General features: G+C 72.6%; 55 protein-coding genes (1 of these 55 cut by a window edge). 33 read left to right on the top strand and 22 right to left on the bottom strand.

The annotated features are described in order from the left end of the window. The first annotated feature begins 863 nt into the window (after positions 1-863). Positions 864-2,630 (top strand): ribonuclease Y, encoded by a 1,767-nt coding sequence (rny, locus tag ACFYM6_RS17075; protein WP_387276451.1) that lies wholly within the window; start codon positions 864-866, stop codon positions 2,628-2,630. A gap of 61 nt (positions 2,631-2,691) precedes the next feature. On the opposite strand, the gene ACFYM6_RS17080 is transcribed toward rny, so the two are convergent. Genes ACFYM6_RS17080 through ACFYM6_RS17095 form a run of 4 tightly spaced genes read right to left on the bottom strand, consistent with a single transcriptional unit; the run spans position 2,692 to position 6,100 of the window. Further along, on the bottom strand, positions 2,692-3,663 hold the full coding sequence (locus tag ACFYM6_RS17080; protein WP_387276453.1) for an amino acid ABC transporter permease: 972 nt from the start codon (positions 3,661-3,663) through the stop codon (positions 2,692-2,694). After that, complete coding sequence (locus ACFYM6_RS17085; protein ID WP_387276455.1) at positions 3,660-4,367, bottom strand: amino acid ABC transporter permease; 708 nt, start codon at positions 4,365-4,367, stop codon at positions 3,660-3,662. Before ACFYM6_RS17085 ends, ACFYM6_RS17080 begins: the two co-directional genes overlap by 4 nt. A 41-nt stretch (positions 4,368-4,408) precedes the next feature. Continuing rightward, positions 4,409-5,287: a glutamate ABC transporter substrate-binding protein gene (locus ACFYM6_RS17090; protein ID WP_387276457.1), complete on the bottom strand. Its 879-nt coding sequence runs from the start codon at positions 5,285-5,287 to the stop codon at positions 4,409-4,411. Positions 5,288-5,344: 57 nt separating this feature from the next. Next, positions 5,345-6,100 (bottom strand): amino acid ABC transporter ATP-binding protein, encoded by a 756-nt coding sequence (locus ACFYM6_RS17095; RefSeq protein ID WP_387276459.1) that lies wholly within the window; start codon positions 6,098-6,100, stop codon positions 5,345-5,347. 195 nt (positions 6,101-6,295) lie between these two features. On the opposite strand from ACFYM6_RS17095, the gene selD reads away from it, so the two are divergent. The 3 genes from selD to miaB all read left to right on the top strand — a co-directional run bounded on the left by selD (position 6,296) and on the right by miaB (position 9,554). Further along, positions 6,296-7,285: a selenide, water dikinase SelD gene (selD, locus tag ACFYM6_RS17100; RefSeq protein ID WP_387276461.1), complete on the top strand. Its 990-nt coding sequence runs from the start codon at positions 6,296-6,298 to the stop codon at positions 7,283-7,285. Between the two features lie 202 nt (positions 7,286-7,487). Further along, on the top strand, positions 7,488-7,967 hold the full coding sequence (locus tag ACFYM6_RS17105; RefSeq protein WP_387276463.1) for a hypothetical protein: 480 nt from the start codon (positions 7,488-7,490) through the stop codon (positions 7,965-7,967). An 87-nt stretch (positions 7,968-8,054) separates the two neighbouring features. After that, positions 8,055-9,554, top strand: coding sequence for a tRNA (N6-isopentenyl adenosine(37)-C2)-methylthiotransferase MiaB (gene miaB, locus ACFYM6_RS17110; RefSeq protein ID WP_387276465.1), 1,500 nt, complete (start codon positions 8,055-8,057; stop codon positions 9,552-9,554). Between the two features lie 58 nt (positions 9,555-9,612). Here the strand turns inward: miaB and ACFYM6_RS17115 are convergent, their stop codons facing one another. Next, positions 9,613-11,211, bottom strand: a complete 1,599-nt coding sequence (locus ACFYM6_RS17115) for a cellulase family glycosylhydrolase (RefSeq protein ID WP_387276467.1) — start codon at positions 11,209-11,211, stop codon at positions 9,613-9,615. A 478-nt stretch (positions 11,212-11,689) separates the two neighbouring features. After that, a complete protein-coding gene (locus ACFYM6_RS17120; protein WP_387276469.1) occupies positions 11,690-12,898 on the bottom strand; it encodes a DUF349 domain-containing protein in 1,209 nt (402 codons plus the stop codon). A 200-nt stretch (positions 12,899-13,098) separates the two neighbouring features. Between ACFYM6_RS17120 and ACFYM6_RS17125 the strand changes: the two genes are divergently transcribed. From ACFYM6_RS17125 to dapF, 3 genes are read left to right on the top strand one after another with little or no spacing between them, the layout of a single operon-like run. Continuing rightward, positions 13,099-13,824: a hypothetical protein gene (locus tag ACFYM6_RS17125; RefSeq protein ID WP_387276471.1), complete on the top strand. Its 726-nt coding sequence runs from the start codon at positions 13,099-13,101 to the stop codon at positions 13,822-13,824. Further along, positions 13,803-14,732, top strand: a complete 930-nt coding sequence (gene miaA / locus ACFYM6_RS17130) for a tRNA (adenosine(37)-N6)-dimethylallyltransferase MiaA (RefSeq protein ID WP_387276873.1) — start codon at positions 13,803-13,805, stop codon at positions 14,730-14,732. Before ACFYM6_RS17125 ends, miaA begins: the two co-directional genes overlap by 22 nt. 7 nt (positions 14,733-14,739) lie before the next feature. Further along, a complete protein-coding gene (dapF, locus tag ACFYM6_RS17135; RefSeq protein ID WP_387276473.1) occupies positions 14,740-15,585 on the top strand; it encodes a diaminopimelate epimerase in 846 nt (281 codons plus the stop codon). Positions 15,586-15,825: 240 nt separating this feature from the next. On the opposite strand, the gene ACFYM6_RS17140 is transcribed toward dapF, so the two are convergent. Beyond that, complete coding sequence (locus tag ACFYM6_RS17140; RefSeq protein WP_387276475.1) at positions 15,826-17,298, bottom strand: NAD-dependent malic enzyme; 1,473 nt, start codon at positions 17,296-17,298, stop codon at positions 15,826-15,828. Positions 17,299-17,492: 194 nt separating this feature from the next. Between ACFYM6_RS17140 and hflX the strand changes: the two genes are divergently transcribed. Further along, on the top strand, positions 17,493-18,956 hold the full coding sequence (gene hflX / locus ACFYM6_RS17145; protein WP_387276477.1) for a GTPase HflX: 1,464 nt from the start codon (positions 17,493-17,495) through the stop codon (positions 18,954-18,956). 50 nt (positions 18,957-19,006) lie between these two features. Beyond that, positions 19,007-20,665: a hypothetical protein gene (locus ACFYM6_RS17150; RefSeq protein ID WP_387276479.1), complete on the top strand. Its 1,659-nt coding sequence runs from the start codon at positions 19,007-19,009 to the stop codon at positions 20,663-20,665. Positions 20,666-20,709: 44 nt separating this feature from the next. On the opposite strand, the gene lexA is transcribed toward ACFYM6_RS17150, so the two are convergent. Beyond that, the gene (lexA, locus tag ACFYM6_RS17155; protein WP_387276481.1) at positions 20,710-21,495 is read right to left on the bottom strand and encodes a transcriptional repressor LexA; all 786 of its coding nucleotides are present in this window, start codon (positions 21,493-21,495) and stop codon (positions 20,710-20,712) included. Between the two features lie 563 nt (positions 21,496-22,058). Here lexA and nrdR point away from each other — a divergent pair. Both nrdR and ACFYM6_RS17165 read left to right on the top strand, forming a co-directional pair. Beyond that, the gene (nrdR, locus tag ACFYM6_RS17160; RefSeq protein WP_387276483.1) at positions 22,059-22,553 is read left to right on the top strand and encodes a transcriptional regulator NrdR; all 495 of its coding nucleotides are present in this window, start codon (positions 22,059-22,061) and stop codon (positions 22,551-22,553) included. A 49-nt stretch (positions 22,554-22,602) separates the two neighbouring features. After that, positions 22,603-25,476: a vitamin B12-dependent ribonucleotide reductase gene (locus tag ACFYM6_RS17165; protein ID WP_387276874.1), complete on the top strand. Its 2,874-nt coding sequence runs from the start codon at positions 22,603-22,605 to the stop codon at positions 25,474-25,476. A 301-nt stretch (positions 25,477-25,777) separates the two neighbouring features. Here the strand turns inward: ACFYM6_RS17165 and ACFYM6_RS17170 are convergent, their stop codons facing one another. From ACFYM6_RS17170 to ACFYM6_RS17180, 3 genes are all read right to left on the bottom strand, one after another. Further along, positions 25,778-25,987, bottom strand: coding sequence for a helix-turn-helix transcriptional regulator (locus tag ACFYM6_RS17170; protein WP_387276485.1), 210 nt, complete (start codon positions 25,985-25,987; stop codon positions 25,778-25,780). 67 nt (positions 25,988-26,054) lie between these two features. Next, the gene (locus tag ACFYM6_RS17175) at positions 26,055-26,240 is read right to left on the bottom strand and encodes a DUF397 domain-containing protein (RefSeq protein WP_387276487.1); all 186 of its coding nucleotides are present in this window, start codon (positions 26,238-26,240) and stop codon (positions 26,055-26,057) included. Positions 26,241-26,258: 18 nt separating this feature from the next. After that, entirely contained in the window at positions 26,259-27,110 is an 852-nt protein-coding gene (locus ACFYM6_RS17180; RefSeq protein ID WP_387276489.1) for a helix-turn-helix domain-containing protein, read from the bottom strand. A gap of 307 nt (positions 27,111-27,417) precedes the next feature. On the opposite strand from ACFYM6_RS17180, the gene ACFYM6_RS17185 reads away from it, so the two are divergent. From ACFYM6_RS17185 to ACFYM6_RS17205, 5 genes are all read left to right on the top strand, one after another. After that, positions 27,418-27,597 (top strand): hypothetical protein, encoded by a 180-nt coding sequence (locus ACFYM6_RS17185; protein ID WP_387276491.1) that lies wholly within the window; start codon positions 27,418-27,420, stop codon positions 27,595-27,597. A 450-nt stretch (positions 27,598-28,047) separates the two neighbouring features. Then, entirely contained in the window at positions 28,048-28,455 is a 408-nt protein-coding gene (locus ACFYM6_RS17190) for a hypothetical protein (RefSeq protein WP_387276493.1), read from the top strand. Beyond that, a complete protein-coding gene (locus ACFYM6_RS17195; RefSeq protein WP_387276495.1) occupies positions 28,440-28,874 on the top strand; it encodes a type II toxin-antitoxin system VapC family toxin in 435 nt (144 codons plus the stop codon). The genes ACFYM6_RS17190 and ACFYM6_RS17195 overlap by 16 nt, the downstream gene beginning before the upstream one ends. 69 nt (positions 28,875-28,943) lie before the next feature. Next, on the top strand, positions 28,944-29,672 hold the full coding sequence (locus ACFYM6_RS17200) for a nucleotidyltransferase domain-containing protein (protein ID WP_387276497.1): 729 nt from the start codon (positions 28,944-28,946) through the stop codon (positions 29,670-29,672). Continuing rightward, entirely contained in the window at positions 29,669-30,604 is a 936-nt protein-coding gene (locus ACFYM6_RS17205) for a DUF2332 domain-containing protein (RefSeq protein ID WP_387276499.1), read from the top strand. The genes ACFYM6_RS17200 and ACFYM6_RS17205 overlap by 4 nt, the downstream gene beginning before the upstream one ends. Here the strand turns inward: ACFYM6_RS17205 and ACFYM6_RS17210 are convergent. After that, positions 30,588-31,043: a DUF6010 family protein gene (locus ACFYM6_RS17210; RefSeq protein ID WP_387276501.1), complete on the bottom strand. Its 456-nt coding sequence runs from the start codon at positions 31,041-31,043 to the stop codon at positions 30,588-30,590. The genes ACFYM6_RS17205 and ACFYM6_RS17210 overlap by 17 nt on opposite strands. A gap of 83 nt (positions 31,044-31,126) precedes the next feature. Here ACFYM6_RS17210 and ACFYM6_RS17215 point away from each other — a divergent pair, with 83 nt between their 5' ends. Then, positions 31,127-32,119: a GlxA family transcriptional regulator gene (locus tag ACFYM6_RS17215; protein WP_387276503.1), complete on the top strand. Its 993-nt coding sequence runs from the start codon at positions 31,127-31,129 to the stop codon at positions 32,117-32,119. On the opposite strand, the gene ACFYM6_RS17220 is transcribed toward ACFYM6_RS17215, so the two are convergent. Together ACFYM6_RS17220 and ACFYM6_RS17225 are read right to left on the bottom strand one after the other, a co-directional pair. Beyond that, positions 32,032-33,264, bottom strand: coding sequence for an RNA polymerase sigma factor (locus tag ACFYM6_RS17220; protein ID WP_387276876.1), 1,233 nt, complete (start codon positions 33,262-33,264; stop codon positions 32,032-32,034). The two genes, ACFYM6_RS17215 and ACFYM6_RS17220, sit on opposite strands and share 88 nt — an antisense overlap. Before the next feature lie 65 nt (positions 33,265-33,329). Further along, a complete protein-coding gene (locus tag ACFYM6_RS17225) occupies positions 33,330-33,671 on the bottom strand; it encodes a YciI family protein (protein ID WP_073835345.1) in 342 nt (113 codons plus the stop codon). A gap of 530 nt (positions 33,672-34,201) precedes the next feature. Here ACFYM6_RS17225 and ACFYM6_RS17230 point away from each other — a divergent pair. The 6 genes from ACFYM6_RS17230 to ACFYM6_RS17255 all read left to right on the top strand — a co-directional run bounded on the left by ACFYM6_RS17230 (position 34,202) and on the right by ACFYM6_RS17255 (position 38,602). Next, positions 34,202-34,354 carry a hypothetical protein gene (locus tag ACFYM6_RS17230; RefSeq protein ID WP_387276505.1) on the top strand — a complete coding sequence of 51 codons (153 nt, stop codon included), beginning with the start codon at positions 34,202-34,204 and terminating at the stop codon, positions 34,352-34,354. Between the two features lie 185 nt (positions 34,355-34,539). Beyond that, on the top strand, positions 34,540-35,997 hold the full coding sequence (locus ACFYM6_RS17235) for an alpha/beta fold hydrolase (protein ID WP_387276507.1): 1,458 nt from the start codon (positions 34,540-34,542) through the stop codon (positions 35,995-35,997). 11 nt (positions 35,998-36,008) lie between these two features. After that, on the top strand, positions 36,009-36,698 hold the full coding sequence (locus ACFYM6_RS17240) for a class I SAM-dependent DNA methyltransferase (protein WP_387276509.1): 690 nt from the start codon (positions 36,009-36,011) through the stop codon (positions 36,696-36,698). After that, the gene (locus ACFYM6_RS17245; protein WP_387276511.1) at positions 36,695-37,672 is read left to right on the top strand and encodes an asparaginase; all 978 of its coding nucleotides are present in this window, start codon (positions 36,695-36,697) and stop codon (positions 37,670-37,672) included. The genes ACFYM6_RS17240 and ACFYM6_RS17245 overlap by 4 nt, the downstream gene beginning before the upstream one ends. Before the next feature lie 55 nt (positions 37,673-37,727). Next, a complete protein-coding gene (locus tag ACFYM6_RS17250) occupies positions 37,728-37,970 on the top strand; it encodes a DUF5522 domain-containing protein (RefSeq protein WP_387276513.1) in 243 nt (80 codons plus the stop codon). Positions 37,971-38,053: 83 nt separating this feature from the next. Further along, positions 38,054-38,602, top strand: coding sequence for a hypothetical protein (locus ACFYM6_RS17255; RefSeq protein WP_387276515.1), 549 nt, complete (start codon positions 38,054-38,056; stop codon positions 38,600-38,602). A 33-nt stretch (positions 38,603-38,635) separates the two neighbouring features. Here the strand turns inward: ACFYM6_RS17255 and ACFYM6_RS17260 are convergent, their stop codons facing one another. Further along, on the bottom strand, positions 38,636-39,322 hold the full coding sequence (locus ACFYM6_RS17260; RefSeq protein WP_387276517.1) for a metal-dependent transcriptional regulator: 687 nt from the start codon (positions 39,320-39,322) through the stop codon (positions 38,636-38,638). A gap of 98 nt (positions 39,323-39,420) precedes the next feature. On the opposite strand from ACFYM6_RS17260, the gene ACFYM6_RS17265 reads away from it, so the two are divergent. From ACFYM6_RS17265 to ACFYM6_RS17275, 3 genes are read left to right on the top strand one after another with little or no spacing between them, the layout of a single operon-like run. Further along, positions 39,421-40,278 carry a sulfurtransferase gene (locus tag ACFYM6_RS17265; RefSeq protein ID WP_387276519.1) on the top strand — a complete coding sequence of 286 codons (858 nt, stop codon included), beginning with the start codon at positions 39,421-39,423 and terminating at the stop codon, positions 40,276-40,278. Positions 40,279-40,325: 47 nt separating this feature from the next. After that, positions 40,326-41,507, top strand: coding sequence for an acetoin utilization protein AcuC (locus ACFYM6_RS17270; protein WP_387276521.1), 1,182 nt, complete (start codon positions 40,326-40,328; stop codon positions 41,505-41,507). A gap of 24 nt (positions 41,508-41,531) precedes the next feature. Beyond that, positions 41,532-44,087, top strand: coding sequence for a GNAT family N-acetyltransferase (locus ACFYM6_RS17275; protein ID WP_387276523.1), 2,556 nt, complete (start codon positions 41,532-41,534; stop codon positions 44,085-44,087). 90 nt (positions 44,088-44,177) lie between these two features. Here the strand turns inward: ACFYM6_RS17275 and sigB are convergent, their stop codons facing one another. After that, the gene (gene sigB, locus ACFYM6_RS17280; protein WP_387276525.1) at positions 44,178-45,194 is read right to left on the bottom strand and encodes an RNA polymerase sigma factor SigB; all 1,017 of its coding nucleotides are present in this window, start codon (positions 45,192-45,194) and stop codon (positions 44,178-44,180) included. A gap of 221 nt (positions 45,195-45,415) precedes the next feature. On the opposite strand from sigB, the gene ACFYM6_RS17285 reads away from it, so the two are divergent. Beyond that, a complete protein-coding gene (locus ACFYM6_RS17285) occupies positions 45,416-46,204 on the top strand; it encodes a sporulation protein (RefSeq protein WP_387276527.1) in 789 nt (262 codons plus the stop codon). A 92-nt stretch (positions 46,205-46,296) separates the two neighbouring features. Here the strand turns inward: ACFYM6_RS17285 and dtd are convergent, their stop codons facing one another. Together dtd and ACFYM6_RS17295 are read right to left on the bottom strand one after the other, a co-directional pair. After that, complete coding sequence (dtd, locus tag ACFYM6_RS17290) at positions 46,297-46,719, bottom strand: D-aminoacyl-tRNA deacylase (protein WP_387276529.1); 423 nt, start codon at positions 46,717-46,719, stop codon at positions 46,297-46,299. Beyond that, positions 46,719-48,203, bottom strand: a complete 1,485-nt coding sequence (locus ACFYM6_RS17295; protein WP_387276531.1) for a methyltransferase — start codon at positions 48,201-48,203, stop codon at positions 46,719-46,721. The genes dtd and ACFYM6_RS17295 overlap by 1 nt, the downstream gene beginning before the upstream one ends. Before the next feature lie 178 nt (positions 48,204-48,381). Between ACFYM6_RS17295 and ACFYM6_RS17300 the strand changes: the two genes are divergently transcribed. Together ACFYM6_RS17300 and ACFYM6_RS17305 are read left to right on the top strand one after the other, a co-directional pair. Continuing rightward, on the top strand, positions 48,382-49,602 hold the full coding sequence (locus ACFYM6_RS17300) for a S8 family peptidase (RefSeq protein ID WP_387276533.1): 1,221 nt from the start codon (positions 48,382-48,384) through the stop codon (positions 49,600-49,602). A gap of 109 nt (positions 49,603-49,711) precedes the next feature. Beyond that, positions 49,712-50,287, top strand: a complete 576-nt coding sequence (locus tag ACFYM6_RS17305; RefSeq protein ID WP_387276535.1) for an HhH-GPD-type base excision DNA repair protein — start codon at positions 49,712-49,714, stop codon at positions 50,285-50,287. 104 nt (positions 50,288-50,391) lie between these two features. Here ACFYM6_RS17305 and ACFYM6_RS17310 read toward each other — a convergent pair whose 3' ends face one another. Then, positions 50,392-50,703: a hypothetical protein gene (locus tag ACFYM6_RS17310; protein ID WP_387276537.1), complete on the bottom strand. Its 312-nt coding sequence runs from the start codon at positions 50,701-50,703 to the stop codon at positions 50,392-50,394. Further along, positions 50,693-51,004: a hypothetical protein gene (locus tag ACFYM6_RS17315; protein ID WP_357433368.1), complete on the bottom strand. Its 312-nt coding sequence runs from the start codon at positions 51,002-51,004 to the stop codon at positions 50,693-50,695. The genes ACFYM6_RS17310 and ACFYM6_RS17315 overlap by 11 nt, the downstream gene beginning before the upstream one ends. A gap of 105 nt (positions 51,005-51,109) precedes the next feature. Here ACFYM6_RS17315 and ACFYM6_RS17320 point away from each other — a divergent pair, with 105 nt between their 5' ends. After that, entirely contained in the window at positions 51,110-51,460 is a 351-nt protein-coding gene (locus tag ACFYM6_RS17320; protein ID WP_387276539.1) for a DUF3099 domain-containing protein, read from the top strand. A 35-nt stretch (positions 51,461-51,495) separates the two neighbouring features. Here ACFYM6_RS17320 and ACFYM6_RS17325 read toward each other — a convergent pair whose 3' ends face one another. Together ACFYM6_RS17325 and ACFYM6_RS17330 are read right to left on the bottom strand one after the other, a co-directional pair. Then, positions 51,496-52,395 carry a carbohydrate kinase family protein gene (locus ACFYM6_RS17325; RefSeq protein WP_387276541.1) on the bottom strand — a complete coding sequence of 300 codons (900 nt, stop codon included), beginning with the start codon at positions 52,393-52,395 and terminating at the stop codon, positions 51,496-51,498. A 13-nt stretch (positions 52,396-52,408) separates the two neighbouring features. Continuing rightward, positions 52,409-53,344: a pseudouridine-5'-phosphate glycosidase gene (locus ACFYM6_RS17330; protein ID WP_387276542.1), complete on the bottom strand. Its 936-nt coding sequence runs from the start codon at positions 53,342-53,344 to the stop codon at positions 52,409-52,411. Between the two features lie 87 nt (positions 53,345-53,431). Here ACFYM6_RS17330 and ACFYM6_RS17335 point away from each other — a divergent pair, with 87 nt between their 5' ends. From ACFYM6_RS17335 to ACFYM6_RS17345, 3 genes are all read left to right on the top strand, one after another. Next, entirely contained in the window at positions 53,432-53,650 is a 219-nt protein-coding gene (locus ACFYM6_RS17335) for a DUF3039 domain-containing protein (RefSeq protein ID WP_387276544.1), read from the top strand. A 40-nt stretch (positions 53,651-53,690) separates the two neighbouring features. Further along, a complete protein-coding gene (locus tag ACFYM6_RS17340; RefSeq protein ID WP_387276546.1) occupies positions 53,691-54,341 on the top strand; it encodes a trimeric intracellular cation channel family protein in 651 nt (216 codons plus the stop codon). Between the two features lie 180 nt (positions 54,342-54,521). After that, positions 54,522-55,651, top strand: the 5' portion of a protein-coding gene (locus ACFYM6_RS17345; protein WP_387276548.1) for a DEAD/DEAH box helicase. It continues 595 nt past the right edge of the window; the window shows 1,130 of its 1,725 coding nt (coding positions 1-1,130); its start codon is at positions 54,522-54,524; its stop codon lies beyond the right edge, outside the window.

Raw genomic sequence — 55,651 nt, forward strand, 5'->3', positions numbered from 1 at the left:
AGATCAAACGCTGCCTCAAGCGCTACATCGCCCGAGAGCTCTACCGACGCCTCGAAAACCCACCCCAGCCACTTGACGCGGCATAGGAGCGTCCGATCAGCGGAGGCGGTGCGGGCCGGCGCCCGCGGGCCGCGGGTCGCCAAGGTCGGCACGACTTCCCTGAGAGTGTGGCCTTCCGCCGCCGCAAGACCACTCTTTCGGAGAAGTTGTGGCCTGCCCTCGCGACGACGCCGAGTGGCGTGCGGTGCTGAGCGGAGGGTGGGTGGGACCTGCCTCGTGAGGGCCCTGAGCAGGTCGGGAGGGTGATCGGGGAGCTCGCGCGGCGTGGGGTTTGTCCGGCCGTGTCCGGCATCTGATCAGCGCTGGGTGATGCCGCAACTTCTCTCCGTCCGGGTGGTTTGATCATGAGTTCTTGACCGAACGGCCCCCGGAGACCTAGCCTCGCCATACAGGCTCACATTGCCCGACCAGCGCAGGCTAAGCGCACAACATAGAACGCGTAACAGAACCGCATCACTTTGGGCCAGCTTCACCGGCCTTGACGGCAGCACCGGACCGCCGGTCCGGTGCTACCGACAACTGCAACCGGACGCCGGCGATGCTCTCCACGGGCACCGTCGACGGAAAGCTACCCACGGCCAGCCGCTCCGGTCGGGCGTCCAGAGCCGCAGGCGTGTGCCGTCGGCGCGCGGGCTGCGGCGCCGACGTTCAGGGGAGGCGGCCATGGTGGGGCGGGACAGGTTCACCGGTGATCCTCCGTGGGCCCTCGGCGGGCCGTCCGCAGGCATCCGGGCCCGCGCTGACCGCAGCAGCCTGACCGTCGGCGCAGCCGTGGCCGGCCGGGCCGGACGGGGCGGAGCGGCATGAGCGCGTTCGAGGCCGTCATCCTCGTGCTGGTGCTGCTGCTCGCCGCCGTGGTGGTCGGTGCCGTCCTGCTCGGCGCGCGTACCCTGCGCCGGCTCAGTGTCACGCCCACCCCGGAGGACCCGGCCTTCATCGCCGAGAAGGATCGCCAGGAGCAGTCGCTGGCGGCCCTGCGCAGCGCCGCCGACGATGCGAACAGCACCGCCGACGTGGCGAAGTCGGCCGCTGCGGCGGCCCGGGCCGAGGCGGCCGCCGCGAAGGCCGAGGCGAAGGCGGCCCGGGCCGAGGCCCGGCGGGTCCTGGACGACGCCCGCGCCGAGGCCGACACGGTGCTGGAGCGGGCGCACAAGCAGGCCGAGGCGGACGCCGAGCGGCTCCGCAGCGCCGCCCGGCGCAGCGGCGAGCGGGAGGTGGCGGTGCTCGCCGCGACCACCCGCGAGCAGGCGGCCGAGGTCGAGCGCCGGGCCACCCGGATGGATGAGCGGGAGCGGCTGCACACCGAGGAGGTGGAGCGGCTCGCCGAGCGGGAACGGCAGCTCACGGCCGCCAGCGCCGCCCTGGCCGCCCGGGAGGCCGCGCTGGCCGAGCGGGAGCAGGCCCTCACCGAGGTGGAGGAGCAGCGCCGCCGCGAACTGGAGCGGGTCGCCGGGCTGACCGCCGAGGCGGCCCGGGTCGAGCTGGTCGAGTCGATCGAGAGCCAGGCCAAGCGGGAGGCCGCCCTGTTGGTCCGGGACATCGAGTCGGACGCCCGCAGCACCGCCGAGCAGCGGGCCCGGCACATCGTCGTGGACGCCATCCAGCGGGTCGCCAGCGAGCAGACCGCGGAGAGCGTGGTGAGTGTCCTGCACCTGCCGGGCGACGAGATGAAGGGGCGGATCATCGGCCGGGAGGGGCGCAACATCCGCGCCTTCGAGTCGGTCACCGGGGTCAACCTGATCATCGACGACACCCCCGAGGCGGTGCTGCTCTCCTGCTTCGACCCGGTACGCCGGGAGGTCGGCCGGCTCACCCTCGAGAAGCTGGTGCTGGACGGCCGGATCCACCCGCACCGGATCGAGGAGGTCTACGACCAGGCCCGGCACGAGGTGGAGGAGCTCTGCCACCGGGCCGCCGAGGACGCCCTGGTCGAGGTCGGCATCACCGAGATCCACCCGGAGCTGGTCAGCCTGCTGGGCCGGCTGCGCTACCGGACGTCGTACGGGCAGAACGTGCTCAAGCACCTGGTGGAGACCGCGCACATCGCCGGGATCATGGCCGCCGAGCTGCGGCTGGACGTGCCGACGATCAAGCGCTGCGCGTTCCTGCACGACATCGGCAAGGCGCTCACCCACGAGGTGGAGGGGAGCCACGCCATCATCGGCGCGGACCTGGCCCGCAAGTACGGCGAGAGCGAGGACGTGGTGCACGCCATCGAGGCGCACCACAACGAGGTGCCGCCGCAGACCATCGAGGCGGTCCTCACCCAGGCCTCCGACGCCTGCTCCGGTGGCCGGCCGGGGGCGCGGCGGGAGAGCCTGGAGGCGTACGTCAAGCGGCTGGAGCGGATCGAGGAGATCGCGGCCGGCAAGCTCGGCGTGGAGAAGGTCTTCGCCATGCAGGCGGGCCGGGAGATCCGGGTGATGGTCAAGCCGGAGGACGTCGACGACATCGGCGCGGCGGTGCTGGCCCGGGACGTGGCCAAGCAGATCGAGGAGGAGCTGACCTATCCGGGCCAGATCCGGGTGACGGTGGTCCGCGAGTCCCGGGTCACCGAGATCGCCCGCTGATCCCCAGCTACACAGAAGGGCCGGCCCGGTAACCCGGGCCGGCCCTTCTCGCGGTCGTCGGTCAGAGACCGTGGCCGGTGCTTTCGGACTGCGACATGATCGCCGCGGGCGGCAGGTTCTGTGCCGGCGTGCCGGCCGTCTTGCGGCCGCGGGAGAGGCGGTGCTGGACGTACTGGGCCAGCTTCGACAGCGAGTAGTTCACCGCGATGAAGAGCACGGCGATCACGACGTAGACCTGGATCGGGTTGCCCAGCACGCCGATGATCTGCTTGCCGATGTTGAGCGTCTCCTCGTAGCTGATGATGAAGCCGAGCGAGGTGTCCTTGAGCACCACGACGAGCTGGCTGATCAGCGCCGGGAGCATGATCCGGAACGCCTGCGGCAGCAGGATCATCCGGGTGGTCTGCAACGGGGAGAGGCCGATCGCGGCGGCGGCCTCCGCCTGGCCGCCGGGCAGCCCCTCCATGCCGGAGCGGATGATCTCGGCGATCACCACCGAGTTGTAGATGGTCAGACCGATGACCAGGTACCAGAGGTTGTCCCACGAGATGCCGAACTCGGGGAAGCCGCGCGCCACGAAGAAGATCGTGATGACGACGGGCAGCCCCCGGAACACCTCGACGCAGACCCGGGTCACCGCCGACAGCAGCACGCTCAGCCCGCGCAGCAGGTACGCCACCGGTGTGGCCAGCCCGGTGAAGCGCCGTCGGGTCAGGCTCTTGAGCTGGATCCGCAGCACGGCGATCAGGGTCCCCACGACCAGCGAGGACACGATGGCCAGGGCGGCGGCGATCAGGGTGTTCTTCAGGCCGAGCCCGATCCGGTCCCAGACCTGGGAGAAGTTCTCGTTGGCGGGGTCGACCAGCGGGCCCCACAGCTCCATCGAGAGTTGGCCCTTGTCGGACAGCGGCCGGTAGATCAGGAAGTACGCCCCGACGAGCACCACGACGGTGGCGACCAGGCTGCCGATCAGGGTGATCCGTCGCTGCCGGGGGCCGGGGACGTCGTACAGGACGCTGTTCTGCTGACTCATCGGGCCACCGCCTGTCGCTTCTCGATCCGGTCGAGCAGGGCACCCAGCGGCACCGTCATGATCAGGTAGCCGATGGAGATGCCGATGGCGACCGGGATGAAGGCATAGCCCTCGGCCGAGGTGAGCTGGTCGGCGGTCTGGGACAGGTCACCGACGACGCCGAAGAAGCCCACCAGCGCGGAGTTCTTGATCATCGCGATGATCACCGAACCGAGCGGCACCACCGACGCCTTCCAGGACTGCGGCAGCACCACGTAGCGCAGGTTCTGGCCGAAGGTGAGACCGAGCGAGCGGGCAGCCTCGGCCTGACCGGGCGGCACCGCGTTCACCCCGGACCGCAGCGCCTCGCAGACGAACGCCGCGGTGTAGAGCACCAGGGCGATCAGCGCGAAGCGGAAGTACGGCAGGTCGGTGCTGAGCCGCCTGAAGACCGCGTCCAGGCCGGGGATCCGCAGGAAGTCCGCGTTGGAGCCCAGCGCCGGCAGGCCGAAGGCGGCGAAGAACATCACCACGGTCAGCGGCATGTTCCGGAAGATGTTCACGTAGGCGGTGCCGACGGCGCGGAGCGGCGGCACCGGGGAGATCCGGAGCACCGCCACGACGGCGCCCAGGACCAGGGCGCCGATCGCGGCGAGTACGCAGATCTGGAGGGTGAGCCAGAAACCACCCGCAAACACGTCGAACTTGTCGATGAGCACACTCACGGGTCGGTGTTCCTCCCCACCCTCCAGATCGAACGATCAGATCAGTAGCGGTTGATGGTCGGGGCCGCGCCCAGCTGCGCGCCGAACTTGCCGGCGGTGTCGTCCCAGGCCTTCTTCCAACGGCCGTCCTGCATGGCCTTCTCCAGGACGTCGTTGATGAAGTTCCGGAAGTCGGTGTCCTCCTTCTTCACGCCGATGCCGTACGGCTCCTTGGTGAAGTTCTCGCCGGCGAGCTTGAAGGACGCCTCGTCCTTGGCGACGTAGCCGAGCAGGATCACGTTGTCCGTGGTCACCGCGTCCACCTGGCCGCCCTTGAGGGCGTCGCGGCACTTGTCGTAGGTGTCGAAGAGCACCAGCTGGGTGGCCACGTCCTTGACGTGCTTCTTGATCTCCTCAGCCGGGGTGGAGCCGGTGACCGAGCAGACCTTCTTGGTGCCGTCCTGGAACGAGTCCGGCCCGGTGATCGTGGTGTCGTCCTTCTTCACCAGGATGTTCTGGCCGGCCTCGTAGTACGGCCCGGCGAAGGCGATGCGCTCCTTGCGCTTGTCGTTGATCGTGTACGTCGCGGCGACCAGGTCGACGCTGCCGTCGACGATCTTGTCCTCGCGGACCTTCGACGGCGTCTCGACGTACTCGATCTTGTCCTCGGGGATGCCGAGTTCCTTGACGATGATCTTCGCGACCTCGACGTCGAAGCCCTCCGGCTTGCCCGACAGGCCCTTCAGGCCGAAGCCCGGCTGGTCGAACTTGGTGCCGACCTTGATCTTCTGGGCCTTGTACAGCCGCTCCATGGTGCTTCCGGCGGCGAACGACTTGCTGCCCGAGCCGGTGCCCTCGTCGCCCTTGTCGTCACCGCAGGCGGTCATCCCGAGCGCCAGGGCGGCCGCGGCGGCGACCGCCGCCATACGCTTCATGCGCATACTCATCTCCTTTTTCGACAGAAGCCGCCGGGGGACGGCGCGCTCCACTACGAATGCCTAGTGCGTGAGAATCTTGGAGAGGAAGTCCTTCGCCCGCTCGCTGCGCGGGTTCGCGAAGAACTCCGTCGGCGGTGCGTCCTCGACCAGCTGACCGTCGGCCATGAAGATCACCCGGTTGGCCGCGTGCCGGGCGAAGCCCATCTCGTGAGTGACCACCACCATGGTCATGCCGTCGCGGGCCAGCGAGGTCATCACGTCCAGCACCTCGCCGACCATCTCCGGGTCGAGCGCGCTGGTCGGCTCGTCGAAGAGCATCGCCTTGGGCTGCATGGCCAGCGCACGGGCGATGGCCGCCCGCTGCTGCTGGCCGCCGGAGAGCTGGGCGGGGTACTTGTCGGCCTGGTTGGCGATGCCGACTCGGTCGAGCAGGGCCAGGCCGCGCTCGCGGGCGGCGGTCGGCTTCTCCCTGCGGACCTTGACCGGGCCGAGCGTGACGTTCTCCAGGATGGTCTTGTGCGCGAAGAGGTTGAACGACTGGAAGACCATGCCGACCTCGCTGCGCAGCTTCGCCAGCGCCTTGCCCTCGGCCGGCAGCGGCTGCCCGTCGAAGGTGATGGTGCCCGAGCTGATCGGCTCCAGCCGGTTGATCGTCCGGCAGAGCGTCGACTTGCCGGAGCCGGAGGGGCCGATCACCACGACCACCTCACCCCTGCCGACGGAGAGCGAGACGTCGTCGAGCACGTGCAGCGGGCCGAACCACTTGTTGACCCCGTCGAGCACGATGAGCGGTTCGCCCGTCGTCACGTCGTCCACCGTCCCTGTCCGTGGAGATAAGCGGGGTCGGTCGACCCCCGGTTGGGCAACTCTAGGCGGGGCCACATGGCGGAACGCAACTCGAACGGTCACAGTGAGGTAACACCGGTCGCCCACGTACCGGGGAGTCCGATTTCTGCCACGTACCGGCCCGCTCCGGTGGCGGACCGGGCACCGCGCGGAGATCATGTGGGGATGACCCATCCGCTCCGGCTGACCGATTACGCCCGCGGCGGCGGCTGCGCCTGCAAGATTCCGCCCGGCGAGTTGGAGGCCATGGTCGCCGGGCTCGGCCCGGCCGCCGGCACCGCCGACCTGCTGGTCGGCCTGGACCACGGCGATGACGCCGCGGTGGTCCGGCTGGACGAGCGGACCGGCCTGGTGAGCACGGCGGACTTCTTCACCCCGGTGGTGGACGACGCGTACGACTGGGGCCGGATCGCCGCGACCAACGCGCTCTCCGACGTGTACGCCATGGGCGGCACCCCACTGGTCGCACTCAACCTGCTCTGCTGGCCCCGGGAGGTGCTGCCGGTGGAGTTGGCCCGGGAGGTGCTGCGTGGCGGCCAGGACGTGGCCCGGGAGGCCGGCTGCCACCTGGCCGGCGGGCACAGCGTGGACGATGACGGCCCGAAGTACGGCCTCGCGGTCAGCGGCGTGGTGCGGCCGGAGGAACTCATCACCCTGGACGCCGGCCGGGCCGGCCTGCCGCTGTCGCTGACCAAGCCGCTCGGCGTCGGGGTGCTGAACAGCCGGCACAAGCGGACCGGGGAGCGGTTCCCGGAGGCGGTCGCCTCGATGACCCGGCTCAACCGGGACGCGGCCCGGGCGGCGATCGCCGCCGGCATCCGCTGCGGCACCGACGTCACCGGGTTCGGGCTGCTCGGGCACGCCTCGAAGCTGGCCCGGGCCAGCCGGCTCACCATCGCCATCGACGCCGCGGCCGTGCCCTACCTGCCCGGCGCCCGGGAGGCGCTGCGGGACGGGTACGTCAGCGGCGGCACCCGCCGGAACCTGGACTGGGTGACCCCGTGGACCGACTTCGGCGGCCTCGACGAGGGGGAGCGGCTGCTGCTGGCCGACGCGCAGACCTCCGGCGGGCTGCTGGTGGCGGGCGAGATCCCCGGCGGCACGGTGATCGGCGAGCTGCTGCCCGCGAGCGAGCACCTGATCCGGGTCAGCTGACCGCCATGTCGGTCTCCCGGACGGGGCACCATACCCGATAAACTGTCATCTTCCCGCTACTCGAAGCGATGACGCTCGAGGAAATTTTGCCCGGAATGGTCACAGACCGGTAACTTGCCCCCGGCTGAGGTCAAATGCACCCCACCATCGTCAGTAAGGCCCGATCCGGAGGCCGGTGGGACGAGCACAGCGAGGAGGCGGCATGGCCGAGCTGTGGAACTGGAGAATTGACGGCGCGGCGCCCGTGGAGGTCTACCCGGCGCTGGCCGAGGCGCTCGGCCGGGTGGTGATGCCCCTCGCCGTCGCCGACCCGGCCCGACTGCCCGCGTACGCGGTGGTCTGTGACGTCTGGGAGGCGCCGGGGGTGTACGGCACCATGGTCGACTGTTACGGGGTGCCCGAGCGCCTGCCCGAGCTGCCCAGCATCGCGGCGCTGGCCCGGCTGCTGGACCGCAACTGCCTGATGCGCGACGACACCCTCGACGCCGGACGGCACCTGCTGGTCGCCCCGGACGGCACGATCCGTCCCGTGCACTTCGACGTGGTCGAGACCGACGAGGGCGAGGTGCTCAGCGACCAGCGGCTCTGCACCGTCGCCCACCCCGGGTGCCGGGGCTGGTCGCAGTGCCATCGCTCGCGCTGGGCCCCCGACTCGGTCGCCCCCGCGCTCGCCGCCGCCTGACCCGGACCCGGCACGGCCGGGCCGGCGGGGTCAGGCCCGGGCGGTGGGTGGGGTGCCGGGCTTCGGCCCGGATACGCTGTCCGGGTCATGACTACCGCAGCCGCAGGCAGCCCGCGTACCTACCAGGTGCGCACGTACGGCTGCCAGATGAACGTGCACGACTCCGAGCGCATCTCCGGCCTGCTCGAACAGGCCGGTTACGTGCGCGCCGCCGGGGCCGACGAGCAGCCCGACGTGGTGGTGTTCAACACCTGCGCCGTCCGGGAGAACGCGGACAACCGGCTCTACGGCAACCTCGGTCATCTGCGCCCCGTGAAGGACAAGCACCCCAGGATGCAGATCGCGGTCGGCGGCTGCCTGGCTCAGAAGGACCGCGGCGAGATCGTCCGCAAGGCCCCCTGGGTGGACGTGGTCTTCGGCACGCACAACATCGGCTCGCTGCCGGTCCTGCTGGAGCGGGCCCGGCACAACGCCGCCGCCGAGGTGGAGATCCTCGAGTCGCTCGAGGTCTTCCCCTCCACGCTGCCCACCCGGCGCGAGTCGACGTACGCCGGCTGGGTGTCGATCTCCGTGGGCTGCAACAACACCTGCACGTTCTGCATCGTGCCGTCGCTGCGCGGCAAGGAGAAGGACCGCCGCCCCGGCGACATCCTCTCCGAGGTGCGCGCCCTGGTCGACGAGGGCGTGCTGGAGGTGACCCTGCTCGGGCAGAACGTCAACTCCTACGGCGTGGAGTTCGGCGACCGGTACGCGTTCGGCAAGCTGCTGCGCGCCTGCGGCGACATCGAGGGCCTGGAGCGGGTCCGGTTCACCAGCCCGCACCCGAAGGACTTCACCGACGACGTGATCGCCGCGATGGCCGAAACGCCGAACGTCTGCCACTCGCTGCACATGCCGTTGCAGTCGGGCTCCGACGACGTGCTGCGGGCCATGCGCCGCTCGTACCGGTCGGAGCGATACCTGGGCATCATCGAGAAGGTCCGGGCGGCCATGCCGGACGCGGCGATCACCACGGACATCATCGTCGGCTTCCCCGGCGAGACCGACGCCGACTTCGAGCGGACCCTCGACGTGGTCCGCGAGGCCCGGTTCGCCTCGGCGTTCACCTTCCAGTACTCCAAGCGCCCCGGCACCCCGGCCGCGACCATGGACGGCCAGCTCCCCAAGCAGGTCGTGCAGGAGCGGTACGAGCGGCTGATCGCCACGGTGGAGGAGATCACCTGGGCGGAGAACAAGAAGCTCGTGGGGGAGACCGTCGAGGTGCTGGTCGCCGTCGGCGAGGGACGCAAGGACGAGCGCACCGGCCGGATGTCCGGCCGGGCCCGGGACGGCCGCCTCGTGCACTTCGACGCGGGAAGCCTGGCCGGGCAGATCCGCCCCGGCGACATGGTGCACACCACCGTCACGTACGCCGCGCCGCACCACCTCAACGCCGACGGCGAGCCGCTGTCGCACCGGCGTACCCGGGCCGGCGACGCCGCCGAGGCGGGGCGCGCCCCGCGTACCCCGGGCGTGCTGCTGGGGCTGCCCACGATCGGCGCGCCGGCCGCGGTGCCCACGCCCGCGACCGGCTGCGCCGCCCACTGACCCGATCGGGGCCCCGCCGGACGGCGGAGCCCCGACCGGTCCCGGCGGGGGTCGGGCCTCAGCAGGCCGTGCCGTTGAGTTTCACGGCGGCGGGGGTGGCGGCCGTGCCGTTGGCGGTGAAGCCGATGGTCACCGAGGCGCCCGGCGCGAGCGACCTCGCCCAGTCCGGGGCGGCGGCGGTGACGGTCGCGCCGGACTGGGTGACGGTCGCGTTCCAGCCGCTGGCCAGGGTGACCCCGGCCGGCCAGGTCCAGGTCACCGACCACGGGTTCACCGCGCCGGTGCCGCTGTTCCGCACGGTCAACTCGCCCTGGAAGCCGCCCTGCCACGCGTTCACCTGCTGATAGCCGGCCGTGCAGGCGCCGGTCGCCGGCGGCGGCGAGGACGATCCGGTGGGTGTCGGGCTCGGGCCGCCCCCGCCACCCACGGGCGGGATCAGGTACGGCTGGAGGATGTCCTGCTTGGCCTGGTTGATCGTGGTCCAGTCGTCGTTCGCGATGCCGCCGGTGTCACCCGAGTTCGGGTTCCACGACCAGTAGGTGAAGGACATCCCGTTCACCCCGGTCCCGGTGTAGGCCATCAGGTTCTGCAGCCACACCCGGTCCTTCGGGTCCTGGAGCGTGGTGCCGAACTCGCCCATCATGATCGGCGCGATGTTCTGCTTGTGGAGGTAGCCCCAGTACCGGTCCCAGATCGCCGGCATGTTCGCCGGGTACGTCGGGTCGTCGAACCAGGCCTGGCGGTAGACGGACGTCGCGTACTCGTGCGGGGAGTAGACCAGCCGGTTGGCCACGTTCAGCCGGACCGGGAACTGCCCGGCCTTGGACAGGTTTCCGCCCCACCAGCCACAGTCCTCGTCGTTGCTCGGGTCGCCGTCCCAGACGTTCGACAGGCCGCCGCTGGGGCAGCTCACCCCCTCCACGAAGATCAGCCAGTTCGGCTGCACCGCGAGGATCTCGTTGCCGGCCCGCTCGGCGGCCAGCCGCCAGTCGCGGGCGGTGACGCCGCAGCCCCAGCAGGCGCCGGTGGCGGCCGGGTTGGTGCCCTCGGCGTGCGGCTCGTTGTGCAGGTCGGCGCCGATCACCGTGGGGTTGTTCGCGTACCGCCGGGCGAGGGTCTTCCAGTCGGCGATCCAGGTGGCCTCGGAGACGGTGGAGGTGTACCAGAGCGGCGACTGGCCGGCCGAGGTGGGCCGGTGGCGGTCCAGGATGATCCGCATCCCCTTGCCGCCGGCATAGTCGATGACCTTGTCGAGGATCTGCAGCGGGGAGAGCCCGACCAGGTCCGGGTTGACGTAGTCGTTGATTCCGGTGGCCGTGGCGCCCGGCTTCAAGGCGTCGTTCGAGTACGGGACGCGCAGCGTGTTGTAGCCCAGCCGGGCCATGGTGTCGAGTTGGCTGCGCCACGGGTTGCTCGACCACAGACCGTGGAAGGTCTTGTTGTCGGTCTCCATGCCGAACCAGTTGATGCCGGTCAGCCGGACCGTGGCACCCGTGCTGTCGACGATCTTGTTGCCGCTGGTGTGCAGGTAACCGGTGCCGGTCCCGGCGACGGCGGCGGCGGCCGGGGCGGTGCTGACGGCGGCGGCGACGAAGACGCCGGCCGCGGCGGTGGCGAGCGCCACGAGGGCACCGCCGAGGGCGGTGGGTCGGTGCATGCGAGCTCCACTTCGGATGCCCGCGCCGCGCAGGCGCCGCGGGCGGAAGGACCAAGGGAGACGGCCCGCTCGTCATCGAGTACGCGGACAGCCGCGACGGGCCGTGTCACGTGGACGGCCACTCGTGGGGGATCACCGGCGACCCGCGACGGCGGACTCGCCGTCGGTGCCCTCGCGCCGGAGCTCGACCTGGCTCTGCCGCCATTCTGATCAGCCCACCTCGATGCGTCAACCACCCGCCCTAACCCTGCCGAGAAGGCGCTTTCCCGCCTCGTCCCGCGGCGTTCCATCCGCAAGATCGCGCTCGATCCTGGATCGAGTGGCCTCCGGCTCGCGTTGATGCCACTACTTCCCGGTTCGAGCATGGTCTTGGCGCAGGGCGCAGGGCGCAGGGCGCAGGGCGCAGGGCGCAGGGAGACCGGGACAGCCGGGAGCGCCCGGTCCCGTGGGGGACCGGGGGCTCCCGGCTGTGCTCAGGTCAGCTGGCCTGCTCGGCCAGCTGGAGGAACTGCCGCTTCGAGGCGAGCGCCTGCTCGGCCTCCTTGATCCGCCGGGTGTCGCCGGCGGCCTGCGCCCGGGCCAGCCGCTCCTCGGCCTCGGCGACCTGCGTACGCATCTGGGCCAGCAGCGGGCTGTCCTCCTTGGTGGTACGCCGCCACGCCGAGTCCATCACCTCGCGGACCTTCTCGTCCACGACGCGCAGCCGGCGCTCCAGCCCGGCGGCGGCCTCCCGGGGCACCCGGCCGGCCTCGTGCCACTGCGCCTGGATGTCCCGCAGCTTCGCCTGGGCGCCCTTCGGGTCGCCGTCGATGTCGAGCCCCTCGGCCTCGGCGAGCAGGGCCTGCTTGCGCTCCAGGTTGGCGCGTTGCTCGTTGTCCCGCGCCGAGAAGACCTCACTGCGCCGGGTGAAGAACTCGTCCTGCGCCGCCCGGAACCGTTCCCAGAGCTTCTGCTCGGCCTCCTTGGACGCCCGCGGTGCGGACTTCCACTGGGCCATCAGGTCCTTGAGCTGGTTGGCGGTGACGGCCCAGTCGGTGGATTCCTTGAGCTTCTCGGCCTCGGTGACCAGTTCCTCCTTGATCGACTGCGCCTGCTTGCGCTGCTGGTCGAGGGAGGCGAAGTGGGCGCCCCGCCGGCGGGTGAAGCCGTCCCGGGCGGCGGCGAACCGCTTCCACAGCTCACCGTCGGTCTTCTTGTCGACCCCGCGGATGGTCTTCCACTCGTCGAGGATCTCCTTGAGCCGGTCCCCGGCGGTCTTCCAGCCGGTCGACTCGGCGGCCAGCTTCTCCGCCTCGTCCACCAGGGCGGTCTTGCGGGCCAGCGCCTCGCTCCGGGCAGCGTCCCGGGCCGCCCTGGCCTCGCCGGCCTTCTCCTCGGCCGTCGCGGCCAGCTTGTCCAGGCGCGCGGCCAGCGCGTCGATGTCGCCGACCACGTGTGCCTCGGCCAGCGAGGCGCGGATCCGCTTGATCGTGGTCAGCGAGTGGCCGGCGTCCGCCGCGCCCGAGTTGAGCCGGGCCTCGGTCAGGTCCACCTCCGTCACCAGATCAGCGAACCGCCGGGCGAAGTGGGCCAGCCCCTCCTCGGGGGCTCCCGCCTGCCAGGATCCGACCACCCGCTCGCCATCGGCGGTCTTGACGTAGACGGTGCCGTCCTCGTCCACCCGTCCGAAGGCAGTCCAGTCGCTCATGTGCCCATCCTCGTTCTCCCGGCGTCGACGGGAGGTCCCGCGATCGCCGCCACGGCGCAGCAAAGTTACTTCCGGCATTGTCACAGGTCCGACCCGGTCCGTGTCGAGCGCCTGTCGTCGACCGTGACCATACGGTGTCGTAGGGCCCCGATGACCGGATCGGCGCGGGGACGCACCGGGGGGACGGATAGGTTGGACCCGTGCCTCTGGTCGCCGCCGCCGTCTGCCCCCATCCGCCCCTGATCGTGTCCGAACTGGCCGGCGCCGCCGCCGGTGAGCTGGACGACCTCCGCGCCGCGGCCGACGTCGCCCTGGCCCGGCTGCTCGCCGCCGCTCCCGAGGTGATCCTGCTGGTGGGCGGCGGGCCGGAGAGCAGGGTCTTCGGCTCCGCCGACTCGGGGTCGCTGCGCGGCTACGGCCTCGACCGGCCGGTGCGGTTGTGGCCGGCGGCCTGCTCCGGGGCGGAGGTCCTGCCGCTGAGCCTCACCGTCGGCGCCTGGCTGGTCGGCCGGACCGGCACCGAGCTGCCCCGGCTGGCCCGGTCGGTCGCCGAGGGCGCGACGCCCGCGGAGTGCGCCGAGCTCGGGGCGGCCCTCGCCGACGAGTCCGAGCGGCGTACCGCGGTGCTGGTGCTGGGGGACGGATCGGCGTGCCGGGGCACCAGGGCACCCGGCTACGACGACCCGCGCGCCGAGGCGTACGACGACGGGGTGGCCCGGGCCCTGGCCGGCGCGGACGCCGCGGCCCTGCTCGGCCTGGACCCGGTACGGTCCGCGGAGCTGAAGGTCGCCGGGCGGGCACCCTGGCAGGTGCTGGCCGGCGCGGTCCGCGCGGCCGGCGGCGACTGGCGCGGTGACCTGGGCTACTACCAGGCCCCCTACGGGGTCTCCTACTTCGTGGCGAACTGGGACCGGGAGCAGCGGTGACCGGCCCGGTGGTGGCCGTGGTCGGTCCGACCGCGGCCGGGAAGTCGGCGCTGAGCATCGCCCTCGCGCACGCCCTCGACGGCGAGGTGGTCAACGCCGACTCGATGCAGCTTTATCGGGGCATGGACATCGGCACCGCCAAGCTGACCCCGGCCGAGCGCGACGGCGTGCCGCACCACCTGCTCGACATCTGGGAGGTGACCGAGCCGGCCAGCGTCGCCGAGTACCAGCGGCTGGCCCGCGCCGCGGTCGACGACATCCTGGCCCGCGGGAAGGTGCCGCTGCTGGTCGGCGGCTCCGGCCTGTACGTGCGGGCGGTGCTGGAGCAGTTCGAGTTCCCCGGCACCGACCCGGCGGTGCGGGAGCGGCTGGAGGCGGAGCTGGTGGTGGCCGGCCCGGCCCCGCTGTACGCCCGGCTGCAGGCGGCCGACCCGGTGGCGGCGGCCGGCATCCTGCCGACCAACGGGCGGCGGATCGTCCGGGCACTCGAAGTGATCGAGCTGACCGGGGCGCCGTTCACCGCCTCACTGCCCGAGCCCACGCCGTACTACCCGTCCGTGCAGCTCGGCGTGGACCTGGATACCGCGTTGCTGGACGAGCGGATCGCGGTGCGGGTCGACCGGATGTGGGCCGACGGGCTGGTGGCCGAGACGCAGACGCTGGTCGGCCGCGGCCTGCCCGAGGGGCGTACGGCCAGCCGGGCCCTCGGCTACCAGCAGGTGCTGCGGTTCCTGGCCGGGGAGCTGACCGAGGTCGAGGCGCACGCCGAGACGATTCGGGCCACCCGCCGGTTCGTCCGGCGGCAGCGGTCCTGGTTCCGGCGCGACCCGCGGATCCACTGGCTGGACTCGGCCTCGCCTTCGTTTCTCGACACTGCGCTGCGGGTGGTCGCCGAGCATCGGGAATGATGGGGGCGTGGAGTTCACCAAGGGCCACGGCACCGGCAACGACTTCGTCATCCTGCCCGACCCGGACGGGGCGCTCGACCTGACGCCGGGCCTGGTCGCCGCGCTCTGCGACCGGCGGCGCGGGATCGGCGGGGACGGCGTGCTGCGGGTGGTGCGGGCCGCCAAGCACCCGGAGGGCGCGGCCCTGGCCGGTGAGGCCGAGTGGTTCATGGACTACTGGAACTCCGACGGCTCGTTCGCGGAGATGTGCGGCAACGGCGCCCGGGTCTTCGTGCGCTACCTGCTGGAGACCGGGCTGGCCACCCCGTCCGGTGCGGCGCTGCCGGTGGCCACCCGGGCCGGCGTCGTGCACGCGCGGGTCGAGGGGGAGGCCATCGCCGTCGAGATGCGCCGCCCCCGGGTGTACGACACGGCCACCGCCGCCCTGGGCGGACTGACCCTGACCGGCGCGGCGGTGGACGTGGGCAACCCGCACCTGGTCTGCGCCCTGCCCGCCGCCCTGGAGCTGGCCGGCCTGGATCTCACCCGGGCGCCCGACGTGGATCCGGCGGTCTTCCCCGGCGGGGTGAACGTCGAGTTCACCGCCCCCGGTGAGCCGGTCGCCGGCACCGACGGGCACGTGCGGATGCGGGTCTACGAGCGGGGCTCCGCCGAGACGCTCTCCTGCGGCACCGGGGCCTGTGCCGTGGCCGCGGTGGCCCTGCGGGACGCCGGCCGGGACACCGGCACCATGGCCGTGGACGTTCCCGGCGGCCGCCTCACGGTGACCGTGACCGACGACTCCTGCTGGCTCTCCGGCCCCGCCGTCCTCATCGCCACCGGCACTGTCACCCTCTCCACCCTGCTCCCCTGACCGCCCCCCCCGCTTCGCCCCACCGCCCAGGTCGGGTTGATCAAGAAGTTTGCGTCCCCATCCCGCGCCCTGACGACCCAAACCCCTTGGTCAACACGGCCGCCGTCGGCGATCATGAGGTTGGCTGAGGGTTTTGTCCGGATTGGCGCGGCCAAGGTCATGATCGGCGGCCGGTGGCGCGTCTTGGGTGCGTTGGTTGTCGCGTAGCGGCAAGAAACGCACCCAAGAGGGGCGGGTCGGTCAGGGGATGGCGCTGGCCTCGGCGGCGATCTCGGGGAGGTCGGCGGGACCCGGGTCGGCGGCCGGGGGCGGCATGGCGCCCGGGTTCTGCGCGGCGGCGCGGACGGCCGCCGCAACCGCCGGGGCGACCCGGGCGTCGAAGACGCTCGGCACGATCACCGTCGGGTTGATCTTGTCCTCGCCGACCACGTCCGCGATGGCCCGGGCCGCCGCGATCGCCATCTCCTCGGTGAACTCCTCCGCGTGCGCGTCCAGCATGCCGCGGAAGACGCCCGGGAAGGCGAGCACGTTGTTGATCTGGTTCGGCTGGTCGGAGCGACCGGTGGCGACCACCGCGGCGTACTTGCGCGCCTCCCGCGGGTCCACCTCCGGATCCGGGTTGGCCAGCGCGAAGACGATGGCGTCCTTGGCCATGGTGGCGATGTCGTCGCCGGTGAGCAGGTTCGGCGCGCTCACCCCGATGAACACGTCCGCGCCCTCGACCGCCCCGCGCAGGTCGCCCGCGTAGTTGTCCTTGTTGGTGTGCTCGGCCAGCCACTGCCAGGCCGGGTTGAGGTCGGTCAGCCCGCGGTGCAGGGCGCCCTGGCGGTCGCACGCGATGATGTCGCCCACACCCTGCCGGAGCAGCAGCTTCATGATCGCCGTGCCGGCCGCGCCGGCGCCGGAGACGACCACCCGGACGTCCGCGAGCTGCTTGCCCACGACGCGCAGCGCGTTCGTCAGCGCGGCGAGCACGCAGATCGCGGTGCCGTGCTGGTCGTCGTGGAAGACCGGGATGTCCAGCGCCTCGCGCAGCCGGGCCTCGATCTCGAAGCAGCGCGGCGCCGCGATGTCCTCCAGGTTGATCCCGCCGTACGCGGGCGCGATCGCCTTGACGATCGCCACGATCTCGTCGGTGTCCTGGGTGTCCAGCACCACCGGCCAGGCGTCCACCCCGCCGAAGCGCTTGAACAGCGCCGCCTTGCCCTCCATCACCGGCAGTGAGGCGGCCGGCCCGAGGTTGCCCAGGCCGAGCACGGCCGAGCCGTCGCTGACCACGGCGACCGTGTTGCGCTTGATGGTGAGCCGGCGGGCGTCGGCTGGGTTCTCGGCGATCGCCTGGCAGACCCGGGCCACCCCCGGGGTGTACGCGCGGGACAGCTCGTCGCGGGTGCGCAGCGCCACCTTCGAGCTGACCTCGATCTTGCCGCCGAGGTGCAGCAGGAACGTCCGGTCGGAGACCTTGCGGACGTCCACCCCCTCCAGCGCGGTCAGCGCCTCGACCACCTGGTCGGCGTGGTTGGCGTCGGCGGTGTCGCAGGTGAGGTCGACGATCACGTGCGCCGGGTCGGAGTCGACCACGTCGAGCGCGGTGACGATGGCGCCGGCCTCGCCCGCCGCCGTGGTCAGTCGGCCGATGGAGGAGGCGTCGGCGGGTACCGCGATCCGGATCGTTATCGAGAATCCGGCACTCGGCAGTCGGCTGATGGCCACGAAAACTCCTCCGTCATCACTGCGGTTCGCCAGGCATTTCTACTCGCTCGTCGAGTTTGCCCGGCAGCCGGCCCCGCTACTGGTGGGTATGGCCACGGGCATATAGCAGGTGCATCCGGCGTTGCCACATGTCAGGATTGCTCGTACGCGCCGAAAATCCCTCGGCAGCGGACAGAACGGACAGGAGACGCAGTTTGCGAGACCAGGAGACCTACGTACCCTTCGAGGACGACGAGCTCGACGCCACCACCGGCGAGTACGAGCTGTCGGAGCGGCAGGCGCTGCGGCGGGTCCCCGGCCTCTCCACCGAGCTCACCGACATCACCGAGGTCGAATACCGCCAGCTGCGGCTGGAGCGGGTCGTCCTGGTGGGCGTCTGGACCGAGGGGACCCAGGAGGACGCGGAGAACAGCCTCACCGAGCTGGCGGCGCTGGCCGAGACGGCCGGCTCGCAGGTGCTCGAGGGGCTGATCCAGCGCCGCAACCGGCCCGACCCGGCCACGTACGTCGGTCGGGGCAAGGTCGACGACCTGGGCGCGGTGGTGCTCTCCACCGGCGCCGACACGGTGATCTGCGACGGTGAGCTGTCCCCGTCGCAGCTGCGCAACCTGGAGCAGCGCACCAAGGTCAAGGTGGTCGACCGGACGGCGCTGATCCTCGACATCTTCGCCCAGCACGCCAAGAGCCGCGAAGGTAAGGCTCAGGTCGAGCTGGCCCAGCTCGAATACCTGCTGCCGCGACTGCGCGGTTGGGGTGAGACGCTCTCCCGGCAGACCGGTGGTAGCGGCCGCGGCGGCGGCGCCGGCGGTGGCGTGGGCCTGCGCGGCCCCGGTGAGACCAAGCTCGAGACCGACCGGCGCCGGATCCGGCACCGGATCGCCCGACTGCGCCGCGAGATCAAGAGCATGACCACGGTACGCCAGACCAAGCGCGCCCGCCGGACGCGCAACGCGGTGCCCGCGGTGGCCATCGCCGGCTACACCAACGCCGGCAAGTCCAGCCTGCTCAACCGGCTCACGGGCGCGGGCGTGCTGGTGGAGAACGCGCTGTTCGCCACCCTGGACCCGACCACCCGCCGGGCCACCACCTCCGACGGCCGGCTCTACACCCTCTCCGACACCGTCGGGTTCGTCCGGCACCTGCCGCACCAGATCGTCGAGGCGTTCCGCTCGACCCTCGAGGAGGTCGCCGACGCCGACCTGGTGGTGCACGTGGTCGACGGCACCCACCCGAACCCGGAGGAGCAGGTGCGGGCGGTCCGCGAGGTGCTCGCCGAGGTGGGCGCCGACCGGCTGCCCGAGCTGCTGGTGGTCAACAAGACCGACGCGGCCGACGAGGAGACCCTGCTGCGGCTCAAGCGGATCTGGCCCGAGGCGGTCCTCGTCTCCGCGCACAACGGGGGCGGGATCGAGGGGCTGCGCGAGGCGATCGAGCAGCGGCTGCCGCGCCCGGCGGTCGAGGTCCGCGCGGTGCTCCCGTACGACCGGGGTGACCTGGTGGCCCGGCTGCACCGGCAGGGCGAGGTGCTGAGCACCTCCCACCTGCCCGAGGGCACGCTGCTGCACGTACGGGTCAACGAGGCGCTCGCCGCCGAACTGGCGCCGTACCGGGCGGGGGACCGGCTCGCCAGCGGAGAGCGGGTCGGCGTCGGCCGGTGAGCCGTCCGGCGTCACCCGCCCGTAACCCGAGGCGTGCGACACTTGGCGCCATGCGGCATGCTGTCTCCTCGGTCACGATCGCGCTCGGCCTGGTCGGCGCGGTCGTGGCGCCGGCCGGGGTCGCCCTGGCGGCTCCCGTCACGGCCTCCGCGCTGGCCGCGGCTCCCAAGAAGAAGTGCACGATCGAGGACAAGCGGCTGCGTGAGCTGTCCGGCCTCGTCGCCACCACCAGCGGCTACGTGGTGATCAACGACGGCAGCGAGCAGGACAGCCTCAAGAAGGTCTTCTACCTCGACGCCAAGTGCAAGATCTCGAAGGAGCCGGTCCGCTACTCCGAAGACGGGCCGTTCGACACCGAGGACCTCGCGCTCGGTCCGGACGGCAAGACGCTCTGGATCGCCGACACCGGCGACAACGTCACCAGCAAGACCCGCCGGGAGCGGGTCGCCGTGTGGAGCATGCCGCTCGACGGGTCCAAGAGGCCGGTCCTGCACCGCCTGTCCTATCCCGGCAAAGAGCCGCACGACGCCGAGGCGCTGCTGATCGGTGACGACAACCTGCCGTTGATCATCACCAAGGAGACCTCCGGCAAGTCGGAGATCTTCACGCCGGAGGCGAAGCTCAAGAGCGGCGACACCGACCCGGTGCCGATGAAGAAGGTCGGCGAGGTGACTCTGCCCAAGACCGGCACCGAGAGCAAGATGGGCGCCCCGGGCCGGCTGCTGGTCACCGGTGCCGCCCGCTCGCCCGACGGCACCAAGGTCGTCCTGCGTACCTACGCCGACGCCTTCGAGTTCGACGTGGCCGGCGGCGACATCGTCAAGGCGATCACCACCGGCAAGCCCCGGGTCACCCCACTCGCCGACCTGTTCGGCGAGGCCATCTCCTACACCCCGGACGGCAAGCTCTTCGTCACCGTCTCCGACGTCGGTTTCCTCGACGCCTCCGAACCGGTCGACATCCTCAGCTACACCCCGTCGACCAAGGGCGTGGAGGCGCTGCCGAACCCTGGCAAGGAGGTGACCAAGGCGACCGCCGAGAAGTCCTGGCTCGACGGGCTGACGCTTGACCAGATCACCTACCTGATCGCCGCGGTCGGCGTGATCGGCGCGCTGATGGTCGGCGCCGGCATCTTCGGCATCCTGCGGGCCCGCCATAAGCCCGCGCCGGAGAAGCCGGCCGAAGAGCGCGGCGACGGGTCCTTCCCGCCGGGCGACCGGCCCGACAGCGCGCCGCGCGGCGGCGGGGTCTACGGCGGGGGCGCCAGCGGCGGAGTCTACGGCGGCGGTGGCGGCCACGGCGGTGGCGGTGGTGCCTACGGCGGCGGCCCGGGGAACGGCGCTCCGGGCCGACCGGCGGGCGGCGGCGTGTACGGCGGCGGCCGGCCCCAGGAGGGCGGCGGCGGTCGTGGTGGCGGCGTCTACGGCGGGGGCGAGCGGGGCGGTGGCCGCCCGCAGGGTGGCGGCGTCTACGGTGGCGGCCCGCAGCAGGGCGGTGGCGGGTACGACCGCCCGCCGCAGGGACGCGGCGGCCACGGCGGCGGACCCCAGGGCGGGGGCGGATACGGCGGCGGGCGTGCCGAGCCGCGCCGCGGCGAGCCGGACTACCGGGACCCGCGTAACGGCCGGGGCCACGGCGGCTACGACGAGCGGGGCCAGTACGGGCCGGTGTCCGGCGGCGGTCGGGAGTATCGGGGCGACCGCTACTGACGTGGCACGGGTGACCGCCGAGGTGGCGGTCACCCGTTCGGAGGTCAGATCCGGCGCAGCACGGCGACCACGCGACCCATGATGGTGGCGTCGTCGCCCGGGATCGGGTCGAAGGCCGGGTTCTGCGGCATCAGCCAGACGTGCCCGTCGCGGCGCCGGTAGGTCTTCACGGTCGCCTCGCCGTCGAGCATCGCCGCCACGATGTCGCCGGCCTCGGCGTTCGGCTGCTGCCGGACGACCACCCAGTCGCCGTCGCAGATCGCGGCGTCGAGCATCGAGTCGCCCTTGACCTGGAGCATGAAGACCTCGCCCTCGCCCACCAGCTCGCGGGGAAGGGGGAAGATGTCCTCCACCGCCTGCTCGGCGAGGATCGGGCCACCGGCGGCGATCCGGCCCAGCATCGGCACGTACGCCGGGGCGGGCCGCTGCGCGCGGGCGGTCTCGTCGTCGAGCACGTCGCCGGGGGCGCGGACGTCCACCGCGCGCGGCCGGTTCGGGTCGCGGCGCAGGAAGCCCTTCTTCTCCAGCTCCTTGAGCTGGTAGGCGACGCTGGACGGCGAGACCAGGCCGACCGCCTCGCCGATCTCGCGCACACTCGGCGGGTAGCCGTGGCGCTCCACCCAGGTGCGGATGAACTCCAGGATCCGGCGTTGCCGGGCGGTCAGGTCGATCGTGGTCGGGTCGGGGAAGCTGCTGACCACCGGCGTGACCGGGCGCACGGCGGGCTGTGCGGCCCGGGTGCGCGCGGTGCGGGGTCGACGGGTCGCCGGCGGACCCGCCCCGTCGATCGGCTGCGGGTTCTTCTGCCGGCTGGCCCGGTCCTCGGTCACGTCCGTCCTCCCTGGTCGGCGCTGGGTGCCTTGGCGGCTCGTGGTGCGTACTCGGGTGGTGCTGGTGCTGCCGACCGGCTCGACGCGACACGCCGTGTCCGGTCGTTGTTGACCGTATAGGTGAGATCAGCCATTTTCAAACATCTGTACGACCTGCTGTCGGCGTGTCGCGGTGAAATCCTGGATTTCCGAACGCCTGTTCTGGTAAATGGTACGTCGCTCTCGAACGCGTGTTCCAACGGATCGCGACGGTTCAAGGCCGGGCGGTAACCCTCCGAGGTGTCGGCCGTTGGGCTTTCGGCGACCTGGGAAGGGTGGCACGGGTGAGTGATTCTGATGACGCGCCGGACACGCCGGCCAACTTGACCTCGCTAGGGCGACGGCATACGGTCGACCCCTAGATGTAGTAGTCACACGGGCGTAAGTCGCCTACAGGTTGGGTTCAACTACCGAACGCACTCCCGTACCGTCAACCCGGCGTCAGCCATCCGACATGGCCTCGTCGCGGTGACGCGTGCCCGGAGCCGGTCGGTGTGCCCGCGGTCGATGAAGGAGGTCAGGCGATGCGGTGTCCGTACTGCCGGCACGCCGACTCTCGGGTGGTCGACTCCCGGGAGGCCGACGACGGCCAGCTCATCCGGCGGCGGCGGGCCTGCCCGGAGTGCGGCAAGCGGTTCACCACCGTCGAGGAGGCGGTGCTCGCGGTGGTCAAGCGCAGCGGGGTGACCGAGCCGTTCAGCCGCATCAAGATCATCGGTGGGGTGCGCAAGGCGTGCCAGGGCCGGCCGGTCGACGACGACTCCATCGCGCTGCTGGCGCAGAAGGTCGAGGAGACCGTGCGGGCCAAGGGGGCCGCCGAGATCCCCAGCCACGAGGTCGGGCTGGCCATCCTGGGGCCGCTGCGCGACCTGGACGAGGTGGCCTACCTGCGGTTCGCCAGCGTCTACCGGTCGTTCGACTCGCTCGCCGACTTCGAGCGCGAGATCGAGACGCTGCGCGCGGCCGCGCGGGCCCGGGCCGGCGACGAGCCGGTCGAGGCCGCCGGCCTGACCAGCTGAATTCTTTCGGATTACTGACAGATTGGAACGCGCGGTGGGTGACCGCGCAATCGAGGGGGGCGACGTCGTGACGACGAGCAAGTCACGGAACAAGGCCGGGGCGGGGCTGAAGATCGAGCGGGTCTGGACGACCGAGGGGGTGCACCCCTACGACGAGGTCGCCTGGGAGCGCCGCGACGTCGTGATGACGAACTGGCGGGACGGCTCGATCAACTTCGAGCAGCGCGGGGTGGAGTACCCGGAGTCCTGGTCCGTCAACGCGGCCAACATCGTGACCACCAAGTACTTCCGGGGCGCGGTGGGGACCCCGGAGCGGGAGTGGTCGCTCAAGCAGCTGATCGATCGGGTCGTCGGCACCTACCGCACCGCCGGTGAGGAGTACGGCTACTTCGCGACCCCGGCCGACGCGGAGGTCTTCGCGCACGAGCTGACCTGGATGCTGCTGCACCAGGTGTTCAGCTTCAACTCGCCGGTCTGGTTCAACGTGGGCACGCCGTCGCCGCAGCAGGTCAGCGCGTGCTTCATCCTGGCCGTCGACGACTCGATGGACTCCATCCTCGACTGGTACAAGGAGGAGGGGCTGATCTTCAAGGGCGGCTCCGGCTCCGGCGTCAACCTGTCCCGGATCCGCTCCTCCCGGGAGCTGCTCTCCTCCGGCGGCACCGCCTCCGGGCCGGTCAGCTTCATGCGCGGCGCGGACGCGTCCGCGGGGACCATAAAGTCCGGCGGCGCCACCCGGCGCGCGGCCAAGATGGTCATCCTCGATGTGGACCACCCGGACATCGAGGAGTTCGTGATCACCAAGGCGCGCGAGGAGGACAAGATCCGCGCGCTCCGGGACGCCGGCTTCGACATGGACCTGGGCGGCGCCGACATCGTCAGCGTGCAGTACCAGAACGCCAACAACTCGGTCCGGGTCTCCGACGAGTTCATGACCGCGGTGGAGAACGGCGGCGGCTTCGACCTGCGCGGCCGGCTCGACGGGCAGACCATCGAGACGATCGACGCCAAGAAGCTGTTCCGGACCATCTCCCAGGCCGCCTGGGAGTGCGCCGACCCCGGCCTGCAGTACGACGACACCATCAACGACTGGCACACCTGCCCGGAGACCGGGCGGATCACCGCGTCGAACCCGTGTTCGGAGTACCTGCACCTGGACAACTCCTCGTGCAACCTGGCCTCGCTGAACCTGATGAAGTTCATGCGCGCCGACGGCAGCTTCGAGGTGGCGAAGTTCGTCAAGTCGGTCGAGCTGGTCATCACCGCGATGGACATCTCGATCTGCTTCGCCGACTTCCCGACCGAGAAGATCGGCGAGACCACCCGCGCCTACCGGCAGCTCGGCATCGGATACGCCAACCTGGGCGCGCTGCTGATGGCCTCCGGCCTGCCGTACGACTCGGCGCAGGGCCGGGAGGTCGCCGCGGCGATCACCTCGCTGATGACCGGCACGGCGTACCGCCGCTCGGCCGAGCTGGCCGGCATCGTCGGCGCGTACGACGGCTACGCCCGCAACGCCGAGGCGCACAAGCGGGTCATGCGCAAGCACGCCGCCGCCAACGACGCGATCAAGCCGGCCGGCACGGTCGCCACCGCCATCCAGCGGGAGGCCACGAAGCAGTGGACCCTGGGCAACAAGGTCGGTGACAAGAACGGCTGGCGGAACTCGCAGGCCAGCGTGCTTGCCCCGACCGGCACCATCGGCCTGATGATGGACTGCGACACCACCGGTGTCGAGCCGGACCTGGCCCTGGTCAAGTTCAAGAAGCTGGTCGGCGGCGGCTCGATGCAGATCGTCAACCAGACCGTGCCGCGCGCCCTGCGCAGCCTCGGCTACCCGGAGGAGCAGGTCGAGGCGATCGTCGAGCACATCGCCGACCACGGCCACGTGGTCGACGCCCCCGGCCTCAAGCCGGAGCACTACCCGGTCTTCGACTGCGCCATGGGCGAGCGGTCCATCGCGCCGATGGGCCACGTGCGGATGATGGCGGCCGTCCAGCCGTTCATCTCCGGCGCCATCTCCAAGACGGTCAACATGCCGGAGCAGGCGACCGTCGAGGACGTAGAGAAGATCTACTTCGAGGGCTGGAAGCTCGGCCTCAAGGCGCTGGCGATCTACCGGGACAACTGCAAGGTGGGCCAGCCGCTGTCGGCCGCCAAGCCGAACAAGGCCGCCGCATCGACCGAGGCCCCGGCCCGAGTCGAGAAGGTGGTGGAGAAGGTCGTCGAATACCGGCCGGTGCGCAAGCGGCTGCCGAAGAAGCGCCCGTCGGAGACCATCTCCTTCTCGGTCGGTGGCGCCGAGGGCTACCTCACCGCCTCGTCGTACCCCGACGACGGCCTCGGCGAGGTCTTCCTCAAGATGTCGAAGCAGGGCTCGACCCTGGCCGGCGTGATGGATGCCTTCTCGGTGGCCATCTCCATCGGTCTCCAGTACGGCGTCCCGCTGGAGACGTACGTCAGCAAGTTCACCAACATGCGCTTCGAGCCGGCCGGCATGACCGACGACCCGGACGTGCGGATGGCGGCCTCGGTGATGGACTACATCTTCCGTCGCCTGGCCCTGGACTTCCTGCCGTACGAGCGCCGCGCGGAGTTGGGCATCTTCACCGCCAAGGAGCGGGCCGCCCAGCTCCAGGCCGAGGCGGAGGCGGAGGCGAACGGTGCGGACCTCACCGCGATGGCCGCCTCCGCCCCGGTCGAGGCGCCGGAGCCGAAGGCGGTCGTCCAGCCGAAGCAGGAGGTCGCGGAGGTCGCCGCCGTCAAGCCGGCGCCGTCGGTGGGCTCCAGCACCGAGCTGCTGGAGGCCGTGATCGGCAAGGCCGCCGACGCGCCGCTCTGCTTCACCTGCGGTACGAAGATGCGGCCCGCCGGTAGCTGCTACGTCTGCGAGGGCTGCGGCTCCACCAGCGGCTGCAGCTGACGTTTCACCGTCTCGCGAGCGCGGCAGGGCTTCCTGCCGCGCTCGCGGCGCTTCTGGGTGGGCGTCGGGCGCCACGGCCGACGGACCCCACGCGTGCCGGGCAGCCTGACCGATGGTGGTTCGCACGCTACGGACCTGATGTCGCAAACGATTCAGCCGGGGCGCCGGCTGCTCCCGGCGTCGTTGAATCGTCTACGGCATCAACGTTGTAGTGCCTGAGGAAGAAGATCCTGCCCCTCGTTCTGCCAGGTGCTGGTCGAGCTGTGCCGCTACTCGTGTTTGCGCTTCCCGTCGCTGAGCGTCAGCGGTCCTCGTCGCCGTCGGTCGGGCGGGGCGGGCGGTTGTGCCGGGCCCACTCGTCCACCTCGTCGGCGTCCCAGACGGTCATCCCGATCAGGCGAGCGACCGGCTCGGGAAAGCCTGGCCGGCGGGTGATCTGAAGAATTCGCTGACGCGACACGCCGAACAGCGCGGCCAACTCGCCGGGTCCGTACAAGCGCGGTCGCTTCACGACGTCAACCTAGGCAACAGCTTCTTCAGGGAGAACCAGCAACACCTGGGTCGGGGAGCCTCGCCAGCTAATGCTTCAGTCCGGAGAGGAAGATTGACCAGGCCCGGCCCTCAAAGCGAAGGGTCGGGCCCGAGCGGTCCTTGCTGTCGCGGACGAGGATGCTCCAGTCCAGGACGGCCACCTCGACGCACGCTCCGCCGTTGTTGTCGCTGCGGCTGGACTTGCGCCAGACCGGGCGATCCGAGGTCTCCATGACCACCCCCCAGGTCTGTCACCGCTTCATGTCGTCCGCCATCCTCAGGATGAGCTTGCGCGACTCTACCGGCCCGAGAGCGGCTGCCCGGAGTCGGTCCCATAGCCGAGTGTAGGCCCGCACCGCGTCCGGCCGGTCAAGGTAATCGGCGTCGGTGAACGTCTCGACGTAGATGACGTCCGACGCCGCGTCGTCACCGAACCTGAGGATGATGAAGTTGAAGGACGCCGTCTCGTAGGTCTGGGCGTCGAACGGGAAGACCTGAAGGGAGACGTTCGGCTGCTTGCCGACTTCCGTGAGGTGAAGTAGTTGACTACGCATCGTCGCTGCGTCTCCGATGCTTCGTCGCAACGCCGACTCGCTGAGGATGAAGCTGAGATCCGGCGCGCCGTCCTGCCGTAGGATCGCCTGTCGGTCCAGGCGTACGGCGACTTGTCGGTCCACATCCTCGGAGGACAGCCGCGGATGGGCTGTGACGTTCATGGCGCGGATGTAGGGCTCGATCTGGAGGATGCCGGGGATCACCTCCGGCTGGTACCAGCGGATCTCCGACGCGTCTCCCTCCAGGTCGAGGTACTGGCGGAACCAGTCGGGCACCACATTGCGGTAGGTGCTCCAACGGCCGCGTTGGCGTCCTGCCCGGGCGAGTTCCCGCAGCGGTTCAGCTTCCTCGCCTGTGACGCCGTAAAGGTCGAGTAGCAGCTTCAGGTCGGTCAGCTTGATTCCCGACTGCCCGAGTTCAAGTCGGCTGATCTTGCTCGCTGCGGCATCGATGACGACGGCAGCCTCGTCCTGCGTCTTGCCGGCGCTCTCGCGGGCGCGCTTCAGTGCGAGCCCGAGCCGCCGTCGCTGGATCGTCGGGTTGACCATCGGCTGATTATCGCCCTGCCACGGCTGCATGCCGCGACACGCCGCCGCAAGGTTCCCAAAATAGGAGTCCAACTTCTACTCTGATTGGGCTTCCAAAATAGGAGTCCAAATCAGGGGGCGGCATGCGCCGACGCGTGTCGTACGACGACTACCTGCTGGCGGTCGCGCTGACGCTGGCTCGCCGGCACCGTCCGGTGTGGTCGTGGCGGCGGTGGCGCCGGATCTGCCGGTGCGGCTCGGAGCTTCCGTGCCGCGCTCAGCACCGCATCCCGATCCGTCGAGGCCACTGGCCGGGGGAGGAGCAGCCATGACCGAGTCGCAGGTCAGCCAGATCCTGTCGGTGCACCTTCCCGGCGTCGATGGCCTGTGCGCCGGCTGCCGGTGGTGGTGGGCGCGGCTGGCTCCGTACCCCTGTTATCAGGCGGAATGGGCTCTCCGCCAGCATGCTCGCGTCGCCACCCGGCGCTTCCTGGACGGCCTGCCGTGACGACGCACGGTCCGGTCCTGCCGATCTGGAGCTGTGGCGGTTGCGGGTCGCCGTGGCCCTGCGAGACGCGGCGTAGGGAGTTGCGGGCCGAGTTCGACGGCGCGCCGGCGTCGTTGGGCCTCTACATGGGGTCTTACCTGGTGTGGGCCGCCGAGGATCTGACCTGGGTGCCGGCCGGTCTGCTGCACCGGCGGTTTCTGGGGTGGATCCGGTGAGCGTCATTCGGCGCGGCGACGAGCGGTTTCACTACAGCGACAGTTCGCACAAGTGGATCCCTCCTGACCCAGTCTTCGACCAGGAAGTCTGGGATGCCATGGTCCGCCAGCACCAGAGCCAGCACCTGGAGGAGATCTCCCGCCGGCGTAGGCCTCGCCAGCCGAGCGAGGGCGGCGGATGACACGTCAGAGCCATGGTTAACCATTAGATTGCTACCGGCGGTAGCATCGACCTATGACCGCAGAGCCGCTTCCGCCGCCCTCGGCGCACGAGGACGACCCCGAGGGAGGCTTCCAGCTGACACCGCAGCTGCTGAGTGCCGTCCATGATCTTGGAAAGGCATCTCCAGAATTCCGGGCTGCCGTGGCAAGGCTTTTGCTTGATCCGTCAGCTGATCCTGGCCCGCGGCTCCGGCCGGTGGGTCGGGCCCGCAAGGTCAGCGTGTCGATGCCCGAGGACCTGACGGCCGCCGTTCAGCAGCGCGTTGGCCGCGGCGAGTTCAGCCAGTACGTTACCGAGGCGGTCGCCAGGCAGCTTGAGCTGGATCTCCTCGCGGAGCTCTCCGCGATGCTGGAAGCGGAGCATGGGCCGGTCTCTGAGGAGGCACTAGCCGAGGCGAGGCGTTCGTGGCCCGACGTGTAGTAGGTGCCGGCGGTGCGCTCGTCCTGGACTGTGAAGGTCTGGTCAAGCTCTCAGCTGGAGATCAGAGGGCGCGCGCCTTTCTGGAAACCGCACATGAACGTCGCGCCAGAGTGATCGTTAGTGCCGTCACTTTGACGGAGGCGCTACGAGGTGGTCCCCGCGACGCGCCCGTCCACCGGGTCCTGTCTCGGATCACTGTACAGCCGGTGAGTGCGGAGCTTGGCCGACGTGCGGGCGAACTTCTCGGGGCGACAGGCCTGTCCGGACACAGGTGTGCCATCGATGCTGTGGTGGCCGCGACAGCTTTGGAGCTTGCGCGCCCGGTGGTCCTGCTGACCAGCGACCCGGATGACCTGAGCAAGCTCGTGGAGGAGCCAGATCGGCCCAAGGAACAGCGGATCGTAGTGGTTCATGTGTGATCCCCTCGTTCCGTCCGGGACCAGCCGCCATGCGCAGCTGGCGAAGCGGAGCGGCCATAGACTGCCGTCATGGTGATCCCGCCGCCGGTCGTCGAGGAGTTCGGCCGGGAACTCGCGGCGCTCGGCTGGGTCAGCGGACTGCTGGTCGCCGGATCGCTGGCGACCGGCGACTACCTACCCCGGGTCAGCGACCTCGACCTGGTCGCCCTGGTCGACGGCCCCGTCGACGCGGCCCGCCGAGCCACGCTCGCCGATCTGCACCGGCGCCTCGACGCCGGCACCGGCTCAGGGCTGAACCTCGGCTGCGTCTACGTCGACACCGCGACGATGCTCGACGTCCAGGTGCGGCATCCGACCTGGACCCACGGGCAGCTCGTCCAGCGCATCCTCTCCGGGATCACCCGGGCCGAGCTGGTGCGGCACGGGTACCCGATCTTCGGCCCCGCGCCCCGTGACGTCTTCCCGCCGATGAGCGCCGACGACGTGCGCGCGGCGGCCCGTGCCGAGCTCACCGGCTACTGGGCCTGGGCCGCCCGGCGTCCGTGGCTGTGGTGGGATCCCGTCATCGCCGACCTCGGTCTCACCTCGATGGCCCGAGGGCGCTACGCGCTCGGCGCCGGCGAACTGCTCACCAAGTCCGGAGCCGTCCAGCAGGCCGCCGCCCCGGCCTGGCTGATCGACCAGCTCGCCGCCCGGCGTCGCGGGGAGAACGTCTCCTCGCCCCGGCTCCGCACCGCCCTGATCGCCTGGCGGGACGCCCGGCGGACGGTCGCCCGGGCACGAAGGGAGGGGCAATGACCACCGCGGCCACCTACGCGAGGTTCGGCGCCCGCGAGGCGCACGGCGTGTCCTCCGCGTACGAGCGGCTGGCCCTGGCGGTGTCCCAGGACGGTGAGTTGCTCGCCCTGCTGGAGGCGCTCCCGCCCGCCAAGCGGCAGCCGAACCTGCTCTTTGCCGTGGTCCGCCTCCTCGGCGGGCCGGTCGAGGACCCGGCCGCGTTCCACGCCTACACCTTGGCGAACTGGCCGGCGGTCGAGGCGGAGCTGCGTACCCGGTCGACCCAGACGAACGAGGCCGGCCGGTGCGCCGTACTGCTGCCGGTGCTCGCCGCGCTGCCGCAGCCACTCGCGTTGCTGGAGGTCGGCGCGTCCGCCGGCCTGTGTCTCTACCCGGACCGCTACGCCTACCGCTACGGCGAGCACCTGCTCGGCGGGGGCGAGCCGGTCCTGGACTGCGCGGCCACCGGGATGGCGCCGCCGACCCGCCGGCCGGAGGTGGTGTGGCGGGCCGGCCTGGATCTGAACCCGCTCGACGTGACCGACCCGGCGGACGTGGCGTGGCTGGACGCGCTCATCTGGCCCGAACACACCCACCGCCGTACCCGGTTGCGGGCTGCGACGGCGGTCGTCGCGGCCGACCCGCCGTTGCTCGTCCGGGGCGACCTGGTGGACGACCTGCCGGCGCTGGCCGCGCAGGCACCGGCCGGCGCCACCCTGGTGGTGTTCCACACCTCAGTGCTGTACCTGGTGCCGGAGCCCCGCCGGGCCGCGTTCGCCGAGGTGGTACGCGCGCTGCCCGGCCACTGGATCGCGAACGAGGCGCCGGACGTGCTGCGCTACGACGCGCTGCCGGCGCCGCCGACCGAGGTACATCACAACGTGCTCGCGTTGGACGGCAGGCCGCTCGCCTGGACCCGCGGGCACGGCGAGGCGATCACCTGGTTCGGGTAGCGCCTCCGACGCCCGGGCTGGCGGCCGTCGCGTCGCCCGGCGACGAAGACGGCAGCAGCCGTCGCACCAGGTCCGCCACCGACCAGCCGCCGGTGAGGGCCCAGACGGCGATGACCGGGTCGCAGATGGCGCAGCCGTGCGAGGAGCCCGGCAGGAACGGGATGATCGGCGCCCCCTTCAGGTGGTGGACGACGTCCCAGGCGGTGTGCAGCAGCCAGCCGATGCCGATCCAGGTCCACGACTGCAGGCCCCGCCAGGCCACGTACGTCATCAGCGCGACGAAGGGGAACTCCCAGACCCCGAGGCCGCCGCCGCTGAGGTACGCCGCCCCGGCCCCACCCACCATGATCGCGTTGACCGTGCGGCGGTGCGGTTCGCGGATGAACGCGTTGAGGCATACGTACAGGAGGCCGATGAGCACTGGCGCGAGGATGGTCATGGGGGCCGATTCTGGGGCTCGGCCGGGGCGCCCGGCAGGGGCCGGCGCGCCAACCGTCGACGGATTCCCGCCAGGATGGATGCATGCATCAGGTGGTGGTCCTCGCCTACGACGGCGTCGTCCCGTTCGACCTGTCCGTGCCGGTCGAGGTGTTCGGCCGGACGCGTCTGGGTGACGGCAGTCCGCCCTACGAGGTGCGGGTCTGCGCCGGCACGGACGAGGTGCGGGCCGGAGCGGTCAGCCTCCGGGCGCCGCACGATCTGTCCGCGCTGGCCGAGGCCGACACGGTCGTCGTACCGGGGGTGGCCGACCTCGACGCGGCGCTGCCCGCGGCGGTCCTCGACGCGCTCGCCGCCACCCCGGCCCGGCTGGTGTCGATCTGCACGGGCGCCTTCGTGCTGGCCGCCGCAGGGCGGCTGGACGCCCGGCGGGCCACCACGCACTGGGCCGCCGCGGCCGAGTTGGCCCGCCGCCATCCCACCGTCACCGTCGACCCCGACGTGCTGTTCGTCACGGACGGGCGGGTGCTGACGTCGGCCGGCGCGGCGGCCGGGCTCGACCTGTGCCTGCACGTCGTGCGCAGCGACCACGGCGCCGCGGTCGCCGCGGACACCGCGCGCAGCTGCGTCATGCCGCTGGAGCGTGCCGGTGGTCAGGCCCAGTTCATCGCGTACGAGCCGCCCGCGCCGGCCGGGCACAGCCTGCAACCGCTGCTGGTGTGGCTGACCGACAACCTGCACCGCCCGCTCACCCTGGCCGACATCGCCGCGCACGCCGCGATGAGTACGCGTAGCCTCAGCCGGCACTTCCGCGACCAGACCGGCACCACGCCCGTGCAGTGGCTCAACCGGCAGCGGATCCGCCGCGCCCAGCAGCTGCTGGAACGCACCGACCAGCCGGTGGAACGGGTCGGCGCGCTCGTCGGCTTCGCCTCCCCGACCGCCTTCCGCGAGTCCTTCCGCCAGCTCGTCGGCGTCCCACCCCGCGCCTACCGCGCCGCCTTCCCGCCCGCGCCGCGCGCCGGCCTCTCCTCGCCCTCGCCGGGAGTAAGGGAGGCGAGGCGGGTGGCGAGGTAGGCGTGTTCGGTGTCGTTGTCGACCAGGGCCAGCGCTGCCCGGTACGCCTCCGCCGCCTCCTGATGGCGGTCGAGGCGGCGGAGCAGGTCGGCGCGGATCGCCGGCAGGTAGTGGTAGCCGGCCAGCCGGGCGTCCTGCGCCAGCGCGTCGACCTCGACCAGGGCGGCCGCTGGCCCGTCGGCCATCGACACCGCCACGGCCCGGTTGAGCGCCACGACCGGCGAGGGCCAGCGTTTCAACAGCTCGTCGTAGAGGCGTACCACCTGGGGCCAGTCGGTTGCGGCGTAGCTGGGCGCGACGGCGTGCAGTGAGGCGATGGCCGCCTGGAGCGCGTACCGGCCGACGCGGCCGGTACGGAACGCGCCGAGGACCAGGCGGTTGCCCTCCTCGATGGCGGCCCGGTCCCAGGCGGACCGGTCCTGCTCCGCCAGCACCAGCAGCCGCCCCTCGGCGTCGGTACGGGTGGCCCGCCGGGCGTCGGTGAGCAGCAGCAGCGCGAGCAGCCCGCGTACCTCCGGCTCGTCGGGCATGAGCGCCAGCAGCATGCGGGTCAGGTGCAGCGCCCGGTCCACCAGGTCGGCCCGGACCAGCTCGGTGCCGGAGGGGGCGGTGTGCCCGGTCGTGTAGAGCAGGTGGATGACGGTCAGCGCCGCGTCCAGCCGCTCGGGCAGCTCGGCGGCCTCCGGCACCCGGTAGGGGATCCGGGCGGCGGCGATCTTCTTCTTGGCCCGGGTGACCCGGGCGGCCATGGTCGACTCGGAGACGAGGAACGCCCGGGCGATGTCGCCGGTGCTCACCCCGCAGACCAGGCGCAGGGTCAGTGCGACCTGGGCCTCCCGGGCCAGCGCCGGGTGGCAGCAGGTGAAGACCAGCCGTAGCCGGTCGTCGGGCACCGCGTCCTCGCCGGGCTCGTCCGCCACCTCGGCCTCCACCGGCTCCACCAGCAGCGGCAGCTTGGACCGGAACACCTTCTGCCGCCGCAGCACGTCGAGGGCCCTGCGCTTCGCGGTCGCGGTCAGCCAGGCGCCCGGCTTGTGGGGGATGCCGTCCCGTGCCCAGGCGTCCAGCGCGGCCAGGTACGCGTCCTGCACGCACTCCTCGGCGACGTCGAGGTCACCGGCGACGCGCGCCGTCGCGGCGAGCACGAAGGCCCACTCGCGACGGTGCGCGTCCGCCACGGCACGTTCGGCCGCGGTCGTGCCGGCGTCGGTCACTCGGCCGGCGGGACGAACAGCGGCCGGACCTCGACGCCGCCGTCGATGGTTGCCGGGTTCAGCTTGGCGATCTTCAGGGCGACGTCCAGGTCGGGCGCCTCCAGGACGAAGAACCCGGCGACGACCTCCTTGGCCTCGATGAACGGGCCGTCGGTGACGAGGTCGCCGCGGACCGCCGTGGCGGTGGTGCTGGGCTGCAGCGCGAACCCCGTGACGATCCTGCCGCCCAGCTCCTCCACCTGAGCCGGGTAGCGCTCCAGCAGCGCCAGGTAGTCGGGCGTGATCTCCGTCGGGTCGGCCGGCGCGGGCGAGTAGATCAGGACTGCGTACTGGGTCATCGGATTCTCCTCAGGTGGTCGTTTCCCTCTTCCGCCTCACCGACGGACGGGTCCCGCCCGATTCGACAACACCCCGGGGAAATTTTCTTGCCCGTGCTCTGCGGCGGGCGCGGGGGCCGCCGGGGCAGCGGATGATCACGTGCGATCCCGTCCGTCGCGTCCGACGACAAGGCGAAGGCGGCTATGGCGATCAATGATGGGCTCGGCCGGCGCCGGGTCACCGTTGTGGCCGTAGCGGTCACCGTAACCCTCGCACTCACCAGCGGTTGTACTCTCCACCGACGTGCCGCCGACCGGGCGGCACCACGAACCTCGACAGCCGCGGCGGCACCGCCGGATGGGCCTGCCACGCTGCCCTGGGTATCGGCGATGGTGGCTCGAAATGGCACCGACATCACGGTGTACAGCGGCCCGGGCGACGTTCAATGCAAGGAGCTCTGGCAACCGCAGGCCACGATCACCGAGCAGAAGGACGCCCAGGTGGCGCCGTTCCCGTCGTCGCCTCGCTGCCGAAGCCGCTCGGTGGCCGGGTGCTCCGCGACGCCGCCACCGGACTAACCCCGCCGATGATGTGGTGGGAGGTCGGGGAGGTGACCTACTCCCTGCGGCTGGAGCCAGCCGAGGGTGGCACGTTCACGCTGAAGCAGTTCAAGCAGGAAATCGCCAGTTTGCGCTGGAGCTAGCGTCTCCCGGACGCCGCGTTGACCCGGCCCGTGTCTGGTCGCCGCGGCCCGGGGACGGTAACCCGGGGCCCGTCCGGTGGGCACGGCAATTCCGGGGCGGATCGGACACCGCCCGTGATCGGGGGACCACGCGCAGCGCCCGCAGTGACTAGTGTGGACGGCCGGGGGACGACGGGAGGTCCGGTATGCCGCTCCGCCGCCAGACGGTCCGTGCGGTGCTCGCGCTCCTGCCGCCGGCGGCGTGGGGACTGTTCGCCGGGTGGTGGACCCCGCGCGGCCCCGGCACCGTCGGCACCGCCCTGGTCTCGATCGGGGTCAGCCTCGCCGTCGGGCTGCTGGCCGGCTGGCTGAGCCGCTCCCGCTGGGCGATGCTCGCCGCTCCCGTGCTCTTCGCGGTCGGCGTCGAGCTGGTCCGGATCGGCCTGCGCGGGCCGGCCGTCGACCGGCCGCACCTGAGCGGCTTCGGTGTGGTGGCCCTGCTGGCCGGGCGTGGGGTGCACGGGCTGCTCACCCTGCTGCCGCTGCTGGTGGGCGCGGCGTACGGGGCTGGGATCGCCCGCCGGGTCGCCGGTGTCGCGCCGCGCGGGCCGGTCGTGCGGTGGCTCGGCCGGGGTGCCGTCGGCCTGCTCGCCGCCGTCCTTGCCCTGGTCACCGTCGGTGCGGCGGTGCCGGCGCGGACCGCACCGATCCCGGGCGGGATCGCCCGGTTCGACTCGGTCACCTCCGCCGGACGCCACCTTGGCCTGCTGATCCGCGGTACGGACCCGGCCGCGCCGGTGCTGCTCGTGGTGCCCGGCCCGCCCGGCGGCTCGGAGATCGCCTCGGTACGCCGGCACCTGGCCGCCCTGGAGCAGCGCTTCGTGGTCGTCACCTGGGACCGAGCCGCCGGCCCCCGGTCCTGGTCCGCGTTCCGGTCCCCGGCCGAGTGGACGCTGGAGGACGAGGTGACCGACCTGCTCGCGGTGACCCGGCACCTGCGCGAGCGGTTCGGGCGGGACCAGATCCACCTGCTCGCGCACTCGGGCGGCACCATCCCCGGCCTGCTCGCCGCGCAGCGCCACCCCGAGCTGTTCGCCGCGTACGTGGGGGTCGGGCAGGTGGTGAGCCTGCGCGAGGCCGACCGCAGCCAGTACGCCGACACCCTGGCCTGGGCCCGCCGTACCGGCCGGACCGGGCTCGCCGACCGGATGGCCGTCCAGGGCCCACCGCCGTACCCGGACATCTGGGCGTACGAGCCGTTGTTGACCAACGAGGCCGGCGCCTTCGCGTTCGACCGCACCGGCGCCGGCGAGGACGAGACCGGCATGGTGGGCAGCCTCGGGGTGCCGGAGCAGAGCCCGCTGGAGACCGCCCACGTCTTCGGTTTCCTCGACGGCTGGGACGTGCTCTATCCCCGGTTGCAGGAGCTGGACTTCCGCCGCGACGTGCGGCAGCTCCAGGTGCCGGCGTACTTCGTGGACGGTGCGCACGAGGTGCCGGGCCGGCTGCGCCTGTTCGACGAGTGGTACGCACAGCTCCAGGCCCCGCGCAAGGACCACCTGGTCATCCCGGGCGCCGGGCACCGGTCGCTGTTCGAGCGGCCGGAGCCGTTCGTCGCGTACCTGACCCGGCTCGGGGCCGGGACGGATCCGGCCGGCGACTAGGGTTTCCGGTCGTGACCGAACCGACCTGGCTGACCGAGACCCGCGCCGCCTACGACACGGTCGCGGTGGACTACGCCCGGCTGCTCCCCGAGGTGGTGGAGGGCCCGCTCGACCGGGGCATGCTGACCGCGTTCGCCGAGCAGGTCGGGCCCGGCCGACCGGTGCTGGAGGTGGGCTGCGGGACCGGCCGGGTCACCGCCCACCTGCGCGACCTCGGGCTGGACGTGGCCGGCGTCGACCTCTCGCCCGGCATGGTCGAGGTGGCCCGCCGGACGTACCCGGAGCTGCGCTTCGACATCGGCTCGATGACCGACCTGGCGCTGCCGGACGCCGGCCTGGCCGGGCTCGTCGCCTGGTACTCGATCATCCACCTGCCGCCCGAACTGCTGCCCGTCGTGTTCGCCGAGTTCCACCGGGTGCTCGCGCCGGGCGGGCACCTGCTGCTCGCGGTCAAGGCCGGCGACCAGCGGATCCGCCTCGAGCAGGCGTACGGCCACACCGTCTCGTACGACGTGCACTGGCTGCCGCCGGACCGGCTCGCCGACCAGCTGGCCGAGGCCGGGCTGACCGTGCGGGCCACGCTGGTCCGGGCGGCGGAGGGGCACCTCCGCGAGCGGGGGCCACAGGCGTTCCTCCTGGCCACCCGGCCGGCGCCGCTCGTCGGACCCGACCCGGTCGGTGACGGCAGGGCGGACCGATGACCGTCGCGCTGTTCACCCTCGGCGGCACGATCGCCATGGCCGGGACCAGCGGCCAGGGGGTGGTCAACCGGTTCACCGGGGCCGAACTCACCGCCGCCGTGCCGGGGCTCGCCGACGTCCCGCTCGACGTCCACGACGTGCAGGCGGTGCCGAGCGCCGCGCTGACGTACCGGCAGGTCCTGGACCTGGTGGACGCGGCCGGCGCGGCGGTGGCCGCCGGGGCGACCGGCGCGGTGGTCACCCAGGGCACCGACAGCCTGGAGGAGACCGCCTTCCTGGCCGACCTGGTCTGGCCGCACCCGGCGCCGCTGGTGCTCACCGGCGCGATGCGCAACCCCACCCTGGCCGGCCCGGACGGTCCGGCGAACCTGCTCGCCGCGGCCCGGGTCGCTGCCGCGCCGGCCGCGCGTGACCTCGGCGTGCTGGTCGCGTTCAACGACGAGATCCACGCCGCGCGGCACGTCCGCAAGACCCACAGCACCAGTACGGCCACCTTCGCCTCGCCCAACGCCGGCCCGCTCGGCCACGTCATCGAGGGAGCGGTACGGCTGCTCACCCGGCCGTCCCGGCGCGCCCCGCTGCCGCCGGTGGACGCCGACCGGCTCGCCGCCACCCGGGTGGCGCTGTACACCGTCACCCTCGACGACGACGTGGCGCTGCTCGACGCGGTGGCCCGCAATCTCGACGGGCTGGTGGTCGCCGGCTTCGGGGTGGGGCACGTGCCGCCGGACTTCGCCCCGGCGCTCGGCGCGCTGGCGGAACGGATGCCGGTGGTGCTCACCTCGCGGACCGGGGCCGGTTCGGTGCTGCGGCACACGTACGGGGCGGTCGGCTCGGAGACCGACCTGCTCCGGCGGGGGCTGGTCTGCGGCGGGCTGCTCGACCCGTACAAGGCGAAGGTGCTGCTCCGGCTCCTGCTGGCCGGCGGCGCCGACCGCGCCGAGGTCCGCGCCGCCTTCCACCGGTACGGGTGATCCCGCGCCGAGCCGTCTTGGACGGGCGCGGAGCGGCTCTCCGTAGACTCGCCCGGTGAGCGGAGAGCGACGACCCTTGGCGGCGCGGCCGTTGACCGAGCCGCACCCGTCCCGGCTGTCGCCCGAGCACCCGCACCGGGAACGGATCCTGGCCGCCCACGCGGCGGCGCTGGCCGCCGGGGAGGCCGGCTACCTCGATCCGGAGAGCGGGCTCTTCGTGCTCAGCGCCGAGTTCCTCGCCCGGCGCGGCACCTGCTGTGGCCGTGGCTGCCGGCACTGTCCGTACGTGGACGATTGAGGACTTCCCTCCCACGCGGGCACGCCGTACGGTGTCCGACGGACATCCGGCGGGCATCCCGCCGGCGAGGGTGGGGGGATGACGTGGGCGCCCGGACCTGGCTGGCCGCTTCGGCCGTACTGCTGACCGCCGGCTGTGCCGCGGAGGCCACCCCGGTGGCGCTGCCGCCCCCGGCACCGGCGCCGGTGGAGGTGGCGGCGGCGTCCTCGGGCGGCGCGTGCCGGCTGCTCGACTTCGGGGTGATCGCCAAGCACACCGGGGTGCGCTTCGACGTGGCCGCCGCCGTGGAGCAGGGGGACACGCACGTCTGCGTGGTACGCGCCGAGCGGAAACTCCTGCCGGAGTTGACCCTCACGGTCACCGACACGTCGATCGACACGTCGGGATTCACCCAGGACGTGCTGCCCCGCGGTGCCACGAAGGTCAGCAAGCTGGGGAAGATCGCCTACCGGCAGAAGCTGCCGAAGAGCGGCAAGACCGGCCCGGGGGCGGAGGTGGGCTGGCTCGCCACCGAGGGGCGGCTGGCCACCCTGCGTTGGACCTCCCCGGCGGGGACGGACCCGGCGGAGGCCGAGCAGATGACCGGCAAGCTGGTCAACCTGGCCAAGGCGGTGGACACCCGCCGGCTGTGACCGGCGGGGTCGGTGAAGATCCTGACCGGCGGGTCAGCGGGCCGCGACGAACACCCGGGAGGCCACCTCGCGGGGGAGTCGGACCCGGTCGCCGGAGCGGTCGATCGAGACGCCGTCGCGCTCCTGGGCCACGGTCACCGTGGCGCCCGGGTCGACGCCGGCCGCGTGCAGCTGCCGGAGCACGTCCGCGTCGGTCTGCACGCTCTCGCAGATCCGCCGCACCACCACCGGGCCGGCGAGGCCGGGGAAGGCGAGGTTGCGCTCGGTCTCGGCGGGCTCGGCCTCCGGCTGGCCCGGCTCGCCCAGCTCCGCCAGCCCTGGGATCGGGTTTCCGTACGGCGAGCGGGTGGGGCGGTTGAGCAGGTCGTAGACCCGCTTCTCCACCGCGTCGCTCATCACGTGCTCCCATCGACAGGCCTCGTCGTGGGCCTCCTCGTAGGGCATCCCGATCACGTTTACCAGCAGCAGTTCGGCCAGCCGGTGCTTGCGCATGACCGACACCGCGGTGCCGCGGCCCAGCGGGGTGAGCGCCAGGTGCCGGTCGCCCTCGACGGTGAGCAGGCCGTCGCGCTCCATCCGGGCGACGGTCTGGCTGACGGTGGGGCCGCTCTGCTTCAGCCGCTCCGCGATCCGGGCGCGCAGCGGCGGCACCCCCTCCTCTTCCAGCTCGAGGATGGTGCGCAGGTACATCTCGGTCGTGTCGACCAGGTCATGCTTCACGTCAGCGGCCTCCCGGTGATCGATGTTACCCCGGAGCTGCGACGATCGGCCGACGCCGAACCGTGGGGTCGATGCCCGGATGGTGTTGACTGGACCGCATGTCCGGAACCGATGACCTGCTGATCGAGCCCGACCGGCTCGCCGCCGAGCTCGACCGCGCCGACCCGCCCACCCTGCTCGACGTCCGGTGGCGGCTCGTCGGGCCGCCCGGCCGGGACGACTACGCGGCCGGCCACCTGCCGGGCGCCGTTTTCGTCGACCTGGACACCGAGCTGTGCGGCCGGCCGGGTGCCGCCGGCCGGCACCCGCTGCCCGACCCCGCCGAGCTCCAGGCCGCGCTGCGGGCCGCCGGGGTCCGCGCCGGTCACCCCGTCGTCGTGTACGACGGCGGCGACGGCATGTCCGCCGCCCGGGCCTGGTGGACGCTGCGTTGGGCCGGCCACCGGGCGGTGCGGGTGCTGCACGGCGGCTTCCCCGCGTGGGTCGCCGCCGGGCTGCCCGTCTCCACCGAGGCGCCCGCGCCGGCTCCGGGCGACGTCACCGTCGCGCCGGGCGCGCTGCCCGTGCTCGACGCGGGGGAGGCGGCCCGGCTGGCCGCCGCGGACGCCGGGGTGCTGCTGGACGTGCGGGCCGCCCCGCGCTACCGGGGCGAGACCGAGCCGATCGACCCGGTCGCCGGGCACGTGCCGGGCGCGGTGAACCTGCCCGCCCCGGAGTACGTCACCGACGGCCGGTTCCCCGCCGCGGAGGCGCTGCGCGAGCGGTTCGCCGCCGCCGGGGTTGCCGAGGGTGCACCGGTCGGGGCGTACTGCGGCTCCGGGGTGACCGCCGCGCAGGCGGTGCTGGCGCTGCACCTCGCCGGTCGGCCGGACGCCGCCCTGTACATCGGCTCGTGGAGCAACTGGGTGGCCGACCCGGACCGTCCGGTGGCCACCGGTGGGCCGTCCGGCCGCTAGCGGTCCGTGCGGTGGGCGGGGTCGGGCGCCCGTGCGACGATGAGCCCATGGCCGACGACACGGTGGTGGTGTGGGACGAGGCCCTGCTCGCCTACGACATGGGTGACCATCCGCTCGACCCGGTCCGGGTGGAGTTGACCATCGCGCTGGCCCGCGAACTCGGCGTGCTGGACCGGCCCGGGGTCCGGCTGGTCAAGCCGGAGCCGGCCGACGACGAGCTGCTGAGCCGGGTGCACGACCCCCGTTACCTGGACGCGGTGCGGGCCGCCCCGCGCGATCCGCTGTTCGCCGGTTTCGGACTGGGCACCTCGGACAATCCCGTCTTCGACGGCATGCACGAGTCGAGCGCGCTGGTCGCCGGGGCGAGCGTGGCCGCCGCCGAGGCGGTGTGGCGCGGGGAGGCCCGCCGGGCGGTCAACGTGGCCGGCGGGCTGCACCACGCCATGCCGGACCGGGCCGCCGGGTTCTGCGTCTACAACGACCCCGCCGTGGCCATCGCCCGCCTGCTCGACCTGGGCGCGGAGCGGATCGCGTACGTGGACGTCGACGTGCACCACGGCGACGGCGTGCAGGAGATCTTCTACCACGACCCGCGGGTGCTCACGGTCAGCCTGCACGAGACCCCGCTGGCGCTCTTCCCGGGCACCGGGTTCCCCGACGAGACCGGCGGGCCGGGCGCGGAGGGGACCGCCGTCAACGTGCCGCTGCCGCCGGGCGTCGGCGACGCCGCCTGGCAGCGCGCCTTCCACGCCATCGTGCCCTCGGTGCTGCGGGCGTTCCGGCCCCAGCTCCTGGTCACCCAGTGCGGGGCCGACGGCCACCGGCTCGATCCGCTGGCCGACCTGCGCCTGTCCGTGGACGGGCAGCGGGCCACCTACCTGGCGCTGCGGGCGCTCGCCGACGAGCTGTGCGACGGCCGCTGGGTGGCCACCGGCGGCGGGGGGTACGCGCTGGTCGAGGTGGTGCCCCGGGCGTGGACGCACCTGCTGGCCGTGGCCACCGGGGAGCCCCTCGACCCGGCCACGCTCACCCCGCCCGCCTGGCGGGCGTTGGCGGCGAAGCGGCGGCCCGGGCGCGAGGTGCCGCTGCGGATGACCGACGACGTCGACCCGGCGTATCAGCCGTGGCAGCCGAACGGCGAGCCGAACGCGCTGGACCGGGCCATCGCGGCCAGTCGCCGGTCGGTCTTCCCGCTGTTCGGGCTCGATCCGCACGATCCGCGCGACTGACCGGCGGTAGGGGAGGACCGACCGGTGACCACAGTCGAGCAACCGGTGGACGTGCTGCTCAGCGACGGCACGACCGTCCAGCTGCGACAGATCCGGCCCGACGACGGGCTGGGGATCGTGGCGATGCACGGGCGCTTCTCCGAGCGCACCCGCTACCTGCGCTACTTCTCGCCGTACCCGCGCATCCCGGAGCGGGACCTGCAACGCTTCGTCAACGTCGACCACCGCGACCGGGAGGCGTTCGTGGTGCTGGCCGGCGACCGGATCGTCGCGGTCGGCCGGTACGAGCGGCTCGGCCCCGGGTCGCCGGAGGCCGAGGTGGCCTTCGTGGTGGAGGACGACTACCAGGGCCGGGGGATCGGGTCGGTGCTGCTGGAGCACCTGGCCGATACGGCCCGCCGGTTCGGCATCGTGCACTTCGTCGCCGAGGTGCTCCCCGCCAACGGGGCGATGCTGCGGGTCTTCTCCGACTTTGGCTACCAGGTCCAGCGCCAGTACGCCGACGGCGTGGTGCATCTGAGCTTCCCGATCGCCCCCACCGAGGCGACCCTGGAGGTGCAGCGCGGCCGCGAGCACCAGACCGAGGCCCGCTCGATCGCCCGGCTGCTCGCCCCGCGCGGCATCGCCGTCTACGGCGCGAGCACCACCGGGCAGGGCGTCGGCGCGGCCCTGCTCGGGCACCTGCGCGACGGCGGGTTCACCGGCGCGGTCGTCCCGGTGCACCCGACGGCGGCGACCGTGGCCGGGCTGCCCGCGTACCCGTCCGCGGCCGATGCCGGGCTCGACGTCGATCTGGCGGTGGTGGCGGTGGCCCCGGAGGCGGTGACCGACGTGGTCGCCGACGCCGCGCGGGCCGGCGCGCACGGCCTCGTGGTGATCTCGGCCGGCTTCGCCGAGGCCGGGCCGGCGGGGGCGGCCGCCCAGCGCGCCCTGGTCCGCGCCGCGCACCTGGCCGGCATGCGGGTGGTCGGCCCGAACTGCCTCGGCGTCGCCAACACCGACCCGTCGGTACGGCTCAACGCCACGCTCGCCCCGGTGCTGCCGGCCCGCGGCCGGGTCGGCGTCTTCAGCCAGTCCGGCGCGTTCGGGGTGGCCCTGCTCGCCGAGGCGTCCCGGCGTGGGCTAGGCCTGTCCAGCTTCGTCTCCGCCGGCAACCGCGCCGACGTCTCCGGCAACGACCTGCTCCAGTACTGGCAGGACGACCCCGGCACCGACGTCATCACGCTCTACCTGGAGACCTTCGGCAACCCGCGCAAGTTCGCCCGGCTGGCCCGGCGGATCGGCCGGAGCAAGCCGATCGTGGCGCTCGCCTCGCTGGCTCGCCCGCCGGGTCTCGGTGACGGGCCGGCGCTGGACGCCGCCGCGGTCAGCGCGCTCTTCGCCCAGTCCGGGGTGATCCGGGTGGACACTGTCGCCGAGCTGCTCGACGTCGGCGTGCTCCTGGCCCACCAGCCGTTGCCGGCCGGCCGCCGGGTCGCCGTGGTGGGCAACTCGTCGGCGCTGACCGGGTTGGCCGCCACCGCGTGCGCCGCCCAGGGCCTCGCCGTGGCCGACGGCTACCCGCACGACGTCGGCCCCCGGGCCGGTGCCGGCGAGTACGCCGCCGCGCTCGCCGCCTCCGCCGCCGACGAGCGGGTGGACGCCGTGGTGGCCGTCTTCGCGCCGCCGCTGCCCGGCCAGCTCACCGACCCGGAGGCCGACTTCACCGCCGCCCTGCCCGATGCGGCGACCGTCGGCAAGCCGGTGGTGGCGACCTTCCTCGCCGGCCGGGTGCCCGTCGGGGTGCCGGCCTACCCGAGCGTGGAGGAGGCGGTCCGGGCGCTCGCCCGGGTCACCACGTACGCCGACTGGCTGCGCCGCCCGCCCGGGGTGCTGCCCGAGCTGAACCGGGTGGACCGGGCGGCCGGGCAGGCCGCGCTGCGGGTCGACGGCGCGGATCCGGCGGCGCTGCTCGGGGCGTACGGGATCGACCTGGTGGAGTCGGTGCCGGCGCGCTCGGCCGACGAGGCCGAGGTCGCCGCCGAGCGCCTCGGCTACCCGGTCGCCCTCAAGGCCGCCGCCCCGGGGCTGCGGCACCGCCTGGACCTCGGCGCGGTCCGCCTCGACCTGGCCGACCCGGTCGCGTTGCGCCGCGCGTACGCCGAGCTGGCCCCCGCCTTCGGCCTGGACGTCCTGGTGCAGCCGATGGTCCCGCCCGGCGTGGCCTGTGTGGTGGAGCTGGTGGAGGACCCGGCGTTCGGCCCGGTGGTCGGCTTCGGGCTGGGCGGCGTGGCGACCGAGCTGCTCGGCGACCGGGCCTGGCGTGCGGTGCCGCTGACCGACCGGGACGCCGCCGAGCTGGTCGACGAGCCCCGGGCGGCGCCGCTGCTGCGCGGGCACCGGGGCGGCGTGCCGGTGGACCGGGCGGCCCTGGTCGACCTGCTGGTGCGGGTCGGGCGGCTCGCCGACGAGCAGCCCCGGGTGCGCTCGCTGACCCTCAACCCGGTGCTGGCCCGCCCGGACGGCATCTCCGTGCTGCACGCCACCGTCCGCACCGGTCTCGAGGCGCCCCGTCCGGACACCGGCCCGCGCCGCTTGTAGGGAAGCCTGGGGCAAGCACCCCGGCCAACGACCGGGACAGGCAGCGGAGGCCCCGGCGAACCGCCGGGGCCTCCGCTGGGGCGGGCCCGCTCAGCAGGCGTACGCCTCCAGGCGGTTGGCCCGCTCCGGCGCGCGCAGCTTCAGCAGGGTGACCTTCTCGATCTGCCGGATCCGCTCCCGGGACAGGCCGAACTCGCGACCCACCTCGTCGAGGGTGCGCTGCCGGCCGTCGTCCAGGCCGAACCGGAGCCGGATCACCGCCTGCTCCCGCTGCGAGAGGGTGGCCAGCACGATCCGTACCTCGTTGCGCAGCTCGCCGTTGGCGGCGGCGTCGCCCGGCTCCTCGCGCGGGTCCACCGCGGCGACGAAGTCACCGAGCGCGCTCTCGCCGTCGTCGCCGACCGCCTGGTCCAGGCTCACCGGCTCCCGGTCGTACGAGATCAGCTCGATCACCTGGAACTCGGGGATCTCCAGCGCCTGCGCCACCTCGGCGACGGTGGGCTCCCGGCCCAGCGTGACCGACAGCTCGCGGCGCACCCGGACCATCCGGTTGACCTGCTCGACCATGTGCACCGGGATGCGGATGGTGCGGGCCTGGTCGGCCATGGCGCGGGTGATGGCCTGGCGGATCCACCAGGTGGCGTAGGTGGAGAACTTGTAGCCCTTGGTGTAGTCGAACTTCTCGACCGCGCGGATCAGGCCGAGGTTGCCCTCCTGGATCAGGTCGAGGAAGGCCATGCCGCGACCCGTGTAGCGCTTGGCGATGCTCACCACCAGCCGCAGGTTCGCCTCCAGCAGGTGGTCCTTGGCGGCCCGGCCCTCGGCCACGATCAGCTCCAGGTCGGCGCGCAGCTCGGCGGAGACCGGGGTGCAGGTGGCCAGCTTCTCCTCGGCGAACAGGCCGGCCTCGATGCGCTTGCTGAGCTCGACCTCCTGCGCGGCGGTGAGCAGCTTGGTGCGTCCGATGCCGTTCAGGTACGCCCGGACCAGGTCCGTGGAGACGCCGCGCTCGTCGGTGGCGTCCAGGTCGGTCAGCGTGTCGGTGCCGTGCTCGGCGTCGATGGTGGCAGCCGGGCGGGTCTGGTGCTCGATCATCTGCTGGGCCATCTCTGTCTCTCCCCGTGTCCTTCGTGCCGTACCGGTTCCGTGCCGCGGGCCGCGGCGGTGCCGGTACGAAACAGCTTGGCGGTCGGGGCGTGAAACGGGAGTGAGGCGATCGGGGAACCGACAGCAATCCGTGCGGAACGTCCGGTGCCGGTTGTCCGACCCGGTTACCGTGCCAGCGGCCGGCCACCGGGGCCCGGCAGCGCAGGCGATCGGAGGACGCGGTGGTCTTCAAGCGGCTCATGCAGGCGATGGGCGTGGGCGGTCCGTCGGTGGAGACGGCGCTGACCAACCCGAACTGCCGCCCCGGCGGGCAGCTGGAGGGCCGGATCCAGATGGTCGGCGGGGACCACCCGGTGGACGTCACGTACGTGGCGCTCGGCCTGGTCACCCGGGTCGAGGTGGAGAGCGGCGACAACGAGTACGACACCACCCAGGAGTTCGGCCGCCGGCAGGTGACCGGCGCGTTCCGGCTGGACCCGGGGCAGCGGTACGAGGTGCCGTTCCGCTTCGAGGTGCCCTGGGAGACCCCGCTGACCGACCTGTACGGCCAGCACCTGCACGGCATGACGATGGGGCTGCGTACCGAGCTGGAGGTGGCCCGGGCGGTGGACAAGGGTGACCTGGACCCGGTGGCGGTGCACCCGCTGCCGGCCCAGGAGCGGTTGTTGGAGGCGCTGCTGCGGCTGGGCTTCCGGTTCGCCCGGGCGGACGTGGAGCGCGGGCACCTCTACGGCGTGCACCAGCGCCTGCCGTTCTATCAGGAGATCGAGTTCCGCCCGGCGCCGCAGTACGCGCACGCGATCAACCAGTTGGAGGTCACCTTCGTGACGGATCCGCACCAGGTGCAGGTGGTGCTGGAGCTCGACAAGCGGGGCGGCCTGTTCACCGAGGGCCGCGACGCCTTCGGGAGATTCACCGTCGCCCACGCGACGGCCGACCGCACCGACTGGACCGCCCAGCTCGACGCCTGGCTCCGCCAGTCCCTCCGCCGCCGCGGCCTCTTCTCCTGACCTGCGGAGAGCCGCGTTGATCATGAAGTTGGCGGCAGCTACGGAGATCAAACCGACCGCCAACCTCATGATCAACGGAGTGGGAGGAGGGGCTAGAGGTCCAGGAGGATGGTGCGGGGGCCTACGTTGACGCTCTCGACCAGCATGTGCGCGCGGAACCGGCCGGTCTCGACCTTGGCGCCCCGGGCGCGCAGCTCCTCCACGACCGCGGTCACCTGGGGTTCGGCCTGCTCGGCGGGGGCGGCCGCCGTCCAGGTCGGCCGGCGGCCCTTGCGGGCGTCCCCGTACAGGGTGAACTGGCTGACCACGAGGATGGGTGCGCCGGTGTCCGCGGCGCTGCGTTCGTCGTCCAGGATGCGCAGCTCGTGGATCTTGCGGGCCATGGTGGCCGCCACCTGTCTGGTGTCGGTGTGGGTGACCCCGAGCAGCACCAGCAGACCGTCGGCGATCTCGCCGACCACCTCGCCGTCGACGGTCACGCCGGCCCGGCTGACCGTCTGCACCACCGCCCGCATCAGGCCACCACCGGCTCGATGATGCCGCGCTCGACCAGGTGCGCCACGATCGGGCCGGCCGCCTCGGCCAGCTCGTCCGGGGTGACGTCGTGCGCGGCGGCGAGCAGGGCGAGCTGGTCCCGCAGCGGCAGCTTGCCGTCCGCGCCGCCGACCAGGGCGAGCACCAGCGGATCGATCTCCTCGGACCAGCGCAGCCCGTGCGGCATGGCGAGGACCTGTCGGTCCACCGCCCAGCCCTCGTCGCCCATGGTCGCCTCCTGCCGCAGCTGGAGCCCCTCGGCGGCCCGGTAGCGGGCGGCCAGCAGCCCGTCGGTGTCGCGGGTCCGCAGCCAGTCCTGGCGGTCGAACCACTCGGCGATCCGGTCGCCCATCGGCGGCTCCACCCGCTGGCGCAGGTCCTCCACCCGGACGATCGGCTGGTCGTGGCCCGCGCGGCGCAGCGAGACGATGCCGAAGCCGATCGCCTCCACCTTGTGCGCGTCGAACCAGTCCAGCCAGGCCGCCATCCGGTGCGGGTCGGCGGCCTCCCCGACGTCGGTGAGCCACAGGTTGACGTACGCCATCGGGTCGGCCACCTCCCGCTGGATCACCCAGGCGTCCAGCCCGGTGCCGGCGAACCAGCCGGCCACCCGCTCGTCCCACTCCTCGCCGGTGACGTGCACCCAGTTGGCCAGGTACTGCATCGTCCCGCCCTCGGTGAGCAGGTGCGGGGCGGCGGCGGCCAGCTCGGCGCCGATCGCGTCGCCGACCCGCCCGGAGTCCCGGTAGACGTGTGTGGTGGTGCCGGGTCCGACCACGAACGGTGGGTTGCTGACCACCAGGTCGAACCGGCGCCCGGCCACCGGGGCCACCAGGTCGCCCTGGAGCAGCTCCCAGTCCTGCCCGTTGAGGGCGGCAGTGGTGGCGGCGAAGCGCAGCGCCCGCGGCGCGACGTCGGTAGCGGTGACCTTCCGGGCGTGGGTGGACAGGTGCAGGGCCTGGACGCCGGAGCCGGTGCCCAGGTCCAGCGCGGTCTCCACCGGACGGCGGACGGTCGCGCCGATCAGCGTCTGGGTGGCCCCGCCGATGCCGAGCACGTGCTCGGCGTGCAGCGGCTTGCCGGGCCGGGCGCTGGCCGGCACGTCGGCGAGCACCCACCACTCGTCCCCGTACGGCTCCAGGTCGACGCCGGCGCGCAGGCCGTCGCCGTGCCGCTCGACGATCCCGCCGGCGACGGCCTCCTCGACGGCCAGCGGGGCGAGCGCGGCGGCCACCGCCGGCTCCGGCTCGGTCTGGTCGCAGATGAAGACCCGGATCAGGGTGGCGAGCGGGTCCTGGTCCTCGGTGGCGCGCAGCGCCGCCCGGAAGTCGTTGCGGGCCACGCCGCCGGTGGCCTGCGGGCCGAGCCGGTCGGCGATGCCGTTGGCGGTGAAACGCGCCCGGGTCAGCGCGGTGCGCAGCGCGTCGACGCCCGCGGGGGAGAGCAGCATGTCATGACGGTCCACGTCGCCATCCTGCCTCCCCGGCGGCGCCGATCGCCCGGCACCCACGAGATCCATACCACGCGACAAATTGATTGGAGGTTATCTCTTTCATGGTTGTCGATGCCTGGCTACGATCTCCCCCAACATCTTCGATGGGTGCCCGGGTCACGAGCGCGGGCGCCCGGTAGGGAGCCAGACGATGTCCGACGTGTCCGTTCCTCGGCGTCGCGCGCTGCGCGCGCTCGCCGTCACGGCCGCCGCCGCGGCCCTCGCCGCCGCCGCCTCCACCCCCGCCCTCGCCGCGCCGACCGGCGACGTGCGCTACGCCGGCGCCCCGGACGCCATCAGCGGCAGCTACCTGGTGGTACTCAAGGGCGACGCGGTCGGCGCCGCCAACAGCCTCGCCGCCCGCTCCGCGGTCCCGGACCGCGCCGCCGCCCTGGCGAAGCGCTACGGGGGCAACGTCGGCACGGTCTGGAGCGCCGCGCTGACCGGCTACAGCGCGAAGATGAGCGCCGCGCAGGCCCGCCGGCTCGCCGCCGACCCGGCCGTGGCGTACGTCGAGCAGGACCGGGTGGTGACCACCCAGGGCACCCAGACCGGCGCGACGTGGGGGCTGGACCGGATCGACCAGCGCAACCTGCCGCTGAACGGCACCTACACCTACCCGAACACGGCCACCAACGTGCGGGCGTACATCATCGACACCGGCATCCGGATCACGCACAGCGACTTCGGCGGCCGGGCGAGCTGGGGCGCCAACACGGTGGACACCAACAACACCGACTGCAACGGCCACGGCACGCACGTCGCCGGCACGGTCGGCGGCAACACGTACGGCGTCGCCAAGGGCGTCCGACTCGTCGCGGTGAAGGTGCTCAACTGCGCCGGCAGCGGCAGCACCACCGGCGTGGTGAGCGGCGTCAACTGGGTGACCGCGAACGCGGTCAAGCCGGCCGTGGCCAACATGAGCCTCGGCGGCGGCGCCAGCACCAGCCTCGACAACGCGGTGGCCAACTCGATCGCCTCCGGCGTCACGTACGCCATCGCGGCCGGCAACTCCAGCGCCAACGCGTGCAGCTACTCGCCGGCCCGGGTCGCCTCGGCGATCACCGTCGGCGCCACCACCAGCACCGATGCCCGCGCCTCGTACTCCAACTACGGCTCCTGCCTGGACATCTTCGCGCCCGGCTCGTCGATCACCTCGGACTGGAGCACCAGCGACACGGCCACCAACACGATCAGCGGCACCTCGATGGCCACGCCGCACGTGGCCGGCGCGGCGGCGCTCGTGCTCAGCGCCAACCCGTCGTACACCCCGGCGCAGGTGACCAGCTACTTGACTACCAACTCCACCGCCAGCAAGGTGACCAACGCCGGCTCCGGCTCGCCGAACCGGCTGCTGTTCGTCGTCAACTGACGACCCGCCCGCCCGCGGCCCGGTGGACCTCACCCCTGTCCACCGGGCCGCGTCGCGTGGCGCGGGGAGTCGGCTCGGCGAGCGGCGGCCCGACCGGCAGGATGGAGGCATGACGCTCTCCCTGCCCATCGACCCGCAGGCCAACGAACTGCTGGCCCGCAGCCCGCTCGCGCTGCTCCTCGGCATGGTGCTCGACCAGCAGGTGCCGATGGAGAAGGCGTTCTCCTCCCCGTACGTCCTCGCGCAGCGGCTGGGCCACGAGCCGGACGCCCGGGAGCTGGCCGGGTACGCCCCGGAGGCCCTGGTCGCCCTCTTCGCCCAGCCGCCGGCCCTGCACCGGTTCCCCAAGGCCATGGCGGCCCGGGTCCAGGAGGTGTGCCAGGTCCTGGTCGACCGGTACGACGGCGACCCGGCCCGGCTCTGGTCCGACGTGACCGACGGCCGGGAGCTGCTGCGCCGGGTCGGCGAGCTGCCTGGCTTCGGCAAGGAGAAGGCGCAGATCTTCGTGGCCCTGCTCGGTAAGCGGTTCGGCATCACCCCGGACGGCTGGCGGGAGGCCGCCGGCGGGTACGGCGACGCGGAGGCGTACCGGTCGGTGGCCGACGTGACCGATCCCGAGTCGCTGCGCCGGGTCCGGGAGTACAAGCAGCTGATGAAGGCCGAGGCGAAGGCGGCGAAGAGCTGACGCGGGGCCGGCCGCCGGAGCAGCCCGCGCCGCCGATCTGACGGCCGGCCGCACCGGCCGCGTCAGGCAGCGTCGGGGCCGTGGTCGGACGGGTCGGACGGCGGTCAGGCGGCGGTCGGGCGGGAGAGCGCGGCGAGCGCCCGCCGGACGTCGGCCAGGGAGACCGTCGCCGAGTCGTCCAGGTCGGCCAGGCCGGCCTCGATCCACTGCCGCATCAGCGTGGTCACGCCGATGCCGCGCGCCTCGGCGGCCGTCCGGACCCGTTCGTACGTCTCCAGCGGAAGGCGTACCGAGCGGCTGACCATCGGCACGTCGGTGTCGGGGGTGGGCAGCTCCGCCGGCTGTGTCTCGTCGATCAGGTCGGCGAGGGCGTCGCCGCCGTCGTGGAACCGCTTGGTCGCCTCGTTACGGTGCATCGTGACCGCCTCCTCGTCGGCGTGATCTCCGTACCGCCTCGTCGTAGCGCTTGGCCTCGACGTCGCTCAGTTCGCGGGCGGAGAGGATGTCCCAGTCGTTGTCGGTGCCATCCGCCTCGGCCAGCAGCACGGCGAGGCGTCGCCCTCGGTGGTCGGTCGCGTAGACCACCATCACGTCGTCTCCGAGGTGCCGGATGACCCGTCGCGTGCTGTGCAGGGCCTCCCAGACTTCCCCGGGCGTGACGTCGTAGACCCGCAGGTTGGCCAGCGCCTCGTCGGTGAAGCTGAACCGGTTGGCCATGGCCCGAGCGTACCACGCGCGTAACACGCGCCCGGCTCCAGGCGATTTTCGCCGATCATCCGCGCGGAGTGACAGGATGAGGGGTAACCCCTTGAGGAGGCCGTGGTGAAGCGTCAGGCGTACGAGCCGATCCTGATCACCGACGCCGCGCGCAGCCAGGACGACCAGCTCAACAGCCGGCAGAAGCGCTACGTGCTGATGATGGGCATCCGGGTCGCGTGCCTGGTGGCCGGTGCGATCCTGGTCGGCGCGAAGGCACCCCTGCTCTGGCTCTGGCTGCCGCTGTGCGGCCTCGGGATGGTGCTCATTCCGTGGCTGGCGGTTCTGCTCGCCAACGACCGCCCGCCGAAGGAGCAGCACCGGCTCAGCAACAAGCTGCACGCCCGGCACGAGACACCGCCGATGGCGCTCCCGGCCGAGGAACGTCCGCACAAGGTCATCGACGCCGAGCCCTGACCGGTCCGGGCGCCCACACCCGGACCGGCCCGCCGTCAGGGGGTGGGGCGGGCGCCGACCGAGGAGACGGCGAGCGCGCCGAGGTCGCCGGCCCGGGACAGGGCCGCCCGCGGGTCCGCACCGCCCAGCCAGGCGAGGAGCAGCCCGGAGGCGAACGCGTCCCCGGCCCCGGTGACGTCCACCACGGGCACGCCGCGCGCGGACGCCGTCTCCACCCGCCCGGTCCGGTCCACCCAGACCGCCCCGGCCGCGCCCCGCTTGACCACCACCCGGTGGGCCACCGCGGTCAGCGCCCGCGCCTGCGCCGCCGGGTCCAGCCCGCCGGCCAGCACGGTCGCCTCGTCCCTGTTGACCAGCAGCAGGTCGACGTCGCGTACCCAGGCCAGGAAGGCCGCCGCACCGACGCGCCGCAGCGGCGCCGCGGAGGCCGCGTCGACGCTGGTGGTCAGCCCGCGCTCGCGGGCGACGGCCAGCGCCCGCAGTCCCGCGCCGCGCGACCCGGCGTCAAGCAGGGTGTACGCGGACAGGTGCAGGTGCCCGGCGTCGGGCGCCGCCGCCAGGGCCCGGTCGACGTGCCCGGCGGTCAGCCGCAGGTTCGCCCCGCGCTGGCTGAGCATGGTGCGGTCCCCGTCGTGAGCGAGCACGATCACGGTGCCGGTCGGGTAACCCTCGTGGCGCTCGACCGCGCAGGTCACCCCGACCCGCGCCAACTCGGCGACCCGGTCGCGGCCCGCCTCGTCGTCGCCGGTCGCGGCCACCAGCATGACGTCGGCACCCTGACCGGCCAGCCAGGCGGCGGTGTTGGCCGCCTGCCCGCCGCCGCTGAACCGGATCGCGGCCGCGGTGTCCGAGCCGGTCGCCAGGGGTCCGGAGAGCACCGCGACCACGTCGGTGATCACGTCGCCGACGACGACGATGCCGGGCGCCCGGCTCATGCCGCCACCTCGCTCATGCCGGGGAATCGGTACGCCGGGCCGCCGCGGCGACCGCGATCCGTGCCGCAAGCTCGGCGTTGCGCAGGATGATCCGCACGTTCACCGCCAGGCTGGCGCCCTCGGTGGCCGAGTGGAAATGGGCGAGCAGGAACGGCGTGACGGCCTTGCCGGTCACACCCTCGCGGGCCAGCATGGCCAGCCCCTCGGCGAGGGTACGGTCGTGCAGCGCCGGGTCGAGTTGCTGGTCGACCGGGAGCGGGTTCGCCACGATCAGCCCGCCCTGGTGCACGCCCTGCTGTTCCCGGGCGACGAGCACGTCGGCCACCTGCTCCGGCGACTCCACCGACCAGTCCAGGTCGAAGCCGGCGTCGGTGAGGTAGAAGCCGGGGAAGCGGCGGGTCCGGTAGCCGACCACGCTCACGCCCAGGGTCTCCAGCCGCTCCAGCGTGGCGCCCACGTCGAGGATCGACTTCACGCCGGCGCAGACCACCGCGATCGGCGTCCGGGCCAGGGTGACCAGGTCGGCGGACTCGTCGAAGGTCTGGGCCGCCTCCCGGTGCACCCCGCCAAGGCCACCGGTGGCGAACACCCCGATCCCGGCCGCCGCGGCCACCGCGCTGGTGGCGGCCACCGTGGTGGCGCCGTCCGCGCCGGTCGCGGCGGCCACCGCGAGATCGCGTACGGACAGTTTGCTCACCCCGTCGACCGTGGCGAGCCGGGTCAGCTGCGCGTCATCCAGGCCGACGATCAGCTCGCCGGCGACCATGCCGATGGTGGCCGGGACGGCGCCCGCGTCCCGAACGGCCTGCTCGATCTGCCGCGCCACCAGCAGGTTGTCCGGCCGGGGCAGGCCGTGCGAGACGATGGTGCTCTCCAGGGCGACGATCGGGCGTCCGGCGCGCAGGGCGTCGGCCACCTCGGTCCCGAAATGGATGTGAAAGGTGGTCACTTCCGTTACGGTACGGGCCGCTCTTCGGTGACCTGCGGTGGACCGGCCCCGGAGAAGCTGCCAAACTGGAAATTTGGAGGTGTAGCAGTGAGCACACAGGTTCTCGAGCGTCCCGAGGTGAAGGACGCCGACACCGGCCCGGAGATGTTCCACTACGTCCGCAAGGACAAGATCGCCGAGAGCGCGGTCATGGGCACGTTCGTCATCGCGCTGTGCGGGGAGACCTTCCCGGTCACCAAGGCGGCCAAGCCGGGTTCGCCGGTCTGCCCGAAGTGCAAGGAGATCTACGACTCCTGGGCCGCGTGACCGCGGGCGGCTCCGCCGCCCGCCCACGTAACCTTCGCCGGTGACCACCTCCACCGCCCTGCTCGTCGCCGACCTCACCGGGGTTGCGGTGTTCGCCGCCTCCGGGGCCTCGGCGGCCGTGGCCAAACGACTCGACCTCTTCGGGGTGGCCTTCGTCGGCGTCGTCGCCGCCCTCGGCGGTGGGATCTTCCGGGACCTGGTCATCAACGAGGTCCCGCCCCTGGCCTTCGCCGACTGGCGGTACGCGGTCACCGCGACGGCCACCGCCGCCGCCGTCTTCTGGCTGCACCCGCAGTTCGCCCGGCTGCGCACCACCGTGCTGGTGCTCGACGCGGCCGGTCTCGGGCTGTTCACCGTCACCGGCACGCTCAAGGCTCTCGACGCGCACGTCCCGGCGGTCGGCGCCTGCATGATCGGCATGCTCACCGCGATCGGCGGCGGTCTGGGGCGCGACCTGCTCACCGGCGAGATCCCGGTGGTGCTGCGCCGGGAGATCTACGCCCTCGCCGCGCTGGCCGGGTCGGTGGTGGTGGCGCTGCTGTCGGCGTACGGACAGGCACACACGGCCGGGCTGATCGTCGCGGCCGCCTTCGTCTTCGTGCTGCGGCTGGTCTCGCTGCGGCGGCGCTGGTCCGCCCCGGTCGCCACGCTGCGCCCGCCCCGCACCGGCACCCGCGGCGCGCAGGGCTGAGCCGCCACCGCGCGGGGTGGGCGGATGTGACCAGCGTGGCGTCGAGTGGGGAGAAAGGGCCCCGCTGGTTATGCTGAGTCGGCCTTCGCGGCACGTTCTGCGCGGAGGCGTTTTCATGGGCGGCGGAACCCGTGGCCCTCGGCCGGGGCCCGCCGTCGTGCGGTCGGAGAGGAGCTACGCGTGGCACCGCGGTTGCCGGCGCTCGAGACGTTCCCACCCCTGCGTGCCTGGCAACGCAAGGCGATGGTGGAGTACCTGCGTCGACGCACCGAGGACTTCACCACCGTCGCCACGCCCGGCGCCGGCAAGACCACCTTCGCCCTGCGGATCGCCGCCGAGCTGCTGAACGACGGCACCGTCGAGGCCGTCACCGTGGTCGCCCCGACCGAGCACCTGAAGACCCAGTGGGCGCAGTCCGCCGCCCGGGTCGGCATCCAGCTCGACGCCGCCTTCCGCAACGCCGACCTGCACTCCGCCGCCGACTTCCACGGCGCCGTCGTCACGTACGCCCAGGTCGGCATGGCACCGCAGGTGCACCGGCGGCGCACCATGACCCGGCGCACGCTGATCATCCTGGACGAGATCCACCACGCCGGCGACTCCCGGACCTGGGGCGACGGCGTCAAGGCGGCCTTCGAGCCCGCCGTACGCCGGCTGATGCTCACCGGCACGCCGTTCCGCTCCGACGACAACCCGATCCCGTTCGTCGCCTACGAGCGGGGCGGGGACGGCCTGCTCCGGTCCCGCGCCGACTCCGTCTACGGCTACTCCGACGCGCTGCGCGACGGCGTGGTCCGGCCGGTGCTGTTCCTGGCGTACTCCGGGGAGACCCGGTGGCGCACCAACGCCGGGGAGGAGCTGGCCGCCCGGCTGGGCGAGCCGATGACCCAGGACCTCGTCGCGCAGGCCTGGCGTACCGCGCTGGACCCGGCCGGCGACTGGATGCCGCAGGTGCTGCGGGCCGCCGACGCCCGGCTGACCGTGCTGCGCAACGCCGGCATGCCCGACGCGGGCGGGCTGGTGATCGCCAGCGACCAGCAGGCCGCCCGCTCGTACGCGAAGCTGATCGAGCAGGTGACCGGCGAGAGGGCCGCGGTGGTGCTCTCCGACGACCAGGGAGCGTCCGCGCGGATCGCGACGTTCGCGGCGTCCGAGCAGCGCTGGCTGGTCGCGGTCCGGATGGTCTCCGAGGGGGTCGACATCCCCCGGCTGGCCGTGGGCGTGTATGCGACCAGCGCCAGCACCCCGCTCTACTTCGCGCAGGCCATCGGCCGGTTCGTCCGGGCCCGGCGGCCCGGCGAGACCGCCTC

Origin of the sequence: Micromonospora sp. NPDC006431 (assembly GCF_042870725.1) — a bacterium.
Taxonomy (GTDB): domain Bacteria; phylum Actinomycetota; class Actinomycetes; order Mycobacteriales; family Micromonosporaceae; genus Micromonospora.

Excerpts from the sequence above, each read along its gene's own strand:
- rny (WP_387276451.1), top strand. The coding sequence starts at position 864 with ATGAGCGCGTTCGAGGCCGTCATCCTCGTGCTGGTGCTGCTGCTCGCC.
- ACFYM6_RS17080 (WP_387276453.1), bottom strand. The coding sequence starts at position 3,663 with ATGAGTCAGCAGAACAGCGTCCTGTACGACGTCCCCGGCCCCCGGCAG.
- ACFYM6_RS17090 (WP_387276457.1), bottom strand. The coding sequence starts at position 5,287 with ATGCGCATGAAGCGTATGGCGGCGGTCGCCGCCGCGGCCGCCCTGGCG.
- selD (WP_387276461.1), top strand. The coding sequence starts at position 6,296 with ATGACCCATCCGCTCCGGCTGACCGATTACGCCCGCGGCGGCGGCTGC.
- ACFYM6_RS17105 (WP_387276463.1), top strand. The coding sequence starts at position 7,488 with ATGGCCGAGCTGTGGAACTGGAGAATTGACGGCGCGGCGCCCGTGGAG.
- miaB (WP_387276465.1), top strand. The coding sequence starts at position 8,055 with ATGACTACCGCAGCCGCAGGCAGCCCGCGTACCTACCAGGTGCGCACG.
- ACFYM6_RS17115 (WP_387276467.1), bottom strand. The coding sequence starts at position 11,211 with ATGCACCGACCCACCGCCCTCGGCGGTGCCCTCGTGGCGCTCGCCACC.
- ACFYM6_RS17120 (WP_387276469.1), bottom strand. The coding sequence starts at position 12,898 with ATGAGCGACTGGACTGCCTTCGGACGGGTGGACGAGGACGGCACCGTC.
- ACFYM6_RS17150 (WP_387276479.1), top strand. The coding sequence starts at position 19,007 with ATGCGGCATGCTGTCTCCTCGGTCACGATCGCGCTCGGCCTGGTCGGC.
- nrdR (WP_387276483.1), top strand. The coding sequence starts at position 22,059 with ATGCGGTGTCCGTACTGCCGGCACGCCGACTCTCGGGTGGTCGACTCC.
- ACFYM6_RS17175 (WP_387276487.1), bottom strand. The coding sequence starts at position 26,240 with ATGGAGACCTCGGATCGCCCGGTCTGGCGCAAGTCCAGCCGCAGCGAC.
- ACFYM6_RS17180 (WP_387276489.1), bottom strand. The coding sequence starts at position 27,110 with ATGGTCAACCCGACGATCCAGCGACGGCGGCTCGGGCTCGCACTGAAG.
- ACFYM6_RS17185 (WP_387276491.1), top strand. The coding sequence starts at position 27,418 with ATGACCGAGTCGCAGGTCAGCCAGATCCTGTCGGTGCACCTTCCCGGC.
- ACFYM6_RS17190 (WP_387276493.1), top strand. The coding sequence starts at position 28,048 with ATGACCGCAGAGCCGCTTCCGCCGCCCTCGGCGCACGAGGACGACCCC.
- ACFYM6_RS17200 (WP_387276497.1), top strand. The coding sequence starts at position 28,944 with ATGGTGATCCCGCCGCCGGTCGTCGAGGAGTTCGGCCGGGAACTCGCG.
- ACFYM6_RS17205 (WP_387276499.1), top strand. The coding sequence starts at position 29,669 with ATGACCACCGCGGCCACCTACGCGAGGTTCGGCGCCCGCGAGGCGCAC.
- ACFYM6_RS17210 (WP_387276501.1), bottom strand. The coding sequence starts at position 31,043 with ATGACCATCCTCGCGCCAGTGCTCATCGGCCTCCTGTACGTATGCCTC.
- ACFYM6_RS17215 (WP_387276503.1), top strand. The coding sequence starts at position 31,127 with ATGCATCAGGTGGTGGTCCTCGCCTACGACGGCGTCGTCCCGTTCGAC.
- ACFYM6_RS17225 (WP_073835345.1), bottom strand. The coding sequence starts at position 33,671 with ATGACCCAGTACGCAGTCCTGATCTACTCGCCCGCGCCGGCCGACCCG.
- ACFYM6_RS17235 (WP_387276507.1), top strand. The coding sequence starts at position 34,540 with ATGCCGCTCCGCCGCCAGACGGTCCGTGCGGTGCTCGCGCTCCTGCCG.
- ACFYM6_RS17245 (WP_387276511.1), top strand. The coding sequence starts at position 36,695 with ATGACCGTCGCGCTGTTCACCCTCGGCGGCACGATCGCCATGGCCGGG.
- ACFYM6_RS17265 (WP_387276519.1), top strand. The coding sequence starts at position 39,421 with ATGTCCGGAACCGATGACCTGCTGATCGAGCCCGACCGGCTCGCCGCC.
- ACFYM6_RS17270 (WP_387276521.1), top strand. The coding sequence starts at position 40,326 with ATGGCCGACGACACGGTGGTGGTGTGGGACGAGGCCCTGCTCGCCTAC.
- sigB (WP_387276525.1), bottom strand. The coding sequence starts at position 45,194 with ATGGCCCAGCAGATGATCGAGCACCAGACCCGCCCGGCTGCCACCATC.
- dtd (WP_387276529.1), bottom strand. The coding sequence starts at position 46,719 with ATGCGGGCGGTGGTGCAGACGGTCAGCCGGGCCGGCGTGACCGTCGAC.
- ACFYM6_RS17300 (WP_387276533.1), top strand. The coding sequence starts at position 48,382 with ATGTCCGACGTGTCCGTTCCTCGGCGTCGCGCGCTGCGCGCGCTCGCC.
- ACFYM6_RS17305 (WP_387276535.1), top strand. The coding sequence starts at position 49,712 with ATGACGCTCTCCCTGCCCATCGACCCGCAGGCCAACGAACTGCTGGCC.
- ACFYM6_RS17310 (WP_387276537.1), bottom strand. The coding sequence starts at position 50,703 with ATGCACCGTAACGAGGCGACCAAGCGGTTCCACGACGGCGGCGACGCC.
- ACFYM6_RS17315 (WP_357433368.1), bottom strand. The coding sequence starts at position 51,004 with ATGGCCAACCGGTTCAGCTTCACCGACGAGGCGCTGGCCAACCTGCGG.
- ACFYM6_RS17325 (WP_387276541.1), bottom strand. The coding sequence starts at position 52,395 with ATGAGCCGGGCGCCCGGCATCGTCGTCGTCGGCGACGTGATCACCGAC.